The 57,671-nt window shown below is 59.2% G+C and carries 58 protein-coding genes and 1 tRNA gene (2 of these 59 cut by a window edge); 22 read left to right on the top strand and 37 right to left on the bottom strand.

Going from position 1 to position 57,671, the window contains the following annotated elements; genetic code table 11:
- The 3 genes in view from CLG94_RS05855 to CLG94_RS05845 are tightly spaced (at most 7 nt apart) and all read left to right on the top strand, a layout consistent with a single transcriptional unit that may run on beyond the window.
- On the top strand, positions 1-784 hold the 3' portion of the coding sequence (locus tag CLG94_RS05855) for a fatty acid desaturase family protein (RefSeq protein ID WP_107561924.1). The gene continues 350 nt to the left of window position 1, outside the view; 784 of the gene's 1,134 nt are visible here — the last part of the coding sequence; its start codon lies off the left edge, out of view; the stop codon is at positions 782-784.
- Complete coding sequence (locus CLG94_RS05850; protein WP_107561923.1) at positions 774-1,736, top strand: hypothetical protein; 963 nt, start codon at positions 774-776, stop codon at positions 1,734-1,736. Before CLG94_RS05855 ends, CLG94_RS05850 begins: the two co-directional genes overlap by 11 nt.
- 7 nt (positions 1,737-1,743) lie before the next feature.
- Positions 1,744-2,241, top strand: a complete 498-nt coding sequence (locus CLG94_RS05845; protein ID WP_107561922.1) for a DUF2141 domain-containing protein — start codon at positions 1,744-1,746, stop codon at positions 2,239-2,241.
- 194 nt (positions 2,242-2,435) lie between these two features.
- Here the strand turns inward: CLG94_RS05845 and CLG94_RS05840 are convergent, their stop codons facing one another.
- The 21 genes from CLG94_RS05840 to CLG94_RS05735 form a co-directional block, all read right to left on the bottom strand.
- Positions 2,436-2,903, bottom strand: a complete 468-nt coding sequence (locus CLG94_RS05840; RefSeq protein ID WP_239993139.1) for a helix-turn-helix domain-containing protein — start codon at positions 2,901-2,903, stop codon at positions 2,436-2,438.
- 1 nt (position 2,904) lies between these two features.
- Entirely contained in the window at positions 2,905-3,192 is a 288-nt protein-coding gene (locus CLG94_RS05835) for a type II toxin-antitoxin system HigB family toxin (protein WP_107561921.1), read from the bottom strand.
- A 196-nt stretch (positions 3,193-3,388) separates the two neighbouring features.
- Positions 3,389-4,918, bottom strand: a complete 1,530-nt coding sequence (locus CLG94_RS05830; RefSeq protein WP_107561920.1) for a YifB family Mg chelatase-like AAA ATPase — start codon at positions 4,916-4,918, stop codon at positions 3,389-3,391.
- A 10-nt stretch (positions 4,919-4,928) separates the two neighbouring features.
- The gene (locus CLG94_RS05825) at positions 4,929-5,321 is read right to left on the bottom strand and encodes a YraN family protein (RefSeq protein WP_107561919.1); all 393 of its coding nucleotides are present in this window, start codon (positions 5,319-5,321) and stop codon (positions 4,929-4,931) included.
- A gap of 12 nt (positions 5,322-5,333) precedes the next feature.
- Positions 5,334-5,936, bottom strand: a complete 603-nt coding sequence (rnhB, locus tag CLG94_RS05820; protein WP_239993138.1) for a ribonuclease HII — start codon at positions 5,934-5,936, stop codon at positions 5,334-5,336.
- 14 nt (positions 5,937-5,950) lie between these two features.
- Positions 5,951-6,298, bottom strand: a complete 348-nt coding sequence (rplS, locus tag CLG94_RS05815) for a 50S ribosomal protein L19 (RefSeq protein ID WP_107561918.1) — start codon at positions 6,296-6,298, stop codon at positions 5,951-5,953.
- 67 nt (positions 6,299-6,365) lie between these two features.
- The gene (trmD, locus tag CLG94_RS05810; RefSeq protein ID WP_107561917.1) at positions 6,366-7,106 is read right to left on the bottom strand and encodes a tRNA (guanosine(37)-N1)-methyltransferase TrmD; all 741 of its coding nucleotides are present in this window, start codon (positions 7,104-7,106) and stop codon (positions 6,366-6,368) included.
- A complete protein-coding gene (gene rimM / locus CLG94_RS05805; protein WP_107561916.1) occupies positions 7,093-7,617 on the bottom strand; it encodes a ribosome maturation factor RimM in 525 nt (174 codons plus the stop codon). Before rimM ends, trmD begins: the two co-directional genes overlap by 14 nt.
- Positions 7,618-7,779: 162 nt before the next feature.
- Positions 7,780-8,061, bottom strand: coding sequence for a 30S ribosomal protein S16 (rpsP, locus tag CLG94_RS05800; RefSeq protein WP_107561915.1), 282 nt, complete (start codon positions 8,059-8,061; stop codon positions 7,780-7,782).
- Between the two features lie 28 nt (positions 8,062-8,089).
- Positions 8,090-9,433: a signal recognition particle protein gene (ffh, locus tag CLG94_RS05795; protein WP_107561914.1), complete on the bottom strand. Its 1,344-nt coding sequence runs from the start codon at positions 9,431-9,433 to the stop codon at positions 8,090-8,092.
- 84 nt (positions 9,434-9,517) lie between these two features.
- Positions 9,518-10,033 (bottom strand): RDD family protein, encoded by a 516-nt coding sequence (locus tag CLG94_RS05790; RefSeq protein WP_107561913.1) that lies wholly within the window; start codon positions 10,031-10,033, stop codon positions 9,518-9,520.
- A gap of 330 nt (positions 10,034-10,363) precedes the next feature.
- Positions 10,364-11,545: a Fic family protein gene (locus CLG94_RS05785; protein WP_107561912.1), complete on the bottom strand. Its 1,182-nt coding sequence runs from the start codon at positions 11,543-11,545 to the stop codon at positions 10,364-10,366.
- Positions 11,546-12,328: 783 nt separating this feature from the next.
- A complete protein-coding gene (locus tag CLG94_RS05780; protein WP_107561911.1) occupies positions 12,329-13,192 on the bottom strand; it encodes a DUF2971 domain-containing protein in 864 nt (287 codons plus the stop codon).
- A 645-nt stretch (positions 13,193-13,837) separates the two neighbouring features.
- Positions 13,838-15,301 carry a tetratricopeptide repeat protein gene (locus CLG94_RS05770; RefSeq protein ID WP_161954048.1) on the bottom strand — a complete coding sequence of 488 codons (1,464 nt, stop codon included), beginning with the start codon at positions 15,299-15,301 and terminating at the stop codon, positions 13,838-13,840.
- Positions 15,302-15,614: 313 nt separating this feature from the next.
- On the bottom strand, positions 15,615-15,989 hold the full coding sequence (locus CLG94_RS13985) for a putative toxin-antitoxin system toxin component, PIN family (protein WP_161954047.1): 375 nt from the start codon (positions 15,987-15,989) through the stop codon (positions 15,615-15,617).
- A 34-nt stretch (positions 15,990-16,023) separates the two neighbouring features.
- The gene (locus CLG94_RS05760; RefSeq protein ID WP_107561907.1) at positions 16,024-16,287 is read right to left on the bottom strand and encodes an AbrB/MazE/SpoVT family DNA-binding domain-containing protein; all 264 of its coding nucleotides are present in this window, start codon (positions 16,285-16,287) and stop codon (positions 16,024-16,026) included.
- A gap of 568 nt (positions 16,288-16,855) precedes the next feature.
- Positions 16,856-17,254: a helix-turn-helix domain-containing protein gene (locus tag CLG94_RS05755; RefSeq protein ID WP_107561906.1), complete on the bottom strand. Its 399-nt coding sequence runs from the start codon at positions 17,252-17,254 to the stop codon at positions 16,856-16,858.
- Positions 17,251-17,538: a type II toxin-antitoxin system HigB family toxin gene (locus tag CLG94_RS05750; protein ID WP_107561905.1), complete on the bottom strand. Its 288-nt coding sequence runs from the start codon at positions 17,536-17,538 to the stop codon at positions 17,251-17,253. The genes CLG94_RS05755 and CLG94_RS05750 overlap by 4 nt, the downstream gene beginning before the upstream one ends.
- Before the next feature lie 219 nt (positions 17,539-17,757).
- Entirely contained in the window at positions 17,758-17,979 is a 222-nt protein-coding gene (locus tag CLG94_RS05745) for a type II toxin-antitoxin system HicB family antitoxin (RefSeq protein WP_107561904.1), read from the bottom strand.
- 171 nt (positions 17,980-18,150) lie between these two features.
- Positions 18,151-18,588 (bottom strand): arsenate-mycothiol transferase ArsC, encoded by a 438-nt coding sequence (locus CLG94_RS05740; protein WP_161954046.1) that lies wholly within the window; start codon positions 18,586-18,588, stop codon positions 18,151-18,153.
- Between the two features lie 135 nt (positions 18,589-18,723).
- The gene (locus CLG94_RS05735; protein WP_239993137.1) at positions 18,724-18,882 is read right to left on the bottom strand and encodes a hypothetical protein; all 159 of its coding nucleotides are present in this window, start codon (positions 18,880-18,882) and stop codon (positions 18,724-18,726) included.
- Between the two features lie 577 nt (positions 18,883-19,459).
- On the opposite strand from CLG94_RS05735, the gene CLG94_RS05730 reads away from it, so the two are divergent.
- From CLG94_RS05730 to CLG94_RS13765, 7 genes are all read left to right on the top strand, one after another.
- Entirely contained in the window at positions 19,460-19,813 is a 354-nt protein-coding gene (locus CLG94_RS05730) for an FmdB family zinc ribbon protein (RefSeq protein WP_239993136.1), read from the top strand.
- A gap of 272 nt (positions 19,814-20,085) precedes the next feature.
- Positions 20,086-21,225: a pyridoxal-phosphate-dependent aminotransferase family protein gene (locus tag CLG94_RS05725; protein ID WP_107561901.1), complete on the top strand. Its 1,140-nt coding sequence runs from the start codon at positions 20,086-20,088 to the stop codon at positions 21,223-21,225.
- Positions 21,226-21,284: 59 nt separating this feature from the next.
- Positions 21,285-22,865 (top strand): phosphoglycerate dehydrogenase, encoded by a 1,581-nt coding sequence (gene serA / locus CLG94_RS05720; protein WP_107561900.1) that lies wholly within the window; start codon positions 21,285-21,287, stop codon positions 22,863-22,865.
- Between the two features lie 108 nt (positions 22,866-22,973).
- Positions 22,974-24,278 (top strand): ATP phosphoribosyltransferase regulatory subunit, encoded by a 1,305-nt coding sequence (gene hisZ, locus CLG94_RS05715; protein ID WP_107561899.1) that lies wholly within the window; start codon positions 22,974-22,976, stop codon positions 24,276-24,278.
- The gene (locus tag CLG94_RS05710; protein ID WP_107561898.1) at positions 24,266-25,576 is read left to right on the top strand and encodes an adenylosuccinate synthase; all 1,311 of its coding nucleotides are present in this window, start codon (positions 24,266-24,268) and stop codon (positions 25,574-25,576) included. The genes hisZ and CLG94_RS05710 overlap by 13 nt, the downstream gene beginning before the upstream one ends.
- A gap of 40 nt (positions 25,577-25,616) precedes the next feature.
- A tRNA-Lys gene (locus CLG94_RS05705) sits at positions 25,617-25,692 on the top strand.
- 246 nt (positions 25,693-25,938) lie between these two features.
- Positions 25,939-26,067, top strand: coding sequence for a hypothetical protein (locus tag CLG94_RS13765; RefSeq protein ID WP_275666218.1), 129 nt, complete (start codon positions 25,939-25,941; stop codon positions 26,065-26,067).
- Between the two features lie 360 nt (positions 26,068-26,427).
- Here the strand turns inward: CLG94_RS13765 and CLG94_RS05700 are convergent, their stop codons facing one another.
- Positions 26,428-26,817, bottom strand: coding sequence for an SDR family oxidoreductase (locus CLG94_RS05700; protein WP_320414612.1), 390 nt, complete (start codon positions 26,815-26,817; stop codon positions 26,428-26,430).
- 71 nt (positions 26,818-26,888) lie between these two features.
- On the opposite strand from CLG94_RS05700, the gene CLG94_RS05695 reads away from it, so the two are divergent.
- Positions 26,889-28,400, top strand: coding sequence for a Mur ligase family protein (locus tag CLG94_RS05695; RefSeq protein ID WP_107561897.1), 1,512 nt, complete (start codon positions 26,889-26,891; stop codon positions 28,398-28,400).
- 228 nt (positions 28,401-28,628) lie between these two features.
- On the opposite strand, the gene CLG94_RS13000 is transcribed toward CLG94_RS05695, so the two are convergent.
- From CLG94_RS13000 to CLG94_RS05625, 14 genes are all read right to left on the bottom strand, one after another.
- Positions 28,629-28,955, bottom strand: a complete 327-nt coding sequence (locus tag CLG94_RS13000; protein ID WP_133174650.1) for a hypothetical protein — start codon at positions 28,953-28,955, stop codon at positions 28,629-28,631.
- A 332-nt stretch (positions 28,956-29,287) separates the two neighbouring features.
- Positions 29,288-30,022, bottom strand: coding sequence for a 7-cyano-7-deazaguanine synthase QueC (gene queC / locus CLG94_RS05690; RefSeq protein ID WP_239993135.1), 735 nt, complete (start codon positions 30,020-30,022; stop codon positions 29,288-29,290).
- Entirely contained in the window at positions 30,022-30,663 is a 642-nt protein-coding gene (locus CLG94_RS05685) for a radical SAM protein (RefSeq protein WP_107561896.1), read from the bottom strand. The genes queC and CLG94_RS05685 overlap by 1 nt, the downstream gene beginning before the upstream one ends.
- Positions 30,664-30,678: 15 nt before the next feature.
- Entirely contained in the window at positions 30,679-32,166 is a 1,488-nt protein-coding gene (locus tag CLG94_RS05680; protein WP_107561895.1) for a DegQ family serine endoprotease, read from the bottom strand.
- A 511-nt stretch (positions 32,167-32,677) separates the two neighbouring features.
- Positions 32,678-33,418: a L,D-transpeptidase gene (locus CLG94_RS05670; protein WP_239993133.1), complete on the bottom strand. Its 741-nt coding sequence runs from the start codon at positions 33,416-33,418 to the stop codon at positions 32,678-32,680.
- 131 nt (positions 33,419-33,549) lie between these two features.
- A complete protein-coding gene (locus tag CLG94_RS05665) occupies positions 33,550-34,128 on the bottom strand; it encodes a YcbK family protein (RefSeq protein WP_107561892.1) in 579 nt (192 codons plus the stop codon).
- A gap of 214 nt (positions 34,129-34,342) precedes the next feature.
- Positions 34,343-35,509 carry an ABC transporter permease gene (locus tag CLG94_RS05660; protein ID WP_107561891.1) on the bottom strand — a complete coding sequence of 389 codons (1,167 nt, stop codon included), beginning with the start codon at positions 35,507-35,509 and terminating at the stop codon, positions 34,343-34,345.
- 16 nt (positions 35,510-35,525) lie between these two features.
- Positions 35,526-36,683: an ABC transporter permease gene (locus CLG94_RS05655; RefSeq protein WP_107561890.1), complete on the bottom strand. Its 1,158-nt coding sequence runs from the start codon at positions 36,681-36,683 to the stop codon at positions 35,526-35,528.
- Positions 36,684-36,690: 7 nt separating this feature from the next.
- Entirely contained in the window at positions 36,691-37,413 is a 723-nt protein-coding gene (locus CLG94_RS05650) for an ABC transporter ATP-binding protein (protein WP_107561889.1), read from the bottom strand.
- Positions 37,414-37,432: 19 nt separating this feature from the next.
- A complete protein-coding gene (locus CLG94_RS05645; RefSeq protein ID WP_107561888.1) occupies positions 37,433-38,644 on the bottom strand; it encodes an efflux RND transporter periplasmic adaptor subunit in 1,212 nt (403 codons plus the stop codon).
- A 115-nt stretch (positions 38,645-38,759) separates the two neighbouring features.
- On the bottom strand, positions 38,760-39,578 hold the full coding sequence (locus CLG94_RS05640; RefSeq protein ID WP_107561887.1) for a 5'-methylthioadenosine/S-adenosylhomocysteine nucleosidase family protein: 819 nt from the start codon (positions 39,576-39,578) through the stop codon (positions 38,760-38,762).
- Complete coding sequence (gene shc, locus CLG94_RS05635) at positions 39,550-41,502, bottom strand: squalene--hopene cyclase (protein ID WP_107561886.1); 1,953 nt, start codon at positions 41,500-41,502, stop codon at positions 39,550-39,552. Before shc ends, CLG94_RS05640 begins: the two co-directional genes overlap by 29 nt.
- A 41-nt stretch (positions 41,503-41,543) precedes the next feature.
- Positions 41,544-42,545, bottom strand: coding sequence for an adenosyl-hopene transferase HpnH (hpnH, locus tag CLG94_RS05630; RefSeq protein WP_107561885.1), 1,002 nt, complete (start codon positions 42,543-42,545; stop codon positions 41,544-41,546).
- Entirely contained in the window at positions 42,542-42,955 is a 414-nt protein-coding gene (locus CLG94_RS05625) for a carotenoid biosynthesis protein (protein ID WP_107561884.1), read from the bottom strand. Before CLG94_RS05625 ends, hpnH begins: the two co-directional genes overlap by 4 nt.
- Before the next feature lie 465 nt (positions 42,956-43,420).
- Between CLG94_RS05625 and CLG94_RS14100 the strand changes: the two genes are divergently transcribed.
- The gene (locus tag CLG94_RS14100; protein ID WP_489752983.1) at positions 43,421-43,543 is read left to right on the top strand and encodes a hypothetical protein; all 123 of its coding nucleotides are present in this window, start codon (positions 43,421-43,423) and stop codon (positions 43,541-43,543) included.
- Here the strand turns inward: CLG94_RS14100 and CLG94_RS05620 are convergent.
- Positions 43,489-44,610, bottom strand: coding sequence for a DegT/DnrJ/EryC1/StrS family aminotransferase (locus CLG94_RS05620; protein WP_320414611.1), 1,122 nt, complete (start codon positions 44,608-44,610; stop codon positions 43,489-43,491). The two genes, CLG94_RS14100 and CLG94_RS05620, sit on opposite strands and share 55 nt — an antisense overlap.
- A 312-nt stretch (positions 44,611-44,922) precedes the next feature.
- Here CLG94_RS05620 and speD point away from each other — a divergent pair, with 312 nt between their 5' ends.
- From speD to trmFO, 10 genes are all read left to right on the top strand, one after another.
- Positions 44,923-45,357, top strand: coding sequence for an adenosylmethionine decarboxylase (speD, locus tag CLG94_RS05615; RefSeq protein WP_107561882.1), 435 nt, complete (start codon positions 44,923-44,925; stop codon positions 45,355-45,357).
- A complete protein-coding gene (gene speE / locus CLG94_RS05610; protein WP_107561881.1) occupies positions 45,326-46,243 on the top strand; it encodes a polyamine aminopropyltransferase in 918 nt (305 codons plus the stop codon). The genes speD and speE overlap by 32 nt, the downstream gene beginning before the upstream one ends.
- Before the next feature lie 148 nt (positions 46,244-46,391).
- Entirely contained in the window at positions 46,392-47,855 is a 1,464-nt protein-coding gene (locus CLG94_RS05605; protein ID WP_107561880.1) for an aminotransferase class I/II-fold pyridoxal phosphate-dependent enzyme, read from the top strand.
- Between the two features lie 108 nt (positions 47,856-47,963).
- The gene (secD, locus tag CLG94_RS05600; RefSeq protein WP_161954045.1) at positions 47,964-49,559 is read left to right on the top strand and encodes a protein translocase subunit SecD; all 1,596 of its coding nucleotides are present in this window, start codon (positions 47,964-47,966) and stop codon (positions 49,557-49,559) included.
- A gap of 77 nt (positions 49,560-49,636) precedes the next feature.
- Positions 49,637-50,575: a protein translocase subunit SecF gene (gene secF, locus CLG94_RS05595; protein WP_107561879.1), complete on the top strand. Its 939-nt coding sequence runs from the start codon at positions 49,637-49,639 to the stop codon at positions 50,573-50,575.
- 217 nt (positions 50,576-50,792) lie between these two features.
- On the top strand, positions 50,793-51,398 hold the full coding sequence (locus tag CLG94_RS05590; protein WP_107561878.1) for a D-sedoheptulose-7-phosphate isomerase: 606 nt from the start codon (positions 50,793-50,795) through the stop codon (positions 51,396-51,398).
- Positions 51,399-51,412: 14 nt separating this feature from the next.
- Positions 51,413-52,465 carry a D-alanyl-D-alanine carboxypeptidase family protein gene (locus CLG94_RS05585; protein WP_107561877.1) on the top strand — a complete coding sequence of 351 codons (1,053 nt, stop codon included), beginning with the start codon at positions 51,413-51,415 and terminating at the stop codon, positions 52,463-52,465.
- Between the two features lie 184 nt (positions 52,466-52,649).
- Entirely contained in the window at positions 52,650-53,801 is a 1,152-nt protein-coding gene (gene dprA, locus CLG94_RS05580; RefSeq protein WP_107561876.1) for a DNA-processing protein DprA, read from the top strand.
- Positions 53,802-53,901: 100 nt separating this feature from the next.
- The gene (gene topA, locus CLG94_RS05575) at positions 53,902-56,379 is read left to right on the top strand and encodes a type I DNA topoisomerase (protein WP_107561875.1); all 2,478 of its coding nucleotides are present in this window, start codon (positions 53,902-53,904) and stop codon (positions 56,377-56,379) included.
- A protein-coding gene (trmFO, locus tag CLG94_RS05570; protein WP_107561874.1) for a methylenetetrahydrofolate--tRNA-(uracil(54)-C(5))-methyltransferase (FADH(2)-oxidizing) TrmFO crosses the window boundary here: on the top strand, positions 56,376-57,671 show its 5' portion. It continues 36 nt past the right edge of the window; only the first 1,296 of its 1,332 coding nucleotides appear in the window; the start codon lies at positions 56,376-56,378; its stop codon lies off the right edge, out of view. The genes topA and trmFO overlap by 4 nt, the downstream gene beginning before the upstream one ends.

The following is a 57,671-nucleotide window of genomic DNA, read 5'->3' as shown; positions in this document are numbered from 1 at the left end:
CCATTCACTTCTATACCGTAGCCATCTTGACCATCATTACCCTCGCAAGTTTGGCACCCCGGCTGAGGGAGAATATCTCCCTCTGGCCTCGGCTCCTATTCGCGAAACGGTACTGTATCTCGCACAGATTCCGGTTGTGCCGCTCCTGGCTGCTTTTCGCTTCCTGGTCCTGGTGCCGCTGTCATTTCTCTATCCCCCCTCTCGGCGGTGGCTCCTGGAACAATGGTCCTCGTATACCATCAATCCCTACTATCGGCGCGTCATTCCATCAACGGAACCTCTGGGCCTCTGGGCAGCACTGGATCTTCTCTGTCTGCTGTGGTTAGTCGTCGTCATCGGACTGATTTTCAAAGGATTTATCGTATGGACGACGGTTGGAATGGTCTATGGTCTGTCGATCTCTACAATCGCTTTGAACTGGGTTCGTACGCTGGCTGCGCACCGTTTCCTGAATACGGGAGGCAACATGACCTACGTGGAGCAGATCGAGGACTCTCAGACTATCGAGGGACGTTCCTTGTTGACGCTGCTCCTATTTCCAATTGGATTGCGTTATCATGCCCTCCATCATCTTTTTCCGCTCATGCCCTATCACTCTATGGGCGAGGCCCATCGCCGCTTGATGAGCGCACTTACCGAGGACTCGCCATACAAGAAGGGGATCTTCCCCAGTTTGTGGGCTGCGCTCCGCGAACTGTTGCGAGGCGCGAGAGTAGCGGGAAAGGCCGGACAAAATCCGATGCAGGCGTGGCGTCACCCGAGAACGGCGACGTATGCGCGGTAGACGGGAAGCTTGGACGCAGCTAGCCTCCTGCATCGAGCAGCATAGTGCGCGACCCGGCGCGCCGGGGGTTCGTGCCTTGGCTGATACGCTTCTAGCGCGCTATGGCAACGCCGTGGTCGCCATTCTTGCGTATGGCTCCTGTTTCCGAAATCAGACGGACGAGGGACTTGTTGATCTTTGCGTACTGGTTGACAGCTACCGGTCTCTCCCTGGGACCTTGTGGCAGCGCTGGCTGTACCGCACCTTACCGCCGACCGTCTTTTCCATGGGGATCGAGTGTGACGGTCGTGCCATCCGGACAAAGTATACTGTGATTTCCTGTACGGATTTCGAGCGAGGAACATCAACACGCTGTTTTAATTCGCACCTCTGGGGAAGGTACGCACAACCTACTGGGGCACTTTACGTTCGCGATGAGGACGGAGCCCAGCGGGTGTTCAAGGCATTAGCTCAGGCTATCGTGACATTTATCGGTCGTGTCCTTCCGGTTCTACCATCGACGTTCGATGCTCGCGAACTGTGGCAGCAGGCACTGCGCCTGAGCTATGGCACCGAACTACGGCCTGAACGGGCAGATGCCGTGGTGCGGTTGGTAGATGACTCACTTGATTACTATGAGCAGATCACCCGCATTGGGATAGGGTGTGTACAGTTTGACGTGCGGCTGGTAGAAGAAGGCAGGCCGAGTAGATATCACGCGATCATACCCCGCTCTACCCGCTCCATCACCGGCCTTGCATGGCGAATCCGGAAAGTGCAGGGAAAAATACTGAACATCCTGCGCCTTCTTAAAGGGGTATTCACTTTTCAGGGTGGTGCAAGCTATATCCTGTGGAAGATCGAACGACATTCCGGTATGAGGTCAGAAGTGCCACCGCGTCTACAACGTCACCCATGGCTCGCGACGGCGCTGATCCTCGGCAAGCTCTATTGGCGCAAGGCGTATCGATAGCAGTACGATGCATCGCGTATTGTCAGTAGTATCGGGCCTCGGGCTTACTTGTCTGCTGTTGCTCTCATGGGGTGTATCTGGCCGGATCGAGGCGATCGAGCCGGCATGTGACCGCACTTCTACCACCATCGATGTCCGAGTGCGGGGAGTCAGGAGCGATCGCGGGAATATCATGTTCGTCCTGTATGGCGATAATCCGAGTGATTTCCTCGTGAAAGGCAAGAAAATCTTAAAGCAACGCATTCCAGCGAAGCGAGGGATCGTCACGTTCTGTGTGATTGCACCAAAGGTAGGCGTGTACGCCGCTGCGGTATATCACGATGAAAACGGCAATGGGAAATTTGATAGGAACCGGATCGGGTTGCCTAGCGAAGGCGGCGGTTTCTCGAATAACCCTGGCTTATTCCTGATCACACCCAGCCATAAGCAAGTGGCATTTCATGTCTCGAACAGTCAGACGCGCGTAGAGATTCAACTGAATTATCCGGCAGCGTCAGGACGCTGAAGCCCTGATCTGTCGCAGTCCGGTAGGCTGGGATGAGTGAAGCGCATCTAGCAATCCGGTTGCTCCCGTCGATACGCTGCGACGTCCGGCGACACCGCTAAGGTTATTGAGCTGGGTTTCGTGCCTCAACCCAGCCTACTTGCTTGCTACCACCCGGTGTGGCGGTCCAGGGTCCGGCTGGCTGAAGTGATTGCTCAGGCCGAGGCGCCTCCGGGGTAGAAGGTTGCTGGAGTCACCCCGAATCGCTTACTCAATCGCTCGATGTGCTCTCGTGTAAGCCTTCGCTTCCCTCTGAGGATTTGCGAAACGACGGACTGGCCCCCCAGCTCTTTCGCGAGATCGTACTGGCTGAGCTCATGCTGCTGCATGAGGAACCCAAGCATTTCCTCAGGGGTTGCCGGACCAATAGGGAATATTCTTTTTTCGTACTGTTCGATGAAAGGAATGACAGCGCGCAGATACCGGCCGACAGCCGTTCGGTTGTCGGCGTCCAGGCTTCCGGATTCCCGCATCAGGATGCGGACCGCTTCGCTGTAACCGCGGTGCATCTTTCTACTCGTGATGGGTTGCAGCGGCAGATGGAGATAGAGCCACCGAAGTAGCTCGTTGTCTACCGGCGACTCCAGCGGTTTAAGCTTCTTTTCAAGTGTTGCGATCGTCATGTCACTTTCTCCAACGTTCCTCATCGTACTCGGCGTGCGTCAGCACGCACTCAATTGACACAGATTGAATAGTATAGTCCACGACAGCGATCAGCCGGTACTTGTTCCCACAGATATTAAACACCGTGTGCGCCTTGACCTGATCCGCTGACCCAAAGGTCTTCTTAAGATCTACGAAGTGCTTGAAGCTGTTGGACTCCACGGCCTGCGTCCAGCTCTTCAGAGAAGATCTGGCGTCGGGATGTTTCCGTACGAATAGCTGGAAGACATCCCGCCCGATGAGCTTCATTGAGTAATGATAGCAGAACGCTATTGTTTGTTAAAGGATTCGCTGGAATCAGGCTTCACCGCTCTGCCCAATGGTGCCTGACGCCGAGAAGGGCGCAGCAAGCAGCGCCCCTACGAGCTAGATGGCATAGTCATAAACCACGCCGTCACTTACACGACTTCCGAAAGACCCAAGATGCCGTTCAGCCATATGCCTACTACCCTGTGCGGCGGTCCAGGGTCCGGTACTGAATCGCCTCGGCTAGATGGTCGGTTTGGATCGTCTCGTGGCCTTCAAGATCGGCGATGGTGCGAGCCACCTTGAGGATTCGATCATGCGCCCGCGCGGACAGCCCCAAACGCTCTAGCGCGGTCTCCAGAAGCCGCTGCCCGTCCGGCCCGACTAGGCAGTGCCGCCGGAGCTGCTTGGCGCTCATCTGGGCGTTACAGAAGGTCTGAGTCCGCCTGAACCTCTCCTGCTGGATGGCCCTGGCCCCCTTTACCCGCGTCCGCACCACGTCGGAAGTCTCCCCCTGCGACTCGGTCGTGATCTCCCGATAGCGGAGCGGAGGGACCTCGATATGCATATCGATCCGATCCAGGAGGGGGCCAGAGATCCGGGAGCGGTAGCGCTGGATCTGGGACGGGGCGCAAGTACAGTCGTGCTTGGGGTCGGTGAAATAGCCGCAAGGACAGGGGTTCATCGCGGCGGCCAGCATGAAGCAAGCCGGGTAGGTGACAGAGGTTAGGGCGCGCGAGATGGTGACGATGCCATCCTCGATCGGCTGACGCAACACCTCTAGAGCAGACCGTTTGAACTCCGGCAGCTCGTCCAGAAAGAGGACCCCATGGTGAGCCAGGCTTACCTCTCCGGGTCGCGGAATCGTCCCGCCGCCGATCAAGCCGGCATCCGAGATGGTGTGGTGAGGCGCTCGAAAGGGCCGCGTCGCAATGAGCGCCGCGCGAGAAGGCACGAGGCCACAGATGGAATGGATCTTCGTCACCTCGATCGCTTCCTCCAACCCCAGGTCAGGCAGGATGGTGGCAAGTCGCTTAGCAAGCATCGTCTTGCCGGAGCCAGGTGGCCCGATGAAGAGGATGTTATGGCCGCCAGCAGCTGCTACCTCAAGTGCCCTTTTCGCGTGGGCCTGCCCTTTCACGTCGGCCAAATCGACCCCGTACAGGGCGTGCTGGGCGAAGACCTCCTGCAGGTCGATGCGCGTGGGCGAAATCTCCTGCGCGCCGTTCAGGAACTGCACCACCTGCGGAAGCGTCTCGACACCATAGACCTGAATCCCCTCCACAACGGCCGCTTCAGCGGCGTTTTCCGCCGGGAGGATCATCCCGGCAAGCCCCCTCTCTGCGGCCGAAACAGCCATCGGCAGGGCGCCTTTTACCCCACGGAGGCCGCCGTCCAGCGAGAGTTCGCCCAGGAGCAGATGGGTCTTGAGCCGGTCTGGCTTAACCAGGCCCATTGCCGCCAGGATACCGCAGGCCATGGGGAGGTCGAAGCAGGCCCCTTCCTTTTTTATGTCGGCCGGCGCCAGGTTCACGGTGATCCGTCTGGAGGGAAAGTCGAACCCGCAGTTCTTGATAGCCGCCTTCACCCGATCACGACTTTCCTTGACCGAGGTATCCGGCAGGCCAACGGTATTGAAGATGGGAAGCCCAAGGGCGATGTCGACCTCCACCTCTACCAGGTAGGCATCGACCCCTAGAACCGCGCTAGATAAGACCTTGGCCAGCATCGTGACTCCATCAAAAGAGGGCGATCCCCTCGCTGCTGAAGGCGTCCCGGATCAGGAGGACATTGGGCTGCCCCGCCTGGCCTCCTGCAAACATCACCGCCACAACGTCAAAGCGACAGGCGGCCTCATCAGCTAGCCCCTCCCGCTGCAAGTAAAGCCGTGCCACCCTGATGATCTGTCGCTGTTTTGCCAGCGTCACCGAGGCCTGCGGCGGACCGAATGCGCCTGACGTACGAGCCTTCACCTCTACGAAGACTACCACGCCACTCTCCTTAGCGATCAAGTCGATCTCGCCGAGCGGGGTCGAATAGTTCTCGTGGAGGATCCGAAACCCTTTGGTCTGCAGATATGCTTTCGCTACGCGCTCCCCTTCCGCTCCCAGACCCAACCGTCCTGCTTTCATCAACAGACCCCGCTACACATATTCCCGGACACCTCTAAAGCTCTTTCGGTGGATAGGGCTCGCCCCGAACCGCGCAATAGCCGACAGATGTTCCGGGGTCCCGTACCCTTTGTGTCGGCTGAAGCCGTACTGCGGGAGGGCCAGGTCATACGCTTGCATGATCCGATCCCGGCCAACCTTCGCCAGGATGGAAGCCGCAGAGATGGAGAAGCAGAGACGATCTCCTGAAGGGATCAGTCGATGGGGGCTGGAGCAGTTGGGGGATCGATCACCGTCGATCAGAACGAAATCAGGGGGTGGGTTCAAATCCTCTATGGCTCGCCGCATGGCGAGCATGGTCGCCTGGAGAATATTGATGGCATCGATGACCTCCTCCTGGATCACACCGAAGCCGATGGCCATCGCTTCAGCTCTGATCGCCAAGTCGAGCTGCTCCCGCCGATGTGCGCTGAGCGCCTTGGAGTCATCTACCCCATCGATCGCGCAAGTCGGTGGAAGGATCACAGCGGCAGCCACTACCGGCCCGGCCAGGGAACCTCGCCCAGCCTCATCAACGCCGGCAATGAGGTGATACCCCGCGGTACGGAGGCAGGTCTCCACCTCTTCAGGACGCAAAGCAGCGATCCTCTTTACGTCAGCTTGCGCTCCGAGATCCGAGCAGCCTTTCCCTTCAGCTTTCGCAGGTAGTAGAGTTTCGCCCGACGGACATGACCCCGTCTTGTGCACTCGATCTTGTCAATCATGGGGGAATGGATGGGGAAGATTCGCTCCACACCGACGCCGTAAGTGACCTTGCGCACAGTGAAGGTCTCACGAAGACCGTCGCCGCGCTTACGGATGACCACACCTTCGAATACCTGGAATCTTTCCTTGTCCCCTTCCCGAACCTTTACCTGTACCTTAATCGTGTCGCCGGGTGAGAAGTCTGGGATCTGCGCCTTCAGCGAGGGCGCTTCGACGCTCCTGATAACATCCATGATTCAGCCTCCAACATGCAAAAAGTATGAGGTGCGAAAGTACCTCGGCCCTCGAACATCGAATCGTTTAACTGGCTCCTTGCTCATCTTCAATCTCCCCCAGGAGATCAAGGTCTTCTTTACTCAGGAAAGCCTGCTGCAGGAGATCCGGACGACGAACCTTAGTGCGTCGCAAGGCCTCCTTTCGGCGCCAGCGCCTGATCCGCTCATGGTCACCAGACAGCAGCACGTCCGGAACCCCACGCCCCTGAATATTCTGTGGCCGCGTATAGTGGGGAAACTCCAGCAATGCGTCTACAAAAGAGTCGTACCGGGCCGAGTCTTCATCGCCCAGCACGCCAGGAATAAGCCGGATGACGGCATCCAGGAGTACGAGGGCCGGCAGCTCACCCCCAGTCAGAACGTAGTCCCCAATAGAGATCTCATCAGGCGACAGGAGGTCTCTCACCCGTTCGTCGAACCCCTCGTACCGGCCGCAAACGCACAGCAGGTGCTGGTACTCGCTAAGCTCCCGGGCAATCGCCTGTTTGAACGGTCGGCCCTGGGGGGTCAAGAGGATCAGGTGAGTCTCTTGCCCCTGACGGAGACTCGTGACCGCCTCGATGATCGGCTCCGGCTTAAGCACCATTCCAGCGCCACCCCCGTACGGCCGATCGTCCACGATGGCATGGCGATCATGGGCATAGTTCCGAAGATCGTGGACCGCGATCTGCACGATGCCCCGCTGCTGGGCTCGTTTGAGGATGCTTTCCGAGAGAGGTCCCTGAAAGAACCCAGGGAAGAGGGTGAGAATGTCATACCGCCTCAGCTTCGATCATCCCTTTCAGCAGGTGGACCACCATGATCTCCCCTGCAAGATCGATCCTTCTCACGACCTCTCGGGTCGCCGGCAGCAACCATTCCGAACCTTCACCGTGGACTACGTACACATCGTTGGCGCCCGTTTCCAGGATTTCGGCAATTCGCCCAAGCTCTTGTCCCTCTTCAGTGACGACCTTCAGGCCGATGAGATCGGCATGGTAATACGCCCCCTCCGGAAGCGTCGGGGCAGCCGACCGGGGAATGAGCAGCTCACGGTCAACCAGACGTTCGGCCTGCTCAATGGTCCCCACGCCCTGGAATTGCAGGATCCAGGCTTTGCCAGCCGGCCGAACCCGCTCCACGACGTACTCGGTAAGGTCGCCCCCGGGCCCCCTGAGGTACACGGTTGCCGATCCTGCTGCAATTGCTATCGAGTCAGCGGAGGGCTGCACTTTCACTTCTCCCTTGAGCCCCCAAGCCTTGGCAGTCCTGCCCAGTACAAGGTATGGCGATGGCATTCAACTATTCCAGAATCTCCAGGACGGCCCGACACTTCGAATGGCCACCCGTTCTACCAGTTCCTTGAGCGCCCTTGCTTTCTCCATGGCCTCATGACTCGGAACCGACGGATCGCCTTCCATCTTCCCTCTTTTCGGTACTGTGCCCCAACAACCCCAGGGTTATTGAGCCTTTCCTGCGGCTCTCAGTTCAGCGAATTGCCGCATGACGCCTGCTCGCCGCAAAAGTTGTCGGGCACTGTCGGTAGGCTCAGCACCCCGTTGCAACCAATGCAAAGCACGCTCCGCCACCACGGAAAGTGCGGGCGGCTCCCCATGGGGATCGTAGGTACCCAGGGACTCCAGCACCTTGCCGCCTCCCGCAGCCAGTGAGTCTCCCACAACCAAGCGATAGAAGGCGTGCTGCTTCGCCCCTATCCGCCGCAGCTTGATCTTCACAGCCATCTTTTATCTCCCCCTCATCCGTCCGGCGTTACACTCCCATCAGGGACCGAAGGCGATGTGCCATTTTTCCCCTCGCCCCGCCACCCCCAGGAATGAACTGTTTCATCAGTTTCCGGGCCTGGCTAAACTGTTTGAGCAGCCGATTCACGTCTGCCACAGATGTGCCGCTTCCGGCGGCGACCCGCCGGCGTCGGCTCCCATTAATAATCTCGGGAACCCCCCGCTCTTTCCGAGTCATCGAATTAATAATCGCCTCAGCTTGTTTGAAATCCCGTTCCGCTGAAACGGTGTCAGTCAAGCCCTTCTGCCGTGACAACCCCGGGATCATCTCCATCACCTGATCGAGGGGCCCAAGGTCCTTCAGTTGCTGGAGCTGCACGCGAAAATCCTCCAGCGTAAAGCCCTCGGAGCGAACCTTCTTCACAAGGTCCAGGGCCTGCTTCTGATCCACCCTCGCCTGCACCTTTTCCACGAGGGTGAGGATATCGCCCATCCCAAGGATCCGAGAAGCCAGTCGTTCAGGGTGGAAAGGCTCGAGAGCATCAGACTTCTCGCCTACACCGATGAACTTGATCGGCTTCCCAGTCACTGACCTGATCGAGAGGGCCGCTCCGCCTCGGGAATCTCCATCCAACTTGGTGAGGATGAAGCCCGTCAGGTCAAGATCCGCATTGAACCGAAGCGCGGAATTAACCGCATCCTGTCCGGTCATGGCGTCGGCGACCATCAGTCTCTCGGTCGGGGAGGTTGCCCCGGCAATCGCCACCAGCTCTTGCATCAGCGGCTCATCGATATGGAGTCGCCCGGAGGTGTCGAGAATTACCGGATTCTGTCCGCGTTCTTTTGCGAGCCTCCTCGCCTCCTGGCAGACTTGCAGCGCAGAACCTTCCCCAGCGTATACCGGAACCCCAAGGGCCCGCCCCAGCGTCTGGAGCTGCTCCCTGGCCGCCGGCCTGGTCGTATCGGCCGCCACCAGGAGCGGCGACCGTCCTTCAGACACGAACCACCGGGCCAACTTTGCCGACGTAGTCGTCTTACCTGCTCCGTGCAGGCCGACCAGCATGACGACCGTAGGCTGATCCGGCGCATAGACCAGCGGGGCGCGTGTCTTGCCCAGCACCTCTACCAGTTCTTCGTAGACAACCTTGACAACCTGCTGGCCAGGGGTCAGACTCTCTAATACATCACGACCCACTGCCCGTTCGCGGACGCGCTCGATGAACCCTTTAACGACCTTAAAATTGACATCCGCTTCGAGCAGAGCAAGCCGAACCTCACGAAGCGCCTCGGCGATGTTCTCCTCAGTGAGCCGCCCGTGGCCACGAAGCTTTTTCAGGACCAAGCTTAATCGTTCTGTGAGTCCTTCAAACACCTCCCATGCTCCCTCCGAAGTGCCTAAAAATAGCCTCCTCAGCGCTACTTGTCAAGGTCAAACTGCGCAGAGGCACAGGTGCTGTCAAGGCGAGCGTTGGAGGCGGATCACGGACGTGCCTGCCAGTATATCGTGCAGACCGCGTTTTTGCCGGGTAAACGCGATCATCAGAAAGCCGATGCCGAAAAGCAGCAGCGAGAGCATCCAAAACAGCGAGCGAAGCAATGCCCCGTCATAGGTCATCTCCTGGCCGTCAGCTCGAACAACCTTCAGGCGGAAGAGCATCTTCCCTGGGGTCTGCCCGCACGAGCCGACAAAGATGGTGAAATATACTACACCACTTAACATGACAATGGCAGTGCTTGAATATCCAGCCAACGCCATCACCTGGTCATTAATCTCACCGCCGAACTGGCCCCCGAGATAAATGGTTATCAGCGCTGCAAGGGCGAGAGCGATGGTGACGAGAAAGAGGCAGGCGAGATCGACGACCCAGGCCGCCAGTCGAATCCAGAATCCGGCCTTACGGACCTCAGGTCCCGCGATAATAAGCACACCGTCGATCGATGCGGCGGGATGGCAGTACTCAACGTTACTCACTGTCCCCCTATCTGTTTGCCGCTGTCAGCAGTATAATCTCGATTATAAATGAGCCTCTGGTCTTTCATTGAGGCATGTCAGTTTGAGCGCCGCAGGTTGTGCAAAATCAGGGACTCCTCAGAGCGTCTTAACGACAAGACAGCGCGCGCACCCAGCACAAAGATCGCCACGACTGCCAGCAACGTGATCAGCCAACGGCGCGCTTCCATCAAGGTATTCCTCCTTAACTCCAGTGTAAGGTGCGGTGGGCCTAACTGTAAAGCTATCCCGGCCAGTAAAACATCCGCGACTCGATTGTCTCCTCAAGCGAACGCTCGGAGATCTCCGGGGTCATGGCGTTTCAGTCCCCTCGTTGAGGAGTCGCAGGTACTGATCGTAGGCGAAGATGCGACTTCGTCTGCGGCCGGTTATCTCTCGCACTATGCCGATCCCCGCCAGGGCTTCGAGCCCGCGGATGATCGCTGGGGTGGACATCCCGGTCAGCTCCCTGAGCTTCGCAATCGAGGCGAGGGGCCGTTTGGACAGACTCGTGTGCACCTGCGCAGCAGCCGCCGCGCGCCGACCCAAGGAGTGAATGCGAGAAAGATCCGCCGCGAACATGCCGGTCACTCGCTGTGCCGTGTCGAGCGCCGACCGTGCCGTCACGTTCACGGCCTCGGCGAAGAAGTGGAGCCACCCAGCCCAGTCGTCTTCGAGCCTCACCGCGCTTAGGCGCTCGTAGTACTCCCGCCGGTGCTGCCGGAAGTAAAGGCTCAGATAGAGCATGGGCTCGCTCAGGAGGCCCCCGTGGACGAGGATGAGCGTGATCAGTATCCGTCCGACCCTGCCGTTGCCGTCGAGAAACGGGTGAATGGTCTCGAACTGAACGTGGGCCAGCGCGGCTTTCAGGAGCGGTGAGGTCCGCTCGTCGTGGAGAAAACGTTCGAGGGCGCCCATGAGCTCTTCGACGCGATCGGGAGGAGGCGGGACGAAGACCGCATTGCCTGGCCTCGTGCCACCGATCCAGTTCTGCGAGTGACGAAAGTGGCCCGGTTGCTTCTCCGCCCCCCTGCCGCGGCGCAACATAATCTCGTGCATCTCACGGAGCAGCCGGTTCGAGAGCGGGAAGTCCTCCCGCAAGCGGCGTACCCCGTGCTCGATGGCGGCGACGCAATTGGAGACTTCGCTGACATCGTCTATGGGGACGCCCGGAGCCTCGTCGATCTCCGCGAGTAGAAGGTCGGAGAGCGAGGACTGCGTGCCCTCGATCTGCGAGGACAGCACGGCTTCCTTGCGGACGAAGGAGTAGAGAAGCAGATTGCGGTCGGGCAGGAAACCGGAGACGCCATCAAGCCGTCCCAAGGCGACCAGAGCCTCGTCGAGCGCACGGCGGAGCGCCCCGTCGATCTCGATCGGCGGCGTCGGCGGAAGCGGCGCCGGCACGAAGGCACGTACGCGCTCGCCGCCGACCGTCGAGACGGTCACGTAGGTACCGGCGCGAGCCCGGCGAGAGACGTTCGTCGGCTTATTCACGGCAGCGATACTGAACCCCCCGCTTATTCACGGGACTAGAGTAAAACATTAATGACTGGAGATCAAGCCCTCTCTTCGCCGTCATCCCACCTCCCGCACGTCGATCGTACCCGTTACGGCGGCGGAGATGAGCACCGTGCGGAAAGCTGATGGGGAAGCCACAGTCCAGATGACGCGGTTGGTCAGTCTATCGCGCCTACAGAAACGTTCAAAGGTTGCAGCGATTCTCCCGCCTTTGCAAGGCGCTCATTCCTTACATACTTACGTCCAATACTATTTACTCTAGCCGTTCGTGGTGAGCCTGTCGAACCACAATTACCCTTCGATAAGGGTGAACGGTGGGAGAGCCTAAGTGAACAGCCTCGTGCTTACGTCAAATGTTTGGACGTCGAGGCTTCACATTCGCCCGGCCTCGCTCCGTGCGGCGGCCCATCGGTAGGGAACTTTGCCCTGCTAACGAGGCTGTAGAAAAACCTCGGGGAACGCGTCTTTAGAGGCCTCAACAACAGACCATAATTTTCCTTGCTGCCCAATGGTACCGAGCCTGCGGCTCTCTCTGAGCCGCGAGAGGCCACGCTCCTGCCGACGTTGGGCAAAAGACGTCAGATTTCGGACGATCGTCGCTCATATCGCGTCCTATTGCGAGCGCTCTTCACGAGGAGGTTTTTCTACAACCTCAACGTTTGAATTCACCGGCCTGCGCGGCTTTTCGCGCATGTCCGGTGGAATGATGGGTTGGGCGTCTTAGCGGGAGAGTGCATTCCTGGATACAGGGCGAGTTTGCTACCAACTGCGATACGGAACTTGTGACGCAACTACTGGAACAGTTTTCAGCGAGTGGCGTACCAGAAAGCTTCGCGTGGACCTGGATGATTGATCTGGATGCGGCGTAGGCCCCACGACCACCTCCTGAATATTCAGTGCCGTAGGATCGGCGCCGAGTCGAAGCCTGTAGTAAGGGGTCAACATTGAACTGCCCTCGCGAAAGTCGAATGCGTCAAATGTGCAGCTCAGCGGGCGAGATATCAGTCGCCACTCCCTCTCTTCGCGAAACGAGTAGTCCTTCAAGATTGGCGCGTACCGATGCAGGTATGCGTTGAGGTTACCACCGAGAGGTAGCATGACTTCCTCCTTTGTTTCTGCGCTCTCCCGAGCAACATTTTCCTCAATAACCTCCTGCACTAGAGCGCTGACGAGATCGCTCTGGGCCTTTGGGTCATATATGCAGGGGGCGAGATACCATCCTTCTTGGCCAGCGACTTCGGTAAGGAAATCACCCGAGAAACCGATCGAAAAACCAGATGAACCTCCACCGTACGCGCGCCACTGAGATAGGGAGTCCCGTTCCTCAGAAAACGAGCAAACACAAACGTTCATGCCTTCGATGCCATCCAGGCCATTCTCCATGTCTTGAAGAATCGAGCGGAGGTTAGGATCACCAAATGCCCGCATAGCCTTTATCTGGATCTGGTCACGAACCATGTCAACGGCGTGCAAGTATTCCCTTCGGTCGTTAAGGTACTGGGTATGGGTTGCCCATATCTCAGCACTCTGAACAATCCCCATGAATCCTCTCTGCTGGGTGTAGTGGTACAACGAATCACTAGGAGACTGAGAGAGCACGTCCTCCAGGATCTTTCTCTTCATATCACGCCACCATACATAGGTCTATGACGCCCAACGTCTGCGGTGAGATGCGCGTGCGAGCGGGCAACGCGATGCTCGCGGAGCGTCATTCTCGACCGCAATGCTAGAAGGAGCTACTTGCACTTGGTGAACAGATTACGAGTGACGATGGTGCCAGACTGAGCATAGAAACCCCCAGAGGCCGCTTGGGGGTTTGCACCAAATCCCCCACCTGCCACGGACAATGGCACGGCATCTCCCTGTTGATTCACGACCAAGTAGCCTCGTGCGCCACAAATTTCGCCGGCTTTCTCAAGGCAGTGGGCGTAATTCATAAAGGCCCCACTACAGTTGATGTTGTAACCCTTGGTTCCATCGGCTAGGAATACTCCGCTAGATGTGGCACATCCTTGGAGTAGGACTGCAGAAGCGATAGCAGTAAAGAACGGACGTGTCATCTCACTCTCCTTCTAACAGAGTATTCTGCCTCAAAAATAGTATCCCGCCGGCACGCCGCGCTGAGATGATATGCCTTAAAACGACTCAAAGGGGGGGGTGGCGCCGCTGAACCCGCAGCCGCAGTGGCCTGGGGGCACATCGCCATGCGCACGGTAGGCCGGGGCTCAGTTCGATTGTCCCGCGACGAGTCATGGGGTATGGGCGTATCTATGGAAGCACCACCTCCTGAAAAAACTCTTCGGCCTTTGCCGCATCCAGCCCTTTAAGCTTCCGGTACACCTCCATGACCTGGTCCCTGCGACCCATCTCGTCATAGGCCACGCCCAGGTTGTACCACGCGTTGGCATTCTCTGGGTTGAGCCGCAGGGCCTGCTGTAAGGCGTCCACGGCCTTGGCCGACTGGCCGAGCTTGCCATAGGCATAGCCCAGGTTGGACCACGCGTTGGCATGCTCGGGGTTCAGCCGCAGGGCCTGCTGGTGGGCGTCCACGGCCTTCGCCCACTGGCCGAGATCGCCATAGGCCACGCCCATGTTGTGCCACGCGTCGGCATCCTCTGGGGTGAGGCGAATGGCCTGCTGGTAGGCGTCCACGGCCTTGGCCGACTGGCCGAGCTTGCCATAGGCATAGCCCAGGTTGGACCACGCGTCGGCATACTCGGGGTTGAGGCGCACGGCCTGCTGGTAGGCGTCCACGGCCTTCGCCGGCTGGCCGAGCTTGCCATAGGCCCTGCCCAGGTTGTTCCACGCGTCGGCATACTCGGGGTTGAGGCGAATGGCCTGCTGGTGGGCGTCCACGGCCTTGGCCGACTGGCCGAGCTTGCCATAGGCCCAGCCCAGGGTGTACCACGCCACCGCGTTCTTAGGCTGGGCGTTGACCCACTGCCGGGCGTGCGCGCGTAGCCCCTCCCAATCCTTCCGGCTATCCAATGCCAGCGCCTTGGCCAGCCAGCCCACGGTGGAATCCTTGGCCGGCGTCTGGGCCGTGTGGCGTGCGTGAAGTTCCCTCAGCCACTCCACCGGGAGGGCGAAATTGAGGTTTTGGCCTTCGCTCACGTAGAAGGTGGTCAGCCCCACGAGTGCCGCGTTTTCATCGAACAGCCCACCCCCGCTCGACCCGGGAGAGATGGGAGCGGTCGTCTGGATGAACCGGCCGCCAGAAACCTCCCGGAGGCCCGAGACGATCCCCTCGCTTAAGGTGAGCTCCAGACCCTTTGGCGCTCCCACGGCATAGACGCGGCTCCCCACCTTGAGGGCTTTGGTGGCGCCGATCGCCACAGGCCGCGCCGTGAGACCTGCCGCGGTGATCTGGCAGAGATCGCGGTCTGCGTCGCTCAAGCGCACCTGAGCCGGATGCCGCACCTGGCCGTGGCGCACCTGAAGGCGTTGAGCATCCTTGGTCACATGGCAGTTGGTCGCTACCTCGCCTGGCGCAATGATCACTCCACTACCTTGCCCGATCTGTGTCCCTTTCGCGTCGTAGACCTCTACCACAACCACGCTGGCGGAGACCTCCTCGAAGACCTGGCTGGGTGTTTTGGCTATGGCGGGCGTGGATACCACAAGGGCCGCTGTCCCCAGCGCGGCGACGGCGCGCAGGACAGCGTACTGACGCAGTTTGACGATTAAAAGGAGGGAAAACGCAGTATGCAATATCGAACCAGCCAGATTCATACCGTCTCCCGACAGAGCACGACGTCCGTCCACATTGGACTCAGGCCATCTGGTTCCGTCTGGTCCGACCTGCGGAGCGGAGCGCCGACCATCTTGTGCGTGCATCTTCCTAGTAAATGGAGGTCCTGTCAAGAGGCGTAAATAGGGACAGCGATCATTTAAGCTTGCCACACAAAGAGGATGTGCCTAACAAATCGTTCCATAAGTATGCTGGATAACCCAGGGGCCCGCCGGAGTGACCGGCTAGAGGCCGCCACAGCGAGGGCCGGCCAGTCACGCACGTGGCTTTGCCGGGTCGCGGTATCGCCAGAAGTTAGCTTTGCGCCTTTAGGTAGCGATGCACGAATTCCTGGGGTCTTATCACCTCAATACCTCGATAGTGGTTCACCTTCAAGAGGTGCTTATCCCCACTGACCACAATTCTTGCTCTAGCCGCCAAGGCACAAGCAAAAAACTTGTCATCCGTCCTGTCTTCGCAAGCGGGATTTGGTAAATCCGGGGAAGAAAACAAGTCGGCCTCTACAGAGAGCAGATCTAGAATAGAACCCAGATGTACTCCTGGGTGCCTCGCAGCCAAGGTCTCCCCGACTCGTTGATATTCTTGAAGGATTTCCTCGGAGAGGGCGATCTGAATCCTACGATCTCGCCATGCCTTTAGGATTTGAAAGGGTGGACCTGAAAAGAACACGCCCGAGATGAGACATTCGTATCAAGGACGATCCTCACTTTGCCCCTCGGGCTTCTCTGATGGCCGCAACGACATCGGATCTCTTCATTCCGGCTTGACGGGCCTGTCTTCGAGCTTCTGACACGAGCTCGTCGAAATCTGCCAGCGTAGGAGCAGATATCGCCTTTAAGATTACGGTGTCCTCCTCCCCGATAACGACGAATTGCGAACCGGTTGTAAATCCGAGTCTTTTCCGGATGCCTTCGGGAATTACGACTTGACCCCTGGATGACATCTTCGTTGTTGCGACACCAGCCATTTTTCACCTCCCAATAGGATTATCTTACCAGTAAGATTCTGCAGATTTTCCATCCCACGGCAAGACAAAACCGGAGATTGGGAAAGCCAATCGGGATAGGGAGGAGCCTCACTGCTCCTCTCCTTCCACACCCCCGCACATACGGATCACGTATACGGCGGTTCGGCGGATTCAGTCAGGATGGTATGCTCACCCCGGCCGGAGCGTCTTCTCCTGGCACGCATACAGGCACTATTTATTGAGGTCCTTTCTTGGCCTTCCCCTCTGCAGCACGGGTACTACTCGTCCAGTTTCCTGCGCACCTCCCAGATGAACCCGTCTCTTCGTAGTGGCCGCCCTGTCATCGTGTGCCTTCGAATCGCTGTCGTTCCGAAAGACCGCCTGGTGATCATTCACTCGTTGCCTCACATGATACGGGTGGCCGGGTACAATAAGTTTGGGTAATCCGTAGCAGGCACGATCATGACCGTAAACACCACAACTCGTCACAATAATAGTGTCTGTCCCTATTTGTTTTCTATTTGTTTTAGGCTGGACGCGGTGTTGGGCGGCGCTAGCGGCGTGTAGCTCAGATGAACACGGCGGGTGACACCTGAAACCGCCTTGCCAAAAGACGAACCTGGCGAACATTCAATTCCCGCTTGCCATTCAGGATTTCGGACACGACGCCCTGAGAGCCGATGTCTGCCAAGTCCGATTGATTCAAACCATGCTCTTCCATAAAAAATTGAAGCATGTCAGCTCCAGCGCATCCAGGCATGGGATGATGTTTTTCCTCGTAAACGTGAATCAACGTGCCTAGCGTATCTAACAGGCCATACAGGGGATGGCGCTCGTTATCACCGATTTCATCCAACAACTCCTTTAGCCGCTTAATCGCCGAGTCATATTCGCGCTCATTGCGAATCGTTAGGATGGGGCGAATATTGGCCCAATGACTTTGGAGGTCTTTCGTGAGAGTGCTCATTGCTTCCAACTCCCTTTGTCATATTCTTGATGCGTGAGAACATGGCGAATGTATAGTTTACCCCGACTAAAGTGAATGACTGCGATCAGCCGATATTTGTTGCCACCGATGTTGAACACAATCCATTTGCCGACTTTGTCAACTGAGGGAAAAGTCGTCCGCAATTCACCAAAACCGCGAAAGGTGGTGTGCCGCACGATTTTGAACCAGCGCGTCAGCGCCAATTTACTATCCGGGTATTGCTCCCAAAACTGGCGCAAAGCCTTTCTCGAAATGATGCGCATAGTGTCATCGTATCTCAAGGCGAGATATTATGCAAGCCGGTTGTAGAAGAACCCGCTTCACGGTGGTGCAGAAGCCGCCTCGCTATTAGGTAGCGTGGTCAGCCTCCCGCCGTCTCGCCAAGATCCTCGACCTAGGCGCAACTCTAGGTCAATGCCAGGACGTGCATGTCCGGCTGAGCCGGTGAGCCGGCGAAGGCGGTTGTACCCGGCGCTGTCCTGTTATGCCACCTGATAAATCGCCGGTCGAACGGACGGCTTGGGGATGGGCTTTTTTGCGGCTCGTGCTGCCTTGAGCCAAGCCGCTTTCGCCTTCAGGACTTCCGTCAGGGCCTCGCTGGGGGTTTCGCCGAACGCGGAGCAGAACTTCAAGTCGGGGATGTCAGCAATGTAGCCGCCGTCTTCATCGCTGTAGAAGAAGATGTTGATGTGATAATCCTTCATTTCGGTTTACTTTCCGTGCGGAAATGATCCGGATGACAGCATCGCCCACTCTAAAGCAGTGGCACACAGTGCCCGCGGCTTCAGCGGCGGGGGCGGACGTGGCACTAAGCCGCACCTGGACCACCGAGCCCCGCACTCGCGCGCTCCTCTCCATCCGTCTGCAAGCCGGAGTTAGGCGTTGGCCTCTTGTTGCCCAGAGTGTGTGATTGGGAGGCGTGAGAGGTACCGCAATATGATGAGTCCACATCGCTTGTACTCGGCCATATCGTTGTCCCACGGATCGTCGATATTCCATACGAGAAGCCTCTCTTTAGGAATACCCTTGAGTTCTTTCGCAATATACTTGTCCATGGCCACAACATAGTCGAACGAGTTCACGTCAATGTCTCGGAAGTGGCGCGGGAGATGGGAAGAGGTATCCCAGTTAAACTCAACACGCAAGGTCTCGACTGCATTTTTCGCGTCTTCAGGAGGTTGGGGACGGAGACCGGCAGACGCTACTTGGACCGCGTCACCGAAGCGCCGCCTCGTCAGTGCCTCGGCCATGACACTGCGACATGTATTGCCTTTGCAGACGAAGAGAACGGAGGGCTTTCGCACTTCAGTCATGCCGTGTAACTCCTTCAAGGGACCACTCCCCCACCGAATGACGCCTAACATTGCGCGTGAGCAACGAGCGGAAGCGGTGCGGCCGGCTCTGCGGCCCCTGCCGGAGGGCAAACACCGCGTCCGGTCAACCCTGCTTCACGCCGCTTGATGCTTGGCGATCAGCTCTCGAACCTTCGGAACGAGATCGGTGGGGATTTCCATGACGGTCTGATCTGCTGCCTCAAACGCGGCCTCGTCCTCTGCCACAGCCTCTTCTTCCGTTTGGGATTCATAGTGGGCAAGGACCCGTTTCACACGCTCCTCATCCCACCCAGGGGGGAATTTACTGCTCTGTCTCATTTGCCTTTCTTCTACAGCCTACAATTTCAACATATCAATGAAACTTTCCTGCCTTTCTGCGAACTTGTCAAGACTTTTACTCGCCGGTGGCGGTGCTGTCCTGATTTGCTTGCAGCCATGCCCGAGGGATCATGTCTAACAGCGCGGTCACTACCCGGAAAGTCCCCTCACCCGCACCCTCTCCCCAAAGGGGCGAGGGGCAGCAAAAAGATTCCTCTCTCCTCACCGGGAGGAGAGGACAAAGGTGAGCGAGGTACGGACTTCCATGCTCATGGAGCATTGCGAGCGACCAACTGGAGCGCGGCAATCCAGGGGTTCTGTTCTACAGCTCATCATAAACGATGAGATTGCTTTGCCTTCGGCTCGCAATGACGGACGAAGGGGGCTAGAATTAGGACACTGCCGGGAAGGCGGCTGCTCTTGACAGCGGCGGGGTGATCTGATAACTGCTTACACGAGCAGGAGGTTGTATCCTCCCATGCCGAGACTTGGCGGCTCTTTACGGTGATGAGCGATAGCAGCAACGAGGTGCATGATGCCGATCTATGAATACGCGTGTCACAGTTGCAGGAAGCGAGTGAGCCTGCTGATCCGGAATATCCATAACCCCCTCATACCTGTCTGCCCCCGCTGTGAGAGTCGGGAGATGACGCGTCTGCTCTCCCGGTTTGCGGTGGTTAAGTCTGAAGAGAGCCGCTTCGAGCGAATGGCTGACCCCAGTAATTTCGGTGATCTTGATGAGAATGATCCGAAGAGTGTCGCTCGCTGGGCCAAGCGGATGGGGAAAGAGATGGGCGAAGACGTTGGCGAGGACTTCGACCAGATGATGGAGGAGGCGACGGAGGAAGGGGCAGCAGCCGAGGGGGGAGCGGAAGCCGAGGAGTAACTGATGGCTGCGCGCCTGACCTTTCCGGACAGTCCCAAGAACAGCGACAGACTTCGCAACTACTCGATTCCTTGCGTCATTGCGAGCACCCGCAGGGTGCGCGGCAATCTCAGTGCAACAATTCGAGATTGCTTCACTTCGTTCGCAATGACAACTTTCTATCGCTGTTCTGGGGGACAGTGTTTCGCCTTGACAGTCGCGCGTCGCTTTGGATATAGTCGGCGCGAATTGATGGGACGTATCACGCCTCAATACACACGAGGGACGTAGCGATGAAAAAGCGACATCTGTTAGCGCCGGGTCCGACTCAGGTCCTTCCGGAAGCCTTGCTGGCGATGGCCAGGCCGATCCTGTACCATCGCGGTCCGGAGTACGAAGTCCTTCTCGCCTCCGTCCGGGAGGGGCTTAAGTTCCTCTTTCAAACCAAGAACGAGGTGCTGCTATTCACATCGTCCGGCACGGGTGGGATGGAAGGCGCGGTGGTCAACACGCTCTCGCCAGGTGACCGGGCCCTGGTGATCCGCGGCGGCAAGTTCGGCGAGCGCTGGGGGGAGATCTGCGAGGCCTATGGCCTTCAGCCGTCGTACATTGATGTGGAGTGGGGGCGCGCCGTGGAGCCTGACCTTGTGGCGGCAGCCCTTACGGCCGATCCCTCGATCAAGGCGGTTTTCACGACTCATAGTGAGAGCTCCACGGGTGTCCTGCACGATATTGAGGCGATTGCTCGGATCGTCGGAAAGACGCCCGCCATCCTGATCGTTGACGCCATTACGAGCGTGGGGGTGGTGGACCTGCCGATGGACGCCTGGGGGGTGGACGTCGTCGTGGGCGGTACTCAGAAGGCGCTGATGATTCCGCCGGGTCTCGCCTTGTGTGGGGTCTCTGACAAGGCCTGGGCCATGGTGCAGCGATCTCGACTCCCGAAGTTCTATTTCAATTTTATCGCTGAGCGGAAGAGCCTGGAGAAGAACCAGAACACCTTTACGCCGGCGGTCTCGTTGGTTGTGGCGCTTCATGAGTCTCTCGCTGTGATCAGGGCAGAGGGTCTCACCGCGCTCTTCGCGCGACATGACCGGCTTGCGCGGGCGACCCGCGCCGGAGTCATGGCGCTCGGGCTCCAACTATTCACCGAGCGGCCTACCCCTGCGCTGACCACTATTATCGCCCCGCCTGGCATCGAGGCCGGTGCCATCGTAAAGAGGCTTCGAGCAGCCCACGGCATCACCATCTCGGGCGGCCAGGCTCAGCTTAAGGGGAAGATCTTCCGCCTGGCCCACCTGGGATACGCCGATGAATCCGACGTTGTCGTCTGCCTGGCGGCGCTAGAACGAACCCTCGCTGACCTCGGCTATCCAGTCAAGTTGGGCGAGGGGATACGAGCGGCCCAGGAGGTACTGGTCCAGGCATGTTGAGAAAGAGTAGCTTTTAGCTGATGGCCGATAGCTGATAGCTGCTTTTTAGAGGGGAACGAATGCGAATTCTTGTGAGCGACGGTCTCTCGCCACGCGGTATTGAGATTCTGCGCCAAGCCGAGGCGTTCGAGGTTGATGAGCGGCGCAAGCTGAGCCCCGAGGCGCTGCAGGAATGCATCGACAACTATGATGGCCTGATCGTCCGAAGCGCCACCAGTGTAACCGCCCAGATCCTGCGGGCTACGCGCAGACTCAAGGTGGTAGGAAGGGCTGGCGTCGGGGTGGACAATATCGACGTCGAGGCGGCGACGGCTCGCGGAGTCCTGGTGATGAATGCCCCGAGCGGTAATACCCTGACCACCGCCGAGCATACCTTCTCGCTTCTGCTGGCCCTCGCCAAGAATATCCCGCAGGCCACCGCCTCGATGAAGGGCGGTCGGTGGGAGAAGGGCGCCTTCATCAGCGTCGAGGTGGGAAGCAAGACATTAGGGATTATCGGCTTGGGGCGGATTGGCGTCGAGGTGGCTCGACGCGCCAAAGGGTTCGCCATGCGCGTCATCGTCTCTGATCCCTTTGTCTCTGAGGAGGCCGCAGCAGCGCTAGGGGTCGATTTGGTGGGGCTCCCGGAGCTGTTCCAGCGATCGGATTTTATCACTATCCACACCCCCATCACCCCAGAGACGTACCATCTCATCGATCGCGACGCCATCGCGCAGATGAAGACGGGGGTTCGGATTATTAACTGTGCGAGAGGCGGGATCATCGACGAGGCGGCCCTGTATGAGGCAATGAAGGCCGGCAAGGTTGCAGGGGCGGCCCTGGACGTATTTGAACAGGAGCCTACCACCAGCGCGCCGCTGCTGACGCTCAACAACTTCATCTGTACCCCGCACATCGGCGCGGCGAGCGAGGAAGCTCAAGAGAATGTCGCCGTCGAGATCGCCCAGCAGGTCGTCGAGTATCTCCAGAAAGGGCTCATCAGGAATGCCGTGAATGCCCCGTCGATTGACCCGGCGCTGTACAAGGTCCTTCAGCCGTACCTTACCCTGTCCGAGAAACTAGGCCGCCTGACCTCTCAGCTTGCCGAGGGGGGACTCCGGCAGATCCGGATCGATTACCGGGGCGAGATCGCGGGCTACGACCCGGCGCCGCTCACCGCGTCCGTCGTCAAGGGAGTGCTGGACCCCTTCATGGGTGACGAGGTCAACTACGTCAATGCCTTGGCCCTGGCGAAAGGGCGCGGCATTCGGGTAATTGAGAGTAAGGTGCTGGAGGAGGCCGACTACGCGAGTCTCATCACCGTCTCGATCAATGGCGACCGTGGCACGAGTGAGGTTGCGGGGACGCTCTTCAGCCGCCGGGAACCCAGGGTCGTCCGGATCGACGAATTCCGCCTGGAAGCCATCCCCGAAGGGTACCTCCTGATCTTCTCCAACCTGGACGTGCCTGGGGTCATCGGGACGATTGGCACCCTGCTCGGAAAGAACCGGGTCAATATCGCCGGAATGCAGTTAGGGCGGGCGCAGCCTGGTGGTAGGGCCTTGTCAGTGGTGAATGTCGACAACCCTGTTCCTGCTCATGTCATAGACGAAATCCGGCGGCTCCCCGACATAGTCTTCGTTAAACTTGTGAAGGTTTGAGGACCGCCATCAGCGATCAGCGTCGTATGGGCAGGGCTTGCCCTGACCAATGCGGGCGCAGCAAGCAGCGCCCCTACACTGCCTCCGATCGCTGATAGCTGATCTCCTATGGACTGCTCTTCAAAGACCGCCATTCCGAAAGGTGTTCGGGTCTTCCCGCCGGAGGAGACCGCGCTGCGCCGCTGGGCTGAGCGCCAGATCCTTACGATCTTTGAGCGATGGGGGTTCCAAGAGGTCATCACCCCGACGTTTGAATATCTGAAGGTCTTCTCGGGAGACTCGGAGGGGGAGGGCGGAGAAAAGATCTTCAAGTTCGTCGACCGGCAGACCGGCCGCCTGCTGGCGCTGCGGTACGACCCGACCCCCCAGGTGGCGCGCCTCGCGGCGACTACGCTTCGGCACCGTCCCTTGCCGTTGCGTCTCTCGTATATGACGAATGTCTTTCGCTACGAGGCCCCTCAGGCTGGTCGGCAGCGCGAGTGTGTCCAGCTTGGCGTGGAGCTGATTGGGCTGGAGCGGCCGGAGGCCGATGCCGAGATGGTGGCGATGGTGGTGGAGGGCTGCCGGGCCCTCGGCCTGCAGCGCTTTCAGATTGATGTCGGCCAGATCGAGTACGTGCGGGGGCTCGTCGATGCCCTGGATCTCGAGCCCGATCGACGCCGAGCGCTTGTTTCGGCCATCAACAGGAAAGATACCCTCGAGCTTGAGCTGCTCCTGCAAGGTCTGGATGCGGACGATAAGTCCAAGCAGGCTGTGCTGGACCTACCAACACTCTATGGCGGGAAAGAGGTTCTGGCTCGTGCGCAGGACCTGGCGCCCAACCGGCGTTCACAGGAGGCCCTGAGAAACCTCACCCAGGTTTATGAAGTCCTGGAGCAGTACGGTTTGGCGGATCAGGTGATCATCGATCTTGGCGAAGCGAGGGCCTTCGAGTACCACACTGGCGTGACCTTTGCGGCATTTGCTCAGGGCCTGGGCTCTGAGATCTCACGCGGCGGCCGATACGACGACCTGATCGGTGGGTTCGGGTATCCCTGCCCCGCTACCGGCTTTGCCTTCGATCTGGATAAGGTCCTGGAGGCTGTCGCTGCCGAGGATCGGCCTCCCCTCGTGACGAGCCAGAAGTTTCTGATTATCGACTTTAACCCCGATAAGCGCCACGCCCTTCGCATTGCTCGGCTTCTGCGGGAACAGGGCTACTCGGCGGCGAGAGACATCATCAAGCGGGATCTGGAAGGTTCATTTGACTATGCGGTAGCGTCCGGGATCAGCCGAGCGATCGTGCTGGGCTTACCTCATCTGCCTCAGGACGAGTTGCTCGTCAGGGACCTTGACTCTGGGGCTGAGGAGCGGGTCCCGGTTGAGCGATTTTGCGGCGAGGTCGAACGTGGAGAACGGCGATGGCCAATGTAATTGTTGTCGGCACGCAGTGGGGCGACGAAGGGAAGGGGAAGATTGTTGATCTCCTCTCAGAGTATTTTGATGCGGTGGCCCGGTACCAGGGTGGGACCAACGCGGGCCATACGGTCGTGGTGGAGGAGGAGAAGATAGTCCTGCACCTGGTCCCGTCGGGCGTACTGAGGAAGGGGAAGGTCTGCATCCTGGGGAACGGCGTGGTGATTGACCTGACCGCCCTTATCCAGGAAATGGATCAGCTCAGAAAGCTGCACGTGAAGATCGAGGAGAACTTCTTTATCAGTAAGAACGCGCATCTGGTGCTTCCCTACCATAAGATCCTGGACGCCGAGCTGGAACGGCTCCGAGAGGGTCGGCAGATCGGGACCACTAGACGCGGGATTGGTCCAGCCTATATCGATAAGATGGCGAGGACAGGGATCCGGGTTGGCGATCTGACCGACCGCGACCTCTTCAGGGAGCGCCTCCGCAGTAACCTTGAAGAGAAGCGCGCCCAGTTCCCACAGCATCAGGAGCTGGCGGAGCTGGATTGCGAAAAGATGGCGGCGGAGCAACTTGAACAGTTCGAGCGCGTTCGCGGCTTCGTGGTGGACAGCTCCCTTATCATTTACGATCTGATCAAAACCGGGAAGAGCGTCCTGTTTGAGGGGGCGCAGGGGACCCTCCTGGACGTCGATCTCGGGACCTACCCCTACGTCACCTCATCGAGCGCCACGGCCGGAGGCGCCTGTACCGGGACCGGGGTGAGTCCGTTAGTGATCGACGGCGTCCTGGGCGTAACCAAGGCCTATACGACGCGCGTCGGCGAGGGTCCGATGCCGACGGAGCTTACGGATGCGATCGGTCAGATGCTGCAGACACGTGGGCAGGAGTTTGGGGCCACAACGGGGCGGCCGAGGCGCTGCGGCTGGTTCGATGCCGTTGCCGTCAGGTACAGCGCCAGGATCAACGGCCTATCGGCCCTCGCCCTCATGAAGCTAGATGTCCTTGATGCCTGTGACTCGATCCGGATCTGCACGAGCTACCGATGTAACGGCGCGATCCTTCGAGAATTTCCGAACGAGACCGGTCTCCTGAAGGCGTGTGAGCCGATCTATGAAGAGGTGCCAGGCTGGAACGAGAGCATTGTCGGCATCACCTCATACAAGCGTCTACCGGCCCACTGCCGGGCCTATATCGAGCGGATTGAGGGGCTGACAGGGGTCAAGGCAGGGCTCATCTCCACAGGGCCCCGACGGGACCAGACGATCCTTCGCTCGACGCCGGCTTTGCGGCAGTGGGGACTGGCACGCTAAGCTTCCTCTGCAACGTCGCGACTATAGCCTTCTGCATGACGACCCGTTAGCTCAGTTGGCAGAGCTCCTGCCTTTTAAGCAGGGAGTCTCGGGTTCGAGTCCCGAACGGGTCACCACTTCATTCTAATGCCTTTCATTGCTACCAACACACCCTGAAAAACTTCCTTGACCCCTTCGATTTTAGAGGATATGGTGAACCATAGTATTTTGATTTTTCTATTAAACTTCTAGTGCTATCGGGAGCCGATCCTGCCCGAGGAGTGCTACATCCGCCCCTACCTCCCTGCCTGCGGTGGTGGGAAGTTCGGAATGCGCATTGGTGATCGTCACTGCAACAAACGACTCTGCGAAGGAGAAAAATCATGAAGGAAGTCCAGGAACAGAACGTCCGTGAGACCGACTCGAAGCAGCCGTACACGAAGCCAACACTCACGAAGCACAAGCCGCTACGGGACATCACGGCTCAGCAGATATCTCCGTCAGTAGACTGATGCTTACCGAGACGGCATAGCCCTCGCTATCGTAAACTTAAAATCTAAGGAGTGAGCCAACGAAGGATTTCACGCTGGCTCCAAAGCAGCCGTACACGAAACCAATGCTGACGAGGCACAAGCCGCTGAGAGATATCACGGCAGGGCAGCCGGTATCTCTGGGGCGATTCCGTCGCCAGGCTGGTGGCGGGCAAGCAAGCCGTGGCTGATCAAACGGAGCTGTGCCGCGCACCCGGCGCATAGGTTTAACCCGACTTTTTGCAGTTAACCTCATGCGTGAGCCTCTCTCGCAGTACCTGACCTGCCGAGTCCCGTGGTTGACATCCTCTTTTACCCACAACGAGGCCCATGCATCCCTCATCAAGCGGGCGTCGGCCTTTCCGTGCCTGCCGCCGTTGCAGGGGAGATAAAGAACGCTACGACATCCTCGCCCCCATCCACCCCGATCACGTTACCTGTCATCCAGTAGGTCTCGGGGCGGCTCAAGGTGACGAGGATTTCGGCAATGTCTTCGGGCGTGGTGAGGCGGCCGGAGGGATTGAGCCGCATCGCAGTTTCTACGATCCCCTGGCTTCCTGGGATCTTCCGGAGCGCTGGAGTATCGGTGACCCCTGCGCGGATAGCGTTCGCCGTAATCCCTATGGGGGCCAGCTCCATCGCGAGCTGCCGGATATGCGACTCCAGAGCTGCCTTGGCCGCCGAGACGGCCCCATAGCCGGCCCAGACCCGCCTCCCGCCAGAACTGGTTATCGCGTAAACCCGTTAGAGCAGCGTCGTTGTCCGTCACACGCTCGTGCAAGCGCTCCCGCCCGACGCGATGCGTGGACGCGTCCGCCGTCAACAGTGTCTTCATCACGACCTCCAACAAACTCGGTGCGTTCGAGTCCGGCATCGTGGTGGTGTGGGGCGGCGCAATGTTCTCGGTCGTGGTGGGTGGCGTCGGCACGCTCATTGTCGTTGCGCTAGCCGCGGTCGCGTGGACACAACTCCGCCGTCTTGGCCCATTACATAAAACCCTGAGCATGGATAGGAACATTCTCCATCAAGTGCGCGCCCGGTTGCATCACTGGAAGCTGCGATTCGAAGCCCGGTATGTTGTGCGGACGGGTGTATGGGTGCGACGCGCGCCCGTCATCGCGGTTACCGGTACCAATGGGAAAACCACGACGGTTCACCTCATTGACCGGATGCTGCGTGCCGCTGGCTACAAGGTTGGAACGTGCACCACCTACGGCGTGTACCAAAACGGCGTTCGCGTTGCTGTTGGTGATCGTGCCGGTCACCGTGGAATTTGGCGGGCGCTGCACTGTCCGGGGTTGCAAGTGGTTGTCGCCGAAGTGGGGCGCGGCGGGATGCTTTGTTACGGGCCTGGCTTCTCAACGTGCCGGGTCGGAGTTGTGACCAATGTGTTGGCGGATCATCTCGGCTTGGAAGGAGTGTGGACGCTCGACCAGATGGCGGAGGCCAAGTCTGAGATTGCCCGTCGCACCCATCCGTCAGGCGCAGTGGTGTTGAATGCGGACGATCCGCGCGTCGCGGCGATGACGATGGTGAGTCGCGCCAGTCCCATCTTCTTTACCGTCGCGGGACGCGAGAATGAGTTCGACCGGGGCTGGTTTCTGCGCGACGGCTGGTTGTGGCGCAAAGATGACGCGAGGGAGGGGCGCCTGCTGCCAGCAACGGAAATGCCGATGACGTTCGGCGGACACCAACGCTACAACATCGCCAACGCCCTCGCGGCGCTTGCGGCCATTGAGGGAATCAGCGACACGTTTCCAGTGCCGCGCCAAGCGCAACTCACTGTGTTGCGCGAGTACGAACGCGACTATCGGGATTATCCTGTCGGTCGCTTCATCCTGGCCCGGTTCCGAGGTCATTACGTGTTGCTGTTGCACTGCAAGAACCCCGACGCCTACCGGCTCGAAGCGCCGATGATCCGTCGGGTTCAAGAGGCGCTCGGGTGCCGGTATCTCGTGGGGGTGGCCAGTTCTGTTGGCAACCGTGAGGAGGACTATCATCGCTCGGTGTCCGAAGAAATTGCCGGATTGAGCGACGGCGTGTTCCTTCGGCCGCCGGTTGCGAAATATCTTCGCGGGATGGCACCGGAGGAAATGATGCGGCGCCTTTCGTCGGGGTTGAAGCCGGGACAACTTCTCAGTGTCGAATCGCTCACGATGGTGGAGACGATCGAGCGGACGAAGCAACGGTTCGGCGAGTCGTTTCTGCTGGCGTATTTCGTAGCGTCATACGACCCGTTGTTGAAACTGAATGAATTCCTGCTCGAAGCCGAAGTGGTGCCGGTTCCTACGGCGGCACTGGAAGGTGCTCCGTAGCGTGGCGGCGTATCGTCTTAAATGTCTGCATCCAGAGTGTGACGCTGAGTTTGCAGACGCTGGCTTCCAACTGTGCTGCGAACGCGAACACGGCCCCGCTTTATTGGAGGCGTTTTACTCGTCCACGAAGCTCTCCATCGAGACTTCGCTGTCGAGAATCTTTCCGTACCGCGACTGACTGCCGATCGACTCTGTCCTGCTCGAAGGTGAATTGGGACGGTCCTGTTGCTATCGCAGCGTCGGATAGGCGGCGCGGCTTGGATTATGGCGGCGCACGTCGCGTTCCTTCAAGGAGTTCGAGGCACAAGTCACGCTGGCCCGGTATCTGTCGCTACCGGCGAACGATCGCGCGCCGTTGCTGGTCTGTTCCGCCGGCAACCCCGCGCACGGATTCATGCTAGGTTGCCACGCAGCGGGCGTGTCGCTTTGCCTCGTCGTTCCGGAGTCGGCGCTCGAGCTGCTCCGCTTGTCGCAGGCCACGCGCACCGTCGTCATCTCCGTGAACGGAGATGACACCCCCGTAATCTGCACGAGGCTAATTGAAGATGAGGTCATTATAAGTTGGGTGCCTGAGGAAGCCGAGCGTTTGAGGAATGTCCACTTTGCCTGTTGTTGGCTGGAGACGATGCAGAAGACCGTCGCGAGGCTACAGCCTCGACGGGTGCCTGGTGGATCGGTTATGCCGCCACCTTCCCCGAGAAGGGGATCGTCAGATCGAGGTGCCGGAGCACCAAATATTTAGATCGAGTCCCGAACGGGTCACCACTCTTTTCCCTATCTGTTTGGAGACGGTGGATGCTATGAGCCGGATGGTGAATAGCAGGCCCTCCTGTCGCTGTCCTTGGGATGAGCGATCGCTTGGACGGAGACCGATGAATCCAGGAGGACTACCGCTCAAAAGGCAGCTTAGAGGCAGTAGGGCCAGGGTCCAGGAGGCCGGCTTCGGCGAAGCCTTTCTCCCGCAGGATGCAACTGTCACAGGCGCGACAGGGCCGCCCATCCGGGGTCGGGTCGTAGCAACTCCAGGTTAGCGCGAAATCTACCCCAAGGGCAGCGCCTCGCCGGACGATCTCGGCCTTGGTAAAGTGGATCAGCGGGGTATGGATGGTCAGCCTGGATCCGCCTTCAACGCCGGCCTGCGTCGCCAGGTTCGCCATCTGCTCGAAGGCCGCGATGTATTCCGGCCGACAATCCGGGTACCCGCTATAGTCGATCGCGTTGACCCCGAGCACGATGTCTTTAGAGCCGATCACCTCCGCCCAAGCCAGCGCATGGGAGAGAAAGATGGTGTTACGGGCAGGGACGTAGGTGACGGGGATGCCGGCCTCAATCTCCTCCAGCCCGCGGCCCTTTGGCACCGGGATGTCAGCGGTCAGGGCTGAACCGCCAATCTGCCGAAGATCAAGCTTAAGGATCAGGTGCCGGACGACACCAAGGGCGGCTGCGATCTTCTTCGCGCTCTCCACCTCGCGCGCGTGACGCTGGCCGTAGCGAAAGGTGAGGGCATGAAGCGCATACCCCTCGGCCTTTGCCATTGCGGCTGCTGTTGCGGAGTCGAGTCCACCGCTCAGCAGGACGACAGCACGCTTGCCTGCCTGTACGTTGCACGCAGACAGGTTCACTACACTCCCCGCCGACTTGGCTCCCAAAGGTACTTATGAAGTTGAATCTGGAGTCTGGCGGCAAGTCGATCAGCCAAGAGCCATTCCGCCAGCTCGCCAGGATGTAACTCGCCGAACACCGGGGAGAAGAGAACCTGGACCTTTTCGGCCAGGGTATGCTCCGCCATCACTTGCTTCGCCCACTCGTAGTCCCGGCGATCCGCGACGACGAATTTGATCTGGTCCTTCCTGTCGAGATACCGGAGGTTATCAAAATTGTTGTGAGGGTCCATCTCGCTCCCCGGGGCCTTAAGGTCCAGGATCTTGACCACCCTGGGATCGAGGCGATCAACGCTGAGGCTCCCCCCTGTTTCGATCAGGACTTCGTATTCCTCAAGGAGCAAGCGACTGATTAGAGGATACACATCTTCCTGCAACAACGGCTCCCCCCCAGTGATCTCGACCAATGGGCACTTATAGGACCGTACCTGTTCCAGTGCCTGCTCTACCGAGCGCGACTCGCCCTCGTGGAAAGCGTAGGCCGTATCGCACCACCGGCACCGCAGGTTACACCCGGTCAGGCGGACAAAGACACACGGCCGACCGGCATAGGTCGATTCCCCCTGGATGCTGTAGAAGATCTCGTTCACGCGGAGACTCATAACCGCCCAACCCACCTACCCGTCGGCCCCGATCACCACATACCGCGTCCCACCGTCCCGCTTGATCAGAAGTAGCGTCGGCTCGTCTGGCTTAGTTTTCTCCAAAATCCGCTTGACCTGGTTCACTGTCGTCACCTTTACACGGTTGATCTCCAGGATCAGATCTCCTGGTTGTAACCCGGCCGCATCACCGGGGCTCTCAGGTTCAACCTCTGTGACCACAACGCCTTTTTCACCCTTAATTCCAAACTTACGGGAGAGTGCCGGATTGAGTTCCTGAATATCGATTCCCAGCTTCGTTTTCGGAGAGGACGGCGTAATGGCCGCCATCTGCTCCTCTTTAAGCTCGCCAACCTTGATCCGCAGCGTGAGTTCGGCCCCGTCGCGGATGACTTTCATAGCGACATCTTTCCCCACCGGGGTACTGGCGACGATGTGGGGCAGATCGGTAGAGGACTTGACGTTCTTGCCATCAAACTCCACAATGACGTCCCCTGGTTTGACCCCGGCGTGTTCGGCTGGTGATCCCTCCATAACATCCGACACCAGGGCGCCATTCGCCTGCTTGAGGGAGAATCTCTTGCCTAGCTCCGGGGTAATCGGTTGAATCGCCACGCCAAGCCACCCCCTGGTGACTTGCCCCCTCTCTTTGAGCTGCGGCAGAACCTCCTTAATCATAGCGATAGGAATCGCAAAGCCGATCCCGATCGAACCGCCTGTTGGGCTGAGTATGGCGGTGTTGACTCCCACCGCCTCACCGTTGGTGTTGATCAGTGGGCCGCCGCTGTTGCCCCGATTAATAGAGGCATCGGTCTGGATAAAGTTGTCATACGGGCCTTCGCCAATGAACCGGCCTTTGGCGCTGACGATACCGGTGGTGACCGTCTGGCTCAGGCCGAATGGATTGCCAATCGCCATGACCGGCTCGCCTACCTCCAGTTTATCCGAGTCACCAAACGGGATCACGGGCAGGCTGGAGACCTCGATTTTGATGAGGGCGATATCAGTCTTTGGATCCCTCCCGATCAGCTTCGCCTTGAACTCTCGGCCGTCACCCAGCTTCACGGTAATGTCCGTGGCGTTCTCGACCACGTGGTTATTCGTCAGAATGTAGCCGTCTTTGTTAATAATGAATCCGGATCCAAGGCTGGTCGCCTTGAATTGCCGGGGACTCTCACCGAAGTACCGTTTAAAGAACTCGTTGGATGGATCGTCTTCACCGAAAGGGCCGCGAGGAGAGATGCCCCTTCCCTTGACCACCTGAGTGGTGCTGATATTCACCACAGCGGGAGTCAGCTCCTTCGCCAACCGAACCCAGAGCTTCCCATCTGAGGTCTGACTCGAACTAAGCGCCCTGCTCTCTCGTTGTTCCGTCCAAAACCCCGCAGTCGTGGCCTTTGAGATCGGGACTAGATTCAAAGAGGCCGTGATAAGTACTCCAAGAATCAAGCAGGACGCTGCCACTGCTATCAAAGTTCTGGTGTTAAACCGTCCATTACGCATCGTATCCCCCTGTAATGCTGTAGCCCTGATCCGTTACCCGTTCGGCAAACTCAGATACGTTCCTTATATTAGTAACGGTAAACGCGGGAGCGTTTAGTAGAACCTTCCCGCATTCGGCCATAACGCTCCCCATCTTTATTGCTCTCAGCTTAGCAGACTCGTTGTTCAAATTCAACATACCCCCTGGTTGCAAGAGTAGAGTTGTCATGCATGGGTAGTGCTCTCTTCTGTGGTGAAAGCGTGATCGACAGGAAATAAGGGACGGTGGATCGTGCGTCATAGGACTACCGGGCAGTATATTAGTGTAGTGTTTCATAAATACGGTTACATGGGCCGTTCACCCTAGGCCCTGAGCCTGCCAAAGGGTCGAAGGGCGAGCTTTTTCAACGTGTTACGCTCATGGTTAGACAGGCTCACCACGAACGGAATGTTGATGAATTTATGAAACACTACGCTAGCCAGGCTGTGAGAGGCTCCCCTGATCCGGTGGGCGCAGCGATAAAGCTCCCTCTCAATGCATCGTTTCGGGAGCGATTCGAGGGGCGGGCCGGACGCGTGCGCCGTCCTGGTTTGATCGTCGCAGCGGAATCGGCGCTCGGCCGATAATCAGCATCCGTGGCCCATTGTCCAGGAGCCGATACTTCTCATCCTCGGGTAGAGGCGCCAGCACCCATGTGTAGAGGGTTCTGGCATCCTCAAGGATCGGTTCGCGGGGGAATCCATAGTGCTTTTTCTGCATCGGTTCGTCGTATAGTCCGATGCAGCCGTGCGAGGCTGGATATCCGGGAACATCACGCCCATGAATCCAGAAAGCGACGCCTTTCTTGTTGACATGGAATCGAAGGGCGTAGTTCATCGGATACGGGATGTTGGTCTTCTCGATGGTATAGAGGGATGAATGGTGGCGCCGGTGGGCTGCGGTAATTGTAAATTCGCCTGCCGGGGTCTCGTTACTTTTATCGCCTGTGGCAATTGGCGCCGAAAACGACAGCCGACCATATTCATATGCTCCAAGGAACTGCTCCGCGAGATCGATCAGGATAAACTTGGCTTCGCTGGCTGCTAAGGGGTACTCCTGAGGCATCGGCGTGAAGCCTATCACGTCTTCAAGACGCTTGGGGACCTTCAGAGAGATGCCGGGATAGGCATGGCGCCGGTCGATCCGGTTGAATCGGGCCACATCCACCCACCGGTTCCCGAACAGGGTTTCCAGCGTCTCGCGGGCACGCAGACGTTGGCACTCCCATTCCACCTTGGCATCACTGGGGTACCGAATGGCACAGCGGGCAGGGGGTGCGGAGGAGCTTGCGCTCCAGAGATCATCGGGTGCAGAGAACAGGAGAAAACAGACTACAACGGAGGTGCGCCAACGACACCGGCGGCTTACCAGTGCCTGAATGTCCCAGAATCCAGGTGGACAAAACCCCTGCGGGGATAATAACCCACTCCACCATATCTCATATCGAGCGCAGCCTTCTTGATCACATTTGGGCTAACCCCTGGGATGCGGAGATCTATGGCCCTACCAGACAGATGGAGGCTATGTCTTGCCACCCCCCGCCTCCCTTTTCTTGCCAGCAGTCGATTATACTCAGGCGACCTGAAACCCGATATGACGTGGATTTCGTTGTCCCCTCCCAATCGCTTATCCAGCGCATTCAAAAACTCAATCACCCGAACATCCATCTTGGTCGACCGATTCGCATAATGGCAGCGAAGAAGATGGTCAATGGCGCTCAATGCGTCCGGGTCATATTGGCCGGATGAGTCCCGATAGGCGACCTCCAGCCGCTCGTGGTTGTGAGTATTATACAGGGAGAGTTTCCCCTCTTTCCCCTCCGGGACCGGTGGGACGGCCAAGTCCTGCGCCCACGCCGGCTTGCCGACTAGCAAGAGGGCGGAAGCGAGAGAAGCTTTCAGGAAGGATCTTCGTGTCCAGTGCTGATGAGCCGATTCTGACATCCTGACCTCGACAGATTGCAGATCGAATGGCCATTGTACCGGGAAGCGCACAAGAAGCTAACAGAAAAAGCATGCGAGGGTCAACAGAAAAATGGAGCGGAATGATTATCCTGGAGGGATCGGGCAACCTGACACGGTGAGTCTTGGGCGAACGTCCCCAGACCAACGACCCCGCCTTCGGGACGGACCATCTGGTGTGAGCGCAGCTCTTGCTCTAAGCTGCCCTTAGCGCATCCACGATCTTTAAGCGCGCTGCGCGAACTGCGGGCAGGAACCCGCCCGCCAGTCCCATCGCGAGCGCGAATACGAGCGACTTCCAGACGATCTCCGGCGTAAGCGCGAACCGGAACGCGAGCTCCGAGAACGATTGCCAGTTCATCGTCGAGATCTGTACGAGTTGCATCGCCGAGGCGAGCGCCAGCCCTACCACCCATCCGGCGAGGCCGAGGAAGAGCGCCTCCACGAGGAACGCGACAAGGATCGAGCCGCGCCGAAACCCGAGCGCGCGCAGTACGCCGATCTCCGACGTGCGGGTAGCCACCGCAGCGTACATGGTGATCATTGCGCCGATCATCGCGCCGACCGAGAAGATGACCGAAAGGGTCAGTCCGAGGTAGCTGATGAAGTTCGACATAGCCTGCGACTGCTCTTCGTAGAAGGTCTGCTCGCGCTTTACGTCGAGCGTGAGCCGCGGGTCGGACTCGAGGCGCGGCTTCAGCGCGTCGAACCGCGACGGGTCAGCGAGGCGTGCGGCGACCGACGAGAACGCCGTCCGTCGGAACGCCTGGATCATCTGCTCGCCGTCGCCCCACACCTCGGAGTCGAACGCCGATCCGCCGGCGTCGAATACGCCGACCACCGTCCAGTCGCGGCCCCCAAAGCGCAGCCGTTCACCGATACCCGTGCCGTTGAAGCGCTCGGCGATGCTCCTGCCTACCGCGATCTCGGCGCTGTCCGGCCGAAACATCCGCCCGGAGATCACCCGGATCTGTGGGCGAAGGGTGAGACCCTGCAAGCCCACCCCGCGCACAGTCACGTTGGTCGGCACCCCGGTGTTGCGCTTCGGCTGCGTAATCAGCACGACCACCTCCTTCGACGCCATCCGCACCCCGCCGGGACCGATCGCGATCTCGGGCTGGCTCTCTATGATCGCCGCCTGCGTGCGCGCGACCCCGCTCTGAATCTCGGTGCCGGAGGAGCGGCGCGTGACAAGGATGTTGTTGGGCTGTCCGGTCGCCACGAGCGTTTTCTTGAGTCCGGCATCGAGCATCATCACTGCGGTGAATACAAAGACGACGAGCGCCATCCCACCCGCGGTAAGCGCGGTGGTAAACTTACGAGCCCAGAGGTTACGTACACTATACGCAATGGGAATCGGCATGGGTGCGCCTCCGCGATCACCGGATCGCGCGTAGCCCCTCCGCTATCTTTACCGTCGCCGCCCGCCGCCCTGGCACAATCGCCGCAACGACGCCGACTCCGAGCGCGCAGAGGACCTGCAGCATAACGGTCTGGCCGCTCACCTTGAACACTGGGAACAGTGTGCCCACCTGCGCTGCGAACCAGTCGCTTACCGGGAACGTCAGCGCGATGCCTATTGCCGCTCCGATCGCGGCGATCGCGACCGATTCGCCGAGGATGAGCGCCGCGATGTAGACGGGTGAGAACCCGAGGACTTTGAGCGTCGCGTACTCGCCGAGCCGCTCACGGGCGGTCATCGCCATTGTGTTCGCCATCACCGCGAGGATGATGACGATTACGATGTAGGATACGATCTGGATCGCGACGACAAGCGCCTCGGTCTGCTTGACGAAGCCGATCTGAAACGCGCGCTCGGTTTCGGTCAGCGTCTCGGCGAGCGAGTTTTTGAACAGCGCATCGATTGCGTAGCTCACTTCGGCCACGCGGTCGGCATCCGCGACGTCGACGACATAGACGCCGACTTGATCGGCGTGACTGCGGGAGCGCTTCTTCATCGTCTCGGTGAGATACTCCCAGTGGAAGAACATCTGCGAGGTATCGGTCTTCGCATCGACACCGTCGTAGATGGTGCGCACCGTAAACTCCCAGGTGCCGGGATAGATCGTCCCGCGCAGCGGCAGCACGTCTCCGACCTTGAGGTGGTATGTGCCGGCGAGCTTGCGACCGATGACGGCGCCCTTGCGGTCGCGCAGAAAGGCGGCGAACTCCTGCGGCGCTACGAGGTACTCAGGGTACATGGCCAAATAGGTGCGCGGTTCGATGGCGAACTGCGGGAAGAAGTTCTTGGGGTCCTGATAGATGCCGGCGAACCAAGTCGCATGCGAGACGGAGCGTACGCCGTCGACGGCGCGGATCTGGTCGCGATAGCTGAGCGGTAGCGCGAAGACGAGCGAGATCGCGTTGCGCGTTACGAGCCGCGTCGGCGCCGCGCCCTCCGCGCCGGCGTACCACGCGCTCACGATCGTCTGCAGCAGCCCGAACGACAGGATCGCCACGACCAGCCCGAGCAGCGTGAGCGCAGTGCGCAGCCTGTGGCGCAGCGCGTTGCGGAGGATGAGCTTCAGGAACTGCACCGGGCGATCACCTCAGCGACTGCTCGTGTACATCGACCGCCGTCGACAGCTCGCCCTTGTCGAGATACATGATCGCATGGGCCTGGTCTGCGGCGCGCCGGTCGTGCGTGACCATCACGATCGTCTTGCCGAGGTCGGTGCTCAGGCGGTCCATGAGTTTGAGCACCTCCTCGGCCGAGTGGCGGTCGAGGTCGCCGGTCGGCTCGTCGGCTACGATCAGCCGCGGGTCGGTAATGATCGCGCGCGCGATTGCGACACGCTGCTGCTGCCCACCGGAGAGCTCCGATGGATAGTGCGGCATACGATCCGACAGACCGACGAGCGCGAGCGCCGCTTCCACGTGCTCGCGCCGCTCGCGGCGGGTGAGGCGCGTCAGCGTGAGCGGCAGTTCGACGTTCTCGAAGGCTGTCAGGACCGGTATCAGGTTGTAGAACTGGAAGATGAAGCCGACCGTGCCCGCGCGCCAGTCTGCGAGCGCGGTCTCCGACAGCCGGGTGATGTCGACGCCGTCGAAGAGGATCTGTCCGGCGTCGGGCTTGTCGATACCGGCGATCAGATTGAGCAGTGTCGACTTGCCCGAGCCCGATGGGCCCATCAGGCCTAGGAAGTCGCCCGCGTGCACCTCGAGGGTGATGTCGGTCAACACCGGTACGATCTGTCCGCCGCGCCAGTAGGACTTCGCGACGTTGCGGATGTCGATCAGTGGCAGCGGAGCGACGGTCTCCTGCACTATCGATCGCCTCTCGCCGTCACTTCTTGTTCATCTTGATGCGCGTCCCGTCGGCGAGCTTATCGAGGGGCTTGAGGACGACCTTCTCCCCTGCCGGGACGCCGCTCACCTCGACCAGATCACCGAGCGCGCGGCCGGTCTCGATCTTGGTGCGTATCGCCCTGCCGTCTTTCAGGACAAAGACGACCTTCGCGCCGTCGCGCTCGACGATCGCCTGCCTCGGGACGGCGGTGACCGGCTTCCGATCGGCCGGTGCGACCTCGCGCTCGAGGAACGCGACCTTGGCACTCATGTCGGGCAGTAGGCGCGCGTCGCGGTCCACGAATCCGATCTTTACCATCACCGTCGCCTTCGCGCGATCGATGGTCGGAACGATGCGGTTCACCATGCCGGCAAAGCGTGTGTCGGGCACGGCGTCGAGCTGAATCTCACACGGCTGGTTGACCTTGATCCGGCTGAGCGAGGACTCCGCCACGTCCGCCTCTACTTCGAGCGTCGACATATCGGCCATGGTTAGAACCGCGCCCTTGGTATCGACAGCGCTCGAGAACGGGGTGATATTGTCGCCGACGTTCGCGTTCTTGGTGAGCACTACCCCGTTGAACGGCGCGCGGATCAGTGTCTGGTCGAACGAGACGTCCGCCACCTTCAGGTTCGCCCGAGCGACCGCGATGGCGGCATCACTCGACCGCACCGCCGCGCTCGCCTTGTCGGCCCGCGCTATCGCGGTGTCGAGCTCCAATTCGCTGATAAGCTTGTTCTGGGACAGCTCACGCCAACGCGTCAAGTTACGTTCGGCGTCGCGCAGCTCGGCCTGTGCCTGCTCGAGGTTCGCCTCGGCGACCTTAACGCTCGCCGCCGCCTGCTCGCGGCCCGCTGCGACGTCGCGGCTTTCAATCCGCGCGATGATCTCGTCCTTCTTGACGCGGCTACCTTCCATCACGCCGAGCCATTCGAGGCGTCCCGTCGCCTTTGACGCCACCGCGGCCTTGCGCTGTGCGACGACGTAGCCTGTAGCGTTCAGCACGGTCACCGCCTGTGACGGATACGCGGTCGTGACCGAGGCGGTCTCCACCGTCACAGAACCGCCGAGGCCGCCGGAGAATCCGAGTACTGCCGTAGCGACCAACAGGACGAGGCCCACCGCCCAAGGCCACAGCCGTCGGCGCGCGCGCGGTATGCGGGCCGCAGTTCGGTCGATGCTCAACTTCGAGAGATCGGGACTATCCAAGACACACCTCCGGAGAAGCGCGCCACGAAGGACGGATGCAGGTACTCGCCTCCCTGCCGTCCGCAGCCTACCTGTATCGGTAGGACGTTGCAGAACGAGGACGGACCTCAACGGCTCAGCTGAGGGTGGTTGAGAGCTCATGCAGCAGTCGACCGAGACGAGCGCAGACCGCCTTGGTCCGAATACCCAGTCCGATCAGGCGAGGAAGGGTAAACGGATGTGCGATCAGATATCGCATCAATCGGGGTAGATTTGGTTCCCCCTCTATGCCGAGAAACTGATCGAAGTCGATCGCGAGATCTTCATGGACCGGATCGAGGACGCCACGAATAGCCAGGAAGGGGACAGAATACGCCAAGGCCGCAGACGCGATGGCTGCGCTCTCCATATCCAGGGCCACGGCACCTGACTCCGCCGCCAGTAGGCACTTCTCCTCTGCCGTCCGAACAATCCTATCGACGGTAAGGATTGGGCCGAGATAGTACCGACTACCCGATCGGCGGATAACGGTTATGGCCGCCTCCTGCAAGCCGGAATCGCACGGGAAGCTCTGCGATCCCGATCCCTTCTCCCCGTGCAAGACCTGTCCTGAGCCGCGGCGAAGGATCGCCCGGTCTCCCACAATCAGATCCCCTGTCTGTAACTGAGGGCTCAGTCCGCCTGCGACTCCGAGCGACAAGGCGGCGGTGACAGGCATCTCTTCAAAGAGGTGGCGGGCAGCGGCTTCGGCGTTGTCCGGTCCCACTCCGGTATTGGCCAGCAGGAGATCGCGGCCCTCTATCCCAACCCGGATCATCGAGTTCGATCGATATATTGATCGGCTAGGCGGCTGCAAGGCCGTGGCGATGGGCCTCAACTCTGCCTGAGTCGCCACGAAGATGGCGAGTGGCGCGCCGCGGACCCGGCTAGCCCGAGAGGGTCGCGCCGTCTTCATTGTGGCCGGAGGCGGCCTTCTGGAGAAGGGTGCGATACATGGAAAGGGCCCAGAGCGGAAAGTAGAGACGGTAGAGATGATACCGAAGATAAAAGACGCGGGGGAATCCCGTTCCGGTGAATTCTTGTTCCTCCCATCCGCCATCCGCGCACTGGGTCCGGAGGAGATAGTCGATGCCGTTTCTCACCGCGGAATGCTGTACGCAGCCCGCGTGTAAGAGCCCCAAGAGCGCCCAGGCGGTTTGCGAAGGGGTACTTGGGCCCTGGCCGGCTGTTTGTGGATCCTCGTAAGAATGGCACGATTCGCCCCATCCACCGTCGGGGTTCTGGTGGTCGACGAGCCAGTCAACGGCTCGCCGGATGTACGGCTGGTCCATCGGCTCTCCGATGGCTTGAAGGCCCGCCAGAACCGCCCAGGTCCCGTAGATGTAATTGACTCCCCATCGACCAAACCAGCACCCTTCAGGCTCCTGCTCCCGTTTGAGGAATGCGATAGCGCGCTGAGCCGCGGGGGTTGTGCGGGTCCAACCCAGGTGGCCAAGCATCTCGATCATCCGTCCGGTCAGATCCGCCGTGGACGGATCGAGCAGTGCCTTGTGGTCGGCGACGAGGAGCTCGTTCAGGAACAGCTTGTTGTTATCTTTGTCGTATGCTGCCCAGCCTCCATCACTTGACTGCATCGGGAGGACCCACCTGAGGGCCTGATCGAGCGCTGCACCTTTCGCCGCCTGATTGGGGAGAATGGTCTTAATCAGGGCGGTCATCACTACCGCACTGTCGTCGACATCCGGGTAAAACTCGTTTTCGAACTGAAAGTACCAGCCGCCTGGCTCGGCGTCCGGAGCCTTTACCTTCCAATCCCCTACGCTTCGGGTCTGTTTCGAGAGGAGCCATTCGCATGCGCTGACCAGGGTGGAGTGGTCGGCGGGGAGTCCCGATGCGGCAAGTGCATTCACCGCCAGGCAGGTATCCCAGATAGGGGAGAGACATGGCTGCACGTGAAGGGTACGATCGTCTTCTACTTCAAGCGCTTCGATCTGCTTGAAGGCACTGGCCACCAAAGAGTGCTCGACCTCATAGCCCAGACAGCGAAGCGCGATGATCGAGTTCGCCATTGCCGGATAGATCCCGCCAAGGCCGCCTTCCCCCATTCGTCTAAGCATCCAAGCCGTGGCCCGCTCCATTGCCGCCTGGCGGAGGAATGAGATTGGACGCCACTCATACCAGTGGAGCAGCCGGTCGGCGGCCAGGAAAAGGTTTCGCTTCGAAAACAGCCTTGAATCTCCAGGAAACCAGTCGGCATGCTTCGGCCTGGGCTCCACACGAAGCTCCATGAGATCAGCCCCGGCCGGGACCGGTGTCACCGGCTTATGGGCAAAGATAATCATCAAAGGGGTGAGCACGGTCCTGGACCAGTAGGAGATCTCATGCATATTGAAAAACGAATGCTTGGGCAGGAGGAACAGTTCGATGGGCATGGCCGGGACGTCGTGCCAATCAAACTGGCCAAAGAGGGCGAGAGCAAACCTGGTGAAGACGTTGGCCTGCGTGAGGCCGCCCTGCTCAAGAATCACCTCTCGGGCTCGTCGCATGAACGGCTCCTCACTGGAGTGGCCGCAGAGCTTGAGCGCAAAATAGGCCTTGACCGTGGTGCTCAGGTGGCTTGACCCGCCATGATAGAGGTTCCAGCCGCCATCGGGCAGTTGCGTGTCGAGTAGGTAGGCTGCGGCCTTACGCTGCTTGGTCTTGTCCACCTTGCCGAGCAGGTAGCGGAGCATGATGTACTCGGAGGTGAGTGTGGAGTCGGCCTCCAACTCCGCCACCCAGAAGCCTGCAGGATCTTGCATGGCCAGGAGCCGAGACCGGGCCTGTTCGATCGCCTCGTCAAGCGGGCCCCTGTCGGCCCGAGGGTCGGTCCTCATCATCTCAATTTGCCAATCTCTTTCAGATGGCACCGGCATAGCGCTTACTCCAAAAAGTTCCAGATGGCCATCCTGAGCATGTCTTTCGGGCTGTTTCGGAGCCCGCGGACGACAGAAGCCTCGAAGCCGGAGTGCATCTTGCAGTTGTAACAGCGCCGGTCCTGGCGGGACTCCCAGTAGTCCCAATCCATGCCTTGCCAGAACTCCTCAAACGTCCGGAAGTATTTCTCCCCGATGAGATAGCAGGGCCCCCTCCAACCTTCGGGGGTAAAGGTGACAGTACTCCACGGGGAGCAAGGGTACTCGCGCAGGCCGGCCGCAAATTCGAGGAACATCGGGGTGGAGATAAGTCGATACTGTTTCGACAGTTCGAGAACCTTTTGGAACTTTTGGTGGATCTCCTCGCGAGCCAGGAAGAAATCAGACTCGGCTGAGGCATAGCTATACCCAGGCGAGAGGAGCATCCCATCTACCTGGTGCTCTCGCAGCAGGCGGCACAGCGCCTCGATCTCGTCAAGATCGGTCTCCTTGAAGACCGTCGTATTTGTCGTCACCCGGTAGCCGAGCCGCTTGCCTTCCTTGATCATGTCGAGCGCCTTATCGAAGACACCTTCCCTATCGCAGACCTGGTCGTGGGTTCGCCTAAGTCCATCCAGATGGATGTTGATAGTGAGCCGATTGTGCGGTGCGATCAGGCCGTAGACGGTTCGATCAAGCATCAACCCGTTGGTACACAGGTAAACGTGTCGCTTGCGGGCAATCATCCCCTCCACCAACCCTTTCAGTTCAGGGTAGATGGTGGGCTCCCCGCCGCAGATCGAAACGACCGGAGCGCCAGAGTCATCCGCCGCCTTCAGGCACTCCTGAAGCGTCAACCGATCCTCGATTTTCCCGGTGTGCCGCTCAACGGCGCAGCCTAGACAGGCCAGGTTGCAAGTGTACAGCGGTTCGAGCATGAGGACGAACGGATATCGAGTGTTCCCTTTGAGCCCGTGGCGAATCTGGTGTTTGAGCATATCCGTCGTGATGTGCAACGGAAATCTCATAATAGCGCTCCACGACTGACACGCCTGTGGGCTGCCGACCACTGCCAGTAGCGTATGAAGACCATCCAAGTGATTGGGATGTACAGTAAGGCTCCGGTTATTCCAGACAGCAACTCGCCAACGGCAAAGGTCATCGAGCGGCTAAAGACTAGAATCAGATAGTAGAGTATGACGCCACACTCGATCAGTTTCACCCCTCGGTCTAAGGTCGGCTCTGCCGCCAGCGTAGAATCGATCTGTTGAAAGAGGGCGATTGTCACAAATCCCACAACTGCCCACCCAAAGAGGTTGATAAGCGGCACGCCAAAGTAGAGCCCGGATTCCGAATATTCGTAGATCTTTCCATGGATGCTGCTGTCAGATAGCATGCCAGAAACGCAAGCGACAAGGGATTGGATCGCTTCCGCCATTCAGCTCCCTCGTAGCAACCAGCCCACTGACATCCAGCATCAGAAATGTAGCAAAATGTCATCCTGAATCCTGCGTAAATGATTAGGGGCTCAGTAGTGGGTCAGTGGGTTAGGGGCGAAGTCGAAACCCAGCCTTCTGAGTTTCTCCGGCCATTGGAACGAATAACCACCCCAAGGGTAGGAGGCACACTAAATCGTAGACCTACCACATTGTGGCAATATAGGCCACCAAGACCGATCGGCCATTGGCCGTTAACGCGCAATTCTTATCAGATGTATCACATCCACCCTGGCGCTGGCAACCTTAAAAAGGGAAAATAGGGACAGACACTATTATTACGAGGAGCATAAAACAGATTGCACTCTCGCACAACATCTCCAGCAACTTCCCCCTTTACGAAAGGGGGGTAAGCTATTTTATGCTCTGAGTAATAAGTAGTTACCTTGCATCTGCAAAAGGCGGCGGTGCATCAGGTGGGAAGGCGGGGGACGTTCCTTTTTCCAGCAGGACTATATGTCTATACGGGCAGCGCTCATCGCCCCTTGAAGAAGGTATCTATGTCCTCAATGACGCGGTCTTGCATCTGAACCGTCAGCTCCGGGTAGACGGGTAGTGCCAGGGTCTCGCGAGCGGCCCGCTCGGCCTCCGGGAAATCTCCCTCCCGATACCCGAGGAACGCGAGGCATGCCTGCATGTGAAGCGCCTTGGGGTAGTAGACAGCCGTACCGATCCCCCGAGACGCGAGGAAGCGGTGGAGCTCATCCCGTCGGCGTGTCCGGACGACATACTGATTGAAGACGTGATGCTCGGCCTTCGGCGTGTCGGGTAGAGTAAGCGCATCGGAACAATCGAGATTGAGCCGCCGAAACGCATCATTGTAACGGTTGGCGTGGGCGCGCCTGGCCTCGACCCACCCCTCGAGATGCCTGAGTTTCACCAGGAGGACGGCAGCCTGAATCTCATCCAATCGGAAATTTCCACCCACCCTCGAATACTCATAGAGACTTTCGCTCCCCTGCTGCCTGAGGCTCCTGAGAATTTCTGCCAATCTCGGATCGCTGGTCAGCACCATGCCGCCATCGCCAAATCCACCCAGATTTTTTGTCGGGTAGAAAGAGAGGCAGCCGAGCGTTCCCATTCCGCCTGCCTTCCCGCCCTCAGCCGTCCGGGCGCCGATCGCCTGAGCGGCATCTTCGATGATGGCGAGGTGGTGTTGCGCCGCCAGCGTACGGAGTGGCTCCATCTCTGCGCAGCGGCCGAACAGGTGGACGGGGAGGAGTGCCTTGGTCCGACGTGTGATCCGATCCTGCACCTGAGAAGGTTCCAGATTGAAGCTGGTAGGGTCGATGTCGATGAAGACCGGGCGCGCCCCAGCCCTGACGATAGAGCCGGCAGTCGCAAAGAAGGTGTACGGAGTGGTGATGACCTCGTCGCCCGTACTGAGGCCGAGTGCCATGAGGGCGATCAGGAGGGCATCGGTACCGGATGAGACCCCCACGGCATAGGTGGCTCCGCAGGTACGAGCGATCGCCTGTTCCAGGGCAGCCACCTTCGGGCCGAGGATGAAATGCTGACTTTCGTAGACTGCATCTAATTCGGCACGCACCTCATCCTTGATCGTGAGGTACTGCGCGCGAAGGTCCAGGAGCGGCACGTTCAAATCTTTTCCCCCAGATGAGACCTACCAAAGGCAAGGAAGACGTTGATGATTCACCGTGAAGGTTGGCCGTCCACAGCCGCTGAGAAGTCCATAGGGTAGACCATCAGCGACGATCCATCGATCAGGGGTAGCGAGCTAGAGCAGACCTATTTCTACCCAACACAGAACCGGGTGTCAACCAGAATTTATGTTGGACCCCCATTTTTTGCTTGCAATTTTGTCGAAACGCGGTATAACGCGCTTGAGCAATGACGCACCACGGAGGTGGGGCATCGATTATCAACTTTCGTGAAGGGGGGCAGATCGTTGCAAGCACTCGGGAAACACCTGTTGGTGGAGCTACACGGTTGTAGCCCAGAGTTGCTGAAAAAAGTCGATGTTATCAAGGGGATCCTGGTTTGTGCGGCGAACGCCTGCAAGGCTACAATCGTTGATACCTCCTTCCATGAGTTCAATCCTTTCGGTGTGAGCGGTGTTGTGGTGATTGCTGAATCTCATATCTCTATCCACACCTGGCCCGAGTATGGGTATGCGGCGGTTGACATCTTCACCTGTGGAGATGTCATTAAGCCCGATGTGGCGGTGGAGTACATCGCCACCCGGCTTCAGTGCAAAAAGCCGTCGGTCGTTGAGGTGCGGCGGGGCATCATGCCCGGTCACCACGGGAAGCTTGCCCACAAATTGAGTGCGTCCACGGAGAAGGCTGTCGATGCCGATCAAGAACTCTCGCTGGTTCATTGAAGCCTTGAGCCCTGAGGAGGGGCATCTGCACGGGATTCGACGAGTCCTATTTTCCACGCAGACCCCCTTTCAATCTCTCGATATCATGGAGCTTGGCAGCTACGGGAAGGCCCTTATCCTTGACGATAAGGTTCAGTCGAGTATCCTCGATGAGTTCATCTACCACGAGACATTAGTCCATCCGGCAATGTTCAGTCATCCCGCGCCCAAAAAGGTATTTATCGTGGGCGGCGGGGAAGGGGCCACATTGCGGGAGGTCCTCCGCCATCCCACTGTGGAGCGGGCCCTGATGGTCGATATCGATGAGGAGGTTGTCACCCGGTGTAAGGAGTTGCTGCCCGAATGGCACAGGGGCGCCTTCGACGATCCGCGCACCGAGCTCCGCTTCCTTGATGCCAGACGATACTTGGAGGAGACAGACGAGCGGTTCGATGTGATCATCATCGACATCTCGGAGCCGGTTGAAGAGGGCCCGGCATATCTCCTCTTTACGCGGGAGTTTTATCAAATCGTGCACCGATGCCTGACGGATCAGGGGATCATCGCGCTGCAAGCGGGTTCGGTCAGTCTCTCCAACCTGGCCTGTTTTACCGCCATCCACGAGACCTTGCGGACCGCGTTCCCCGTAGTGGCCCCCTACTGGGCCAGCGTCCCCAGCTTTGCCCTTCCCTGGGGATTCGCCGTGGCCTCCAAGCGGCCTGACCCACGAGCGCTGGGACCGGATACTATCGATCGCCTCATCGCCGAACGGATCGGGCCTGACCTGCGATATTACGATGGTCCTACGCATCAGATGTCTTTTCTCCTCCCAAAGTATGTGCGCCGGCACCTTGAGGAAGAGAAGCGGATCATCGAGGACAACCACCCCCTCTTTACCTTCCACTAAAAAGCCAGGGGCTAGGGTAGAGGGTTGAGAGTGGAGGGTCCAGTATTCAAGATCAGTACGAATCGAAGTTATTCCACCGGGACTCATCCCTTCATTCTTTCCGCTTTCCTTCCCTATACCCTATACCCTCCACCCTGCCTTACTCTTGATGGTTCCTGAGCGACAGTACAAGACGCCCCTCTTCGACGCGATGGTCAACCTCGCGGAGAGTCGAAAGATCTCGTTCCATACCCCGGGGCACAAGAGCGGCAAGGGTATCTCTACGCGCTTTCGAAAGTTCGTCGGCCCTAAGATCTTTACCATTGACCTGACAACGCTTGATGAAGTCGATTGCCTGCAACGGCCGGTGGGGGTCATTAAGGAGGCCCAGGAGTTGGCCGCCGAGGCGTATGGAGCTGATCACTCCTTCTTCCTGATCAACGGGACCACCGGTGGTAACCATGCGATGATTCTGTCTACCGCCAGTCCTGGGGACGAGATTCTCATCGCAAGGAATGCCCATAAATCGATCTTGACCGGGATTATCCTCAGCGGCGCGACACCGCGGTTCTTCCTGCCGGCCTTCGATCAGGATTTGGGCATGCTGTTAAACGTGACGGTTGAAGGGGTGGAACGCGCTATGGCGCAGTATCCAAAAGCGAAGGTCCTCTCCCTCACCAGCCCCAATTACTACGGGGTGGCAGCAGACTTGCGCGCCATCGTCTCCCTCGCCAAGCGCCGGGGAATCCTGGTCCTGGTGGATGAGGCCCACGGTCCCCACCTCCATTTTCACCAGGGGCTGCCCACGTCGGCGCTCGACGCTGGAGCCGATCTCTGCGTTCAGTCCACCCATAAGATCCTGGGGGGGATGACCCAGTCCTCCATGCTGCACCTGAAAGGTCGAGATATCGATTACCCCAGGGTTGTGAAGCTGTTACTTCTCCTTCAGAGCACCAGCCCCTCCTACATTCTGATGGCCTCGTTGGATCTGGCCAGAATGCAGATGGCGACCGAAGGAGAGAAGCTCTTAGGCAAAGCGATCGATCTGGCGCAAGACGCGAGATGTCGCATCAATCGGATCTCTGGCCTGTCCTGTTTTAGCGAGGCTGATCTGCGCGGCAGTGATTTCTTCCTGGATGTGACGAAACTTACCATCTGCGTCAAGGGGCTCGGCCTCAGCGGGTTCGAGGCCTCTGCCATCCTGAATACCGAGTTCGGCATCCAGGTGGAGATGGCCGATCTGTGTAATATCCTGGTGATCGTCAGTATCGGGGACAGAAGGGATGACTTGGATCAACTGGTAGCGGCGCTGGACAGCTTGGCGGGGCGCGGCACCCGCCCCCGGGATCGGCGAGCCGTCCCCTCCCTGCTTCCGCCACTGGGTCAACAGTTCCATCTGTCTCCACGGGACGCCTTCTTTGCCCCCTCGGAATATCTGCCGCTGACGAAGGCGAAGGGGCGAACCAGCGCTGATATTGTGACCATCTACCCCCCCGGCGTGCCTGTCCTTGTGCCCGGCGAAGAGGTGGGATCTTCGGCGATCGACTACCTGCGCTCGCTCGCCTCTCATGGCGCAAGGATCGACGGGGTCCTGGAATTGGATGAACCGCAAATTCGCGTCCTGCGCGATTGAGCCGACCTCTTTGAACTTTCCCATTGCTTTTTTACGAGCTTTTCCGTATATTTTGCCGTCTGAGTTTCCCGAGGCACCGCGTCCCCTTGAAGAGACGGGTAAAGCATCATGAAAAAAACCGTAAGATGGAAGATCTTCTCCCTTCTGCTGGTGACGGTGATAGCCGGCTACTATCTCTTTCCCACGCTATCAGGCCGGTCGTCACTCCCTTCGCTATTGCCTCCGTTGCTTCCGCGGGCTGAACGGCTCAATCTTGGGCTCGATCTACAGGGGGGGATGCACCTGGTCCTTGAGGTTGTCACCGAGAAGGCAGTAGAAAACACCGTTGACCGGCTGATTACCGAATTGCGCCGGGAAATCGAGAAGGAAAAGATCGCAGTCGAGCAGATGACCCGCGAGGGGATCGACCGTATCAGAATCAGGCTTCAGGCGAAGGAAGGTATGGATGGCTTGCGCCGTATCCTGAAGAGCTATAGTAACCTGCAACAGTCCGGCGGGGCTGATCCGGCTGAACTCAGCCTGAGCCTTACATCGAGTGAAATAAAGCGGATCCAGGAATCCACTATTCAACAGAGCCTGGAAACCATCCGGAATCGCGTCGATCAGTTTGGCGTGGCCGAGCCTCACATCATACAGGAAGGGGACCGACGGATCATAGTCCAGCTTCCAGGCATCAAGGAGCCGCAGCGGGCGATCAATCTGATCGGCAAGACCGCCCTTCTGGAGTTTAAGATGGTGGCGGAGGATGCCAATATTGCTGAGGCTGTGGCGGGAAAGGTCCCGGAGGGCGGCGAGCTTCTCTATATACGCCGTACGGAGGAGGGGGAAAATGTGAGTAAAACCCCCCTTGTCGTGCAGAAGCGAGCCGTCCTGACGGGTGATCTGCTCACCTCGGCTCAGGTACAGATCGAGGGCCAGACCAATCAGCCGGTGGTCTCGATCGCATTTGATCGGGAGGGTACCCGCCTCTTTGGCGAGGCCACGGCGGCCAACGTCGGCCGACGCATGGCCATCGTTCTGGATGACACCATCTATTCGGCGCCGGTCATCAGGGAGAAGATCCCCGGCGGCAAGGCCCAGATCTCCGGTAGCTTCACCATGGAGGAGGCCAGAGATCTGGCGATCGTGCTGCGTGCCGGCGCGCTTCCCGCGCCCGTCAACATCATTTCGAATCTGACGGTTGGTCCATCGTTGGGCCAGGACTCCATCGAAAAGGGTATGCGGGCCGCGATTTTAGGCGGCGCCCTCGTCATTGTCTTCATGGCGGTCTACTACAGGTTGTCCGGGGTCATCGCCAACTTTGCGCTGCTCTTAAATCTCATCTGGCTGGTGGGGGCCTTGGCCAGCCTCAGGGCCACGCTGACGCTCCCCGGCATTGCGGGCATCATCCTTGGAATCGGGATGGCGGTGGACTCGAACGTGCTGATCCTGGAGCGGATCCGTGAAGAACTCCGATTGGGGAAGGGGGTCCGGTCGGCCATTGACGGGGGCTACGACAAAGCCTTCCTCACCATTATCGACTCCCATGTGACGACGTTGATTACCGCGTTTGCGTTGTTTTTGTTCGGGACGGGGCCGGTGAAAGGCTTCGCGGTCACCCTGAGCCTCGGGGTAATTTTCAACCTGGTGACGGCATTGACGGGGACCAGGGTAGTCTACGACTGGATGACCCAGCGGTGGAACCTGAAAACCCTTAGCATCTAAGGAAGTTCACAGTTCATAGTTCAAGGGTTCGTGGTTAGAAACTCCCTGAACTATGAACTGTGAACTATGAACTAGCCATGATGGAGATTCTCGGTAAGACAAAGGTCGATTTCGTTGCCTGGCGGAGGACTGCGTTCACGGTTTCGGCAGTTCTGTGCCTTCTCGGAATTGTCTCGATCATTCAGATCGGGCGCGGCGCGGCTAATCTCGGAATTGACTTCGCCGGCGGCACCTCTGTTCAGCTCAAGTTCAGCAAGCCGGTAGATCTTGGTCGGGTCAGAACGCTGCTGGCAGAGAGTGGCCTGAAGGATAGTGAGCCCCAGCAGTTCGCCGGTGGGGACCGCATCATGGTTCGCTTGAAGCGGGCAGAGGGTAGTCAGGCCGGAATGGCCCAGCGGGTGCAGGACATCTTCTCGAAAGGGTTACCTGATAATCCGTTCGTGGTGGAGGGGACGAATGAGGTCGGGCCAGCCATAGGAAAGGACCTCCAAAAAGCTGCTCTGTGGGCTATTGCCTTTTCCATGATCGGCATCATCGCCTATATTGCCTGGCGCTTCGAGTTCAAGTTCGGGATAGCGGCGGCCATCGCCACCCTGCATGATGTCCTGGCTGTTCTAGGGTTTTTTTATGTGTTGAACGGGGAGATCACCCTCCTCATCATCACTGCGTTGCTCACCCTCGCCGGATATTCGCTGACAGATACCGTAGTGGTCTTCGACCGGATCCGTGAGAATCTTCAAGGCCGACGGAAAGAATCGCTGGGAGACGTCATCAACATGAGTATCAATGAGGTCTTGAGCCGAACTATTGTGACGTCGCTCACAGTCCTCCTGGTCTTGCTAGCCCTCTTCATGCTAGGTGGGGAGGTGCTCCACGATTTTTCACTTGCACTGATCGCCGGTGTCTGCGTTGGCACCTACTCTTCCTGGTTTGTAGCCTCCCCCATTGTCTATGAGTGGCGTACGTGGGAGCGATCCAAGCTGAAAGCTCCCGTCAAGGCCAAGGTCAAGGGATAAACGGAAGCCGCAGACCCCCGATGTGGGTACGCTTCGTCTTTTCCCTTGACAACTCAACTCGCCATAAGGTAGTACCTCAAATAAGGCTGGGATTGGTGCGACACAGTTGTCAGTTCCAAACGCCAGGTTTCGCGTTCCACGCTGTGGACCTGTGAGGTGTGAGATGCCACCTGGGACATGGAACGGCTTTTTAGTCTTGAACCCGGAACCTTGAACCTTGAACCTTGAACCCGGAACCTCTCATTCGCATCGGGGCATTGCCGAGGCGATATTCCGTGAGAGCGCTGAGCTCAAGCTAGCCTTCCTGGAAGGCCACCTGGACCTGGTGGTCCGTGTGGCGGTAGCCATTGCGAAGGCCCTGCGGGCCGGAAGGAAGATCTTGATCTTCGGAAACGGCGGAAGTGCGGCCGACGCCCAGCATATTGCAGGTGAGCTCGTGAACCGTTTCCTGCTCGATCGGCCGGCGCTACCTGCCATCGCTCTGACGACCGATGGCACCGTTCTGACCAGCATCAGTAATGATCGGGACTACGCTCAGGTCTTTGCGCGCCAGGTTGAAGCCTTGGGCTCTGCCGGCGATGTTGCCATTGGGATCAGTACCAGCGGCCAGTCCTCCAGTGTCGTGTGCGGGATAGAAACGGCAGGCAAGATGCAGCTCTGTACAGTTGCGTTCGCCGGCGGGGATGGGGGAAAGCTCGCCGGGCTGGCAGATTATGCATTCGTGGTCCCCTCTCGATCAACACCCAGGATACAGGAAGTCCACGCGACGCTTGGGCACGCCCTCTGTCAACTGGTTGAAACCGATCTGTTCGGCACGTCGTAGATAAAGGGGAACTCATGGAAAGAGGGAAGAAGTGGGTCGCTCTCATCGCGTTGAGTATCCTCTTTGCCGCCAGTATGCCGGCTTGGGCGAGGTCTTCGCGCCCTGCGAGGGGTCGAGAAGATCTTGCCCTACCATCGGCTTCGAGCCTGCCTGTGCGTCGCACACGGATAAGTCTCACCGCGAATCTGTCTGTACCGACACGGCAGACAGATCGGTGGGGCGCTACCTCTGACCTCGGCTGGTTTCTGGCCGATCCTGAGCAGTTAAGTGCAGCGTCAGCGCTGTTGATGGATGCCGACACAGGCGCGATCCTGTTTGCCAGGCATCACATGGAGCGGCGTTCCCCGGCCAGCACCACAAAGATCATGACGGCGCTCCTCATCCTGGAGGAGGGGCGACTGGACGAGAAGGTGGTCATCACTGAGCGGGCGGCTGCCGTCACGGGGACTGGACTTGGGCTCAGACGCGGCCAGCAGATCACGCTCAGAGACCTATTGTGGGCGATTCTGATCAAATCTGCGAACGATGCCGCGTTGGCGGCGGCCGAACATATCGGCGGGAGCGAAGAGGGGTTTGTCTCCCGGATGAATGCGAAGGCGGGCTCTCTCGGGATGGAGGGAACACATTTTACGAATCCCCACGGACTTGACAACCCGGATCACTACTCGACCGCCTATGACTTGGCGATCCTCGCCCGCCAGGCGTTGCGTAATCCGACATTCGCCCGTATGGTGCAGACCCGGGAGGCTCATCTCGCTATCCTGACGGGGCGGAACGGAAAGGTGGTAAAGCGGATGGTGATTCGAACCCATAATCAGCTTCTCGGACAGTTTGCCGGTGCGGATGGCGTCAAGACCGGCTATACCGAACAGGCTGGTCGCTGTCTCGTAGCGTCGGCTACGCGGGGCGACCATCGACTGATCACTGTTCTCCTCAACGATTCCCGTCGGTGGGCCGAGGCCGCAGCGCTGCTGGAGTATGGTTTTGCCGCCCTCGGCGGGCGGGCGCCCAGCCTTGGGGTTTCCGATGGGGGTTCTACCGATACGCCAAGAGGCGAAGGGGGCTGAGGCTACCTCTCCGCCGTTGGCCTGCAGTTCCACTCACCCCAGGGTTAGGGTATAGGGTGTAGGGTATTAGGACAAGGCAACCCCGAAATATCACTACCTCCTCAACCCTGGATCCTCAACTCTCCATCGTGATCCTTACACCCTTCACCCTACACCCTGTGCTGATACGCTGAGGGGGTATTTGATGGTGGCTAATACCGACGGACGTCCTACAGAGCGAGATGCCTGGTTGGCGCTCGGTCTGATCCCCGAGGTTGGTGCGGCGACGTTTTACCGCTTGGTGCAGGGGCTTGGGTCAGCCGAGGCCGTGCTCAGGGCAAAGGCCGGGGCGCTCGAGCAGGTTCCAGGTATCAGCCAGCAGGTCGCGCGAGCAATCGTCTCCTTTCCCTGGCAGGATGCCCTTGACCGGGAGCTGCGAGTGATCGAGACACGAGGTCTCGGCCTCATACGGTTCGGTGACGAGGGGTACCCTGAGCTGCTGGCAGCCATCCATTCCCCTCCGCCGATTCTCTATGTGCGGGGCACAATTGAACCGGAAGATCGGGTGGCTGTCGCGATTGTCGGTTCCCGACAGGCCAGCCAGTACGGTAGCGCAATGGCCGAGCAAATCAGCGGGGAGCTCGCAGAGCGCGGGGTGACGATCGTGAGCGGAATGGCCCGTGGAATAGATGCGGCAGCGCATCGTAGCGCGCTGCGCGCTGCCGGCCGGACCATTGCGGTGTTGGGATGCGGACTTGGGGTGACCTATCCCCCCGAGCACGCAGAACTCGCCGACCAGATTGCCGAACAGGGCGCCCTGATCAGCGAGTTTCCCATCTTCACGCCGCCCAAGCCTGGACACTTCCCGCAGCGTAACCGGATCATCAGCGGTCTGGCGCGCGGTATAGTGGTGATTGAAGCCGGACTGAAGAGCGGGGCTATGATAACGGCTAACTACGCGCTAGAGCAGGGGCGTGAAGTCTTCGCTGTTCCCGGGCAGGTTACATCCCGATCCAGTCGCGGGTGCCACCAGCTTATCAAGGCGGGTGCGAAACTGACGGAAGGCTGGGAGGATATCTTGGAGGAGATTGAGCTACAGATGACTCCTGGATCGCAGGTCGTGCGAGATCCGACCCCTGTCAGCCGTTCCCTTGCGCAGGAAGAGATCCTGATCATTGATGCCATGGAGGCCGGGCCCATGCAGATCGATGACCTGATCGGCCGGACTCAGCTTCCGGCCGGACAGATGGCCTCACTGCTGCTGTCACTGATGCTGAAGGGCATGATTGAGGAGCTACCAGGGAAAAGTTTTGCGAAGCGGCTCAGGCCCCCGCACGGGGCAGGGTCTAGGGTATAGGATCTAGGGTACAGGGTAGAGGGTATAGGGGGCGCCTACGTAATCCTTTACCCTAAACCCTATACCCTCTACCCTAGTCTTTAAGGAGGAACAACAGAGCGTGCCTAAGTCATTAGTGATTGTCGAGTCGCCTGCAAAGGCCAAAACGATCGGTAAATATCTCGGGGAGGCGTTCGTCGTGACGGCCTCGATGGGCCATGTCCGCGATCTGCCCGCTAAGTCGCTGAGCGTTGACGTAGAGCACGACTTCGCCCCGCAGTACGAGATCATTGTGGGCAGAGAGAAGGTCGTATCGGCCCTGAAGAAGGCGGCCAAGACGGCTGACGCCATCTATCTTGCGGCCGATCCGGATCGGGAGGGAGAGGCTATCTGCTGGCATCTCAAGCAGGAGCTTGGCGCTACCAAGAAACCTGTCCACCGCGTGACCTTCAACGAGATTACGAAGCACGCGGTGCAGGAGGCGTTCAATCATCCGTCCATAATAGACCAGCGGCTGGTGGATGCCCAACAGACCAGAAGGATTCTGGATCGTCTGGTTGGCTACCAGATTAGTCCGATCCTCTGGGACAAGGTGAAGCGCGGCATTTCTGCCGGCCGAGTTCAGTCGGTAGCCCTTCGTCTCATCGTTGATCGAGATCGAGAGATCAGGGCGTTCGTCAAGGCCGAGTACTGGTCGGTCGATGTCTCCCTGGCAGGCCGTACCCCCCCGCCGTTCGTGGCAAGGCTCCATAAGATCGACGGCGAACGGGTGAACCTGTCTAATCAGGAGGAGACCGACGCTGTTAGCGATCAGCTATCATCTGTCAGCTATCAGGTAGCGGACCTGACCAGGAAAGAGAAGCGTCGCAACCCGGTCCCGCCGTTTACGACCAGTAAGCTGCAGCAGGAATCCGTCCGAAAGCTTCGCTTCACAGCTAAGCGGGCGATGCAGATCGCTCAACAACTCTACGAAGGGATCGAGATCGGAGAGGAGGGCGCCGTTGGTCTTATCACCTACATGCGGACTGACTCGGTCCGCGTCTCTGGAGAAGCCCAGGCCGAGGCGGCCCGCTATATCTCCGAACGGTTCGGTCAGGCGTTTGTGCCCGAGCGGCCCCCGGTCTACCGCAGCGGCCGTGGCGCCCAGGAAGCCCACGAAGCGGTTCGCCCGACCTCAGTCTATCGGGATCCGGCATCGCTCCGTAGGTTTCTTACGAAGGATCAACTCGCCCTCTACAGCCTGATCTGGAACCGCTTCGTTGCGTCTCAGATGCCGCCGGCTCTCTACGACGTAACCACTGTTACGATCCAGGGTGGGCGGTTCACGCTTCGGGCAAGCGGTCGGCACCAGCGGTTCGCCGGATTCATGCAGGTCTACATCGAGGGGAAGGATGAGGCGTCAGAGACCAAGCCGGCGGAGGCCAAGGACGAAACGGCTGAAGAGACGGCCGTCGAGGAAGAGGCCGAATTAGCGATACCTCCTCTCGAGGTTGGGGAACAGTTGCGGTTGCTCGATGTGACCCCTGCCCAGCACTTTACGCAGCCGCTGCCCCGCTACACAGAGGCGACCCTGGTGAAGGAGTTGGAGGAACAGGGGATCGGACGCCCCAGCACCTACGCGGCCATCCTGAGTGTCATCCAGAACCGCGACTATGTGGTGAAGGCGCAGGGTAAATTCCGGCCCACTGAGCTCGGCGGGATCGTCGTCGATCTGTTGGTGGAAAGCTTCCCTCATGTGATGGACTATGAGTTCACGGCCAGGATGGAGACCACCCTGGATGAGATCGAAGAGGGGCAGAAGAACTGGATTGAGGAGATGCATCGCTTCTATGGGCCCTTTTCCCAATGGGTGAAGGAAGCCGCAGTCGGAATGCGGAATATCAAGGCGATGGAGGAAAAGACCGACGAGATCTGCGAGCGGTGCGGCAATAAGATGGTGATTCGCTGGGGCCGGTTCGGCCGCTTCCTGGCCTGCACCAATTACCCTGAGTGCAAGGGAACCCGCGAATTGCCGCCAGAGCTCAAAGAGGAGAACGGGATCGAGGATGAGGTTAACGCCTCCGGCGAGGCCAAGGCAGAACCATGCGACAACTGCGGACGGCCTATGGTGATGAAGCGCGGTAGATTTGGAGCCTTCCTGGGTTGCTCCGGATACCCTGAGTGTAAAACAATCCGGAAGCTCTCGCAGACGGAGGCTTCGAGTGCGCGGCCTGCGCCGCAGCCGACTAATGAGGTCTGTGACAAGTGCGGTAACCCGATGGTGCTGCGGGAGGGGCGATTCGGCCGCTTCCTTTCGTGCGGGAGCTACCCGACCTGCAAGAACATACGGCCCATCTCTATTGGGGTCAACTGTCCGCAATGCACGAGCCCTCTCTCGGAGCGACGCACCAAACGGGGCCGAGTCTTCTATGGGTGCACCGCGTATCCCAAGTGCGCCTTTGCCCTATGGGATCGTCCGGTCCAGGAACCCTGCCCACGGTGCGGGGCCGCATTCCTGGCAGAGAAGAAGCTGAAGGGCGGCGGGGTCTCGATCCGTTGTGTGACCGAAGGATGTGCCTACGTACGGGAGACCGATGCGGCGGTAAAGGCGAACGCGTGATCGATGTTGTCGTAGTTGGTGGAGGTCTAGCCGGAAGCGAAGCGGCCTGGCAGGCGGCGGAGCGGGGCGCCAGTGTGCGCCTCTACGAGATGCGGCCGGTGAGTTCCACCCCTGCCCACAAGACCGACCGGCTGGCCGAGTTGGTGTGCAGCAACTCCCTGAAGTCTGATTCGCCGGATGATTGCCACGGCCTGCTGAAACGGGAACTCACCTCGTATGGGTCGGTCATCATGGCTGCCGCCAGGGCACACGCCATCCCGGCGGGATCGGCCCTGGCTGTTGATCGTGATGCCTTTGCTGCCGAGGTGACCGCACGGCTTGCGCAACATCCAGGCATTACCATCGTTCGGGAGGAGATCAAGGCGATACCGGAGGAGAAGCCGGTGATTATCGCCACTGGTCCACTGACCTCCGACCGGCTGGCCGGCGTGCTGCGTGATCGGTTCGTGGACTTTCTGGCATCAGCAGACCCGTCTGCCAATACGCGGGATCTGCTCTACTTCTATGACGCCATCTCGCCGATCATCGCTGGGGATTCTATCGATCGTACCGTGGCGTTTGCCGCCTCCCGCTACGACAAGGGGGGGGACGACTACCTGAATTGCCCGATGACCCGAGAGGAGTATCGCCTCTTCTGGCAGTCGATCCTGGACGCGGAACTGGCACCGATCCGCCCGTTCGAAGAGGCGCGATACTTTGAAGGGTGTCTCCCCATCGAGGTACTGGCGGCTCGTGGCGAGGACACGTTACGGTTCGGACCGATGAAACCGGTGGGCCTGATCGATCCCGTGACCCAACGCCAGCCCTACGCCGTTATGCAGCTCCGGATGGAGAACCGGGAAGGGACGATGTATAACATGGTGGGGTTTCAGACCCGCCTGAAGTGGGACGAGCAGCGCCGTATACTCCGAACGATTCCCGGTCTCAGCAGCGCCGAGTTCCTCCGATACGGGTCGATCCATCGCAACACTTTCATTGCCGCGCCGGCGCTGCTTCAGGAGACGATGCAGTATAAAGGCGATCCGGGGATCTTCCTGGCTGGACAGCTCACTGGCGTGGAGGGGTACCTGGAATCGGCCGGAAGCGGACTCTTGGCCGGGATCAATGCGGCCAGACTTCTGCGAGGTGAGGCCCCGGTCGCGCTCCCTCCGACGACCGCCCTCGGGTCCCTCATCCATCACATATGCCACGCCGACCCCCACGCCTTCCAGCCGATGAATGTGAACTTCGGCCTGCTCCCGCCCCTCGATACGCCAGTTCGGGCCAAGCGCGAAAGGCGGCAGGCCATGGTT

The organism is Candidatus Methylomirabilis limnetica, from assembly GCF_003044035.1.
In the GTDB taxonomy this organism is placed as follows: domain Bacteria; phylum Methylomirabilota; class Methylomirabilia; order Methylomirabilales; family Methylomirabilaceae; genus Methylomirabilis; species Methylomirabilis limnetica.
Note: the sequence above shows the minus strand (reverse complement) of the source record. Positions and strands in the feature narration are given on the sequence as shown.

What these genes read in the sequence shown, in the direction of transcription:
- CLG94_RS05835 (WP_107561921.1), bottom strand. Translation starts at nt 3,192, where the DNA reads ATGAAGCTCATCGGGCGGGATGTCTTCCAGCTATTCGTACGGAAACAT.
- rimM (WP_107561916.1), bottom strand. Translation starts at nt 7,617, where the DNA reads ATGCCATCGCCATACCTTGTACTGGGCAGGACTGCCAAGGCTTGGGGG.
- CLG94_RS05830 (WP_107561920.1), bottom strand. Translation starts at nt 4,918, where the DNA reads ATGCTGGCCAAGGTCTTATCTAGCGCGGTTCTAGGGGTCGATGCCTAC.
- CLG94_RS05730 (WP_239993136.1), top strand. Translation starts at nt 19,460, where the DNA reads ATGATGCCGATCTATGAATACGCGTGTCACAGTTGCAGGAAGCGAGTG.
- CLG94_RS05840 (WP_239993139.1), bottom strand. Translation starts at nt 2,903, where the DNA reads ATGACGATCGCAACACTTGAAAAGAAGCTTAAACCGCTGGAGTCGCCG.
- hisZ (WP_107561899.1), top strand. Translation starts at nt 22,974, where the DNA reads ATGGACTGCTCTTCAAAGACCGCCATTCCGAAAGGTGTTCGGGTCTTC.
- CLG94_RS05660 (WP_107561891.1), bottom strand. Translation starts at nt 35,509, where the DNA reads ATGCCGATTCCCATTGCGTATAGTGTACGTAACCTCTGGGCTCGTAAG.
- CLG94_RS05740 (WP_161954046.1), bottom strand. Translation starts at nt 18,588, where the DNA reads ATGACTGAAGTGCGAAAGCCCTCCGTTCTCTTCGTCTGCAAAGGCAAT.
- CLG94_RS13765 (WP_275666218.1), top strand. Translation starts at nt 25,939, where the DNA reads ATGAAGGAAGTCCAGGAACAGAACGTCCGTGAGACCGACTCGAAGCAG.
- serA (WP_107561900.1), top strand. Translation starts at nt 21,285, where the DNA reads ATGCGAATTCTTGTGAGCGACGGTCTCTCGCCACGCGGTATTGAGATT.
- rplS (WP_107561918.1), bottom strand. Translation starts at nt 6,298, where the DNA reads ATGGATGTTATCAGGAGCGTCGAAGCGCCCTCGCTGAAGGCGCAGATC.
- secD (WP_161954045.1), top strand. Translation starts at nt 47,964, where the DNA reads ATGAAAAAAACCGTAAGATGGAAGATCTTCTCCCTTCTGCTGGTGACG.
- CLG94_RS05725 (WP_107561901.1), top strand. Translation starts at nt 20,086, where the DNA reads ATGAAAAAGCGACATCTGTTAGCGCCGGGTCCGACTCAGGTCCTTCCG.
- CLG94_RS05625 (WP_107561884.1), bottom strand. Translation starts at nt 42,955, where the DNA reads ATGGCGGAAGCGATCCAATCCCTTGTCGCTTGCGTTTCTGGCATGCTA.
- CLG94_RS13000 (WP_133174650.1), bottom strand. Translation starts at nt 28,955, where the DNA reads ATGACCTCATCTTCAATTAGCCTCGTGCAGATTACGGGGGTGTCATCT.
- shc (WP_107561886.1), bottom strand. Translation starts at nt 41,502, where the DNA reads ATGATGAGGACCGACCCTCGGGCCGACAGGGGCCCGCTTGACGAGGCG.
- CLG94_RS05710 (WP_107561898.1), top strand. Translation starts at nt 24,266, where the DNA reads ATGGCCAATGTAATTGTTGTCGGCACGCAGTGGGGCGACGAAGGGAAG.
- CLG94_RS05605 (WP_107561880.1), top strand. Translation starts at nt 46,392, where the DNA reads ATGGTTCCTGAGCGACAGTACAAGACGCCCCTCTTCGACGCGATGGTC.
- CLG94_RS05750 (WP_107561905.1), bottom strand. Translation starts at nt 17,538, where the DNA reads ATGCGCATCATTTCGAGAAAGGCTTTGCGCCAGTTTTGGGAGCAATAC.
- CLG94_RS05850 (WP_107561923.1), top strand. Translation starts at nt 774, where the DNA reads ATGCGCGGTAGACGGGAAGCTTGGACGCAGCTAGCCTCCTGCATCGAG.
- speE (WP_107561881.1), top strand. Translation starts at nt 45,326, where the DNA reads ATGCCGATCAAGAACTCTCGCTGGTTCATTGAAGCCTTGAGCCCTGAG.
- CLG94_RS05640 (WP_107561887.1), bottom strand. Translation starts at nt 39,578, where the DNA reads ATGAAGACGGCGCGACCCTCTCGGGCTAGCCGGGTCCGCGGCGCGCCA.
- CLG94_RS05770 (WP_161954048.1), bottom strand. Translation starts at nt 15,301, where the DNA reads ATGAATCTGGCTGGTTCGATATTGCATACTGCGTTTTCCCTCCTTTTA.
- CLG94_RS05755 (WP_107561906.1), bottom strand. Translation starts at nt 17,254, where the DNA reads ATGAGCACTCTCACGAAAGACCTCCAAAGTCATTGGGCCAATATTCGC.
- dprA (WP_107561876.1), top strand. Translation starts at nt 52,650, where the DNA reads ATGGTGGCTAATACCGACGGACGTCCTACAGAGCGAGATGCCTGGTTG.
- CLG94_RS05825 (WP_107561919.1), bottom strand. Translation starts at nt 5,321, where the DNA reads ATGAAAGCAGGACGGTTGGGTCTGGGAGCGGAAGGGGAGCGCGTAGCG.
- hpnH (WP_107561885.1), bottom strand. Translation starts at nt 42,545, where the DNA reads ATGAGATTTCCGTTGCACATCACGACGGATATGCTCAAACACCAGATT.
- CLG94_RS05780 (WP_107561911.1), bottom strand. Translation starts at nt 13,192, where the DNA reads ATGAAGAGAAAGATCCTGGAGGACGTGCTCTCTCAGTCTCCTAGTGAT.
- CLG94_RS05665 (WP_107561892.1), bottom strand. Translation starts at nt 34,128, where the DNA reads ATGTCAGAATCGGCTCATCAGCACTGGACACGAAGATCCTTCCTGAAA.
- CLG94_RS05760 (WP_107561907.1), bottom strand. Translation starts at nt 16,287, where the DNA reads ATGGCTGGTGTCGCAACAACGAAGATGTCATCCAGGGGTCAAGTCGTA.
- CLG94_RS05745 (WP_107561904.1), bottom strand. Translation starts at nt 17,979, where the DNA reads ATGAAGGATTATCACATCAACATCTTCTTCTACAGCGATGAAGACGGC.
- CLG94_RS05585 (WP_107561877.1), top strand. Translation starts at nt 51,413, where the DNA reads ATGGAAAGAGGGAAGAAGTGGGTCGCTCTCATCGCGTTGAGTATCCTC.
- secF (WP_107561879.1), top strand. Translation starts at nt 49,637, where the DNA reads ATGATGGAGATTCTCGGTAAGACAAAGGTCGATTTCGTTGCCTGGCGG.
- rpsP (WP_107561915.1), bottom strand. Translation starts at nt 8,061, where the DNA reads ATGGCTGTGAAGATCAAGCTGCGGCGGATAGGGGCGAAGCAGCACGCC.
- CLG94_RS05680 (WP_107561895.1), bottom strand. Translation starts at nt 32,166, where the DNA reads ATGCGTAATGGACGGTTTAACACCAGAACTTTGATAGCAGTGGCAGCG.
- CLG94_RS05845 (WP_107561922.1), top strand. Translation starts at nt 1,744, where the DNA reads ATGCATCGCGTATTGTCAGTAGTATCGGGCCTCGGGCTTACTTGTCTG.
- CLG94_RS05685 (WP_107561896.1), bottom strand. Translation starts at nt 30,663, where the DNA reads ATGAGTCTCCGCGTGAACGAGATCTTCTACAGCATCCAGGGGGAATCG.